Source organism: Gluconobacter sp. NFX36 (assembly GCF_049887835.1).
Lineage (GTDB): Bacteria > Pseudomonadota > Alphaproteobacteria > Acetobacterales > Acetobacteraceae > Gluconobacter > Gluconobacter japonicus_A.
Window position 1 is genome coordinate 55,050 of record NZ_JAGEKJ010000004.1, and the last position, 57,671, is coordinate 112,720.

Genomic DNA, 57,671 nt, shown 5'->3' on the forward strand with positions numbered 1-57,671 from the left:
CTTCAGGCAATAACCGACATGATCGAAGACGAAGGATGAGCCGTATGCTCGTGGACAAGGATGCCATTCGGGCATTGGCCGATATTCTGACGGAAACCGGCCTGACCGAAATCGAGATCTCTGAAGCGGATAGCCGCATCCGCGTGGCGCGCAATGTCAACGTGGTTCAGGCTGCTGCTCCGGCTGTGGCTGCCGCGGCTCCTGCTGTCGCTGCGGCAGCTCCCGCTGCTGCTGCTCCGGCTGATCTGGCCAAGCATCCGGGTGTTGTCCCCAGTCCGATGGTGGGCGTGGCTTACCTGACGCCGGACCCCTCTTCCCCGCCGTTTGCGCAGGAAGGCCAGCCGGTCACTGCCGGTCAGACCATCATGCTGATCGAAGCTATGAAGACCTTCAACCAGATCAAGGCTCCCCGTGCTGGCACACTGACGAAGTTCCTCGTCGAGTCCGGCAGCCCGGTTGAGTTCGGTGAGCCGCTGGCGATTATTGAGTAATGTTTTCCAAAATCCTCATTGCCAATCGTGGTGAGATCGCGCTGCGTATCCAGCGCGCCTGCCGAGAGATGGGCATCAAAACCGTAGCGGTTCATTCCACGGCCGACGCCGACGCCATGCATGTGCGTCTTGCGGATGAAGCTGTCTGCATTGGGCCGCCAAGCTCCCGTGATTCCTACCTTAATGTTGCTGCCATTCTTTCGGCGGCTACGATCACAGGTGCGGAGGCCATTCATCCGGGCTACGGCTTTCTGTCCGAGAATGCCGAGTTTGCCGAAACGGTTGAAGAGCATGGTCTGGCCTTTATTGGTCCGACGGCACAGCACATCCGCATGATGGGCGACAAGATCACGGCCAAGACGACCATGCGTGAGCTTGGCGTTCCACTGGTTCCGGGGTCTGATGGTGCTCTGCCGGATCTGCAGTCTGCTCGTGAAGTGGCTGAGCGCGTCGGTTATCCTGTGCTGATCAAGGCCGCTGCTGGCGGTGGTGGTCGTGGCATGAAGGTGGCCAAGACGGCGGACGAGATCGAGGAAGCCTGGACCGTTGCCCGGACTGAAGCTCGTGCGGCTTTTGGGAATGACGAAGTCTACCTTGAGAAGTATCTCAACCGGCCTCGTCATATCGAGCTTCAGATCCTTGGCGATGCCCATGGCAACGTGGTGCATTTCGGCGAACGTGACTGCTCCCTGCAGCGTCGTCACCAGAAGCTACTCGAAGAGGCTGGCTCTCCGGCTTTGACGGATGCTGAGCGTGAAGAAATCGGCCGTACTTCGACCGAAGCTTTGGCACGCATGGGCTACCGGAATGCTGGTACTCTTGAGTTCCTGTATCAGGACGGCCAGTTCTGCTTTATCGAGATGAATACCCGCCTTCAGGTGGAACATCCGGTGACGGAGATGGTGTGCAGCGTCGATCTGGTCCGTGAGCAGATCCGGATCGCGGCTGGCGAGAAGCTTGGCTACACGCAGAAGGACATCAAGATGTCCGGACATGCCATCGAGTGCCGTATCAACGCGGAGAACCCGGAAACCTTTGCGCCGAGTCCTGGTACGGTTAATGTTTTCCATGCTCCGGGTGGTCTAGGTGTGCGAATGGACAGCGCTCTTTACGCTGGCTATCGCATCCCGCCGTATTACGACAGCATGATTGCCAAGCTGATCGTTCATGCCCCGACTCGTCAGGAAGCCATCGCCCGCATGCAGCGCGCGCTGGACGAATGTGTGGTTGACGGTGTGCAGACGGTGATCCCGTTGCATCGGAAGATCCTTGCTGATCCGTCTTTCCAGAAGGGTGACTACACCATTCACTGGCTGGAAAATTTCGTCGCTGAGCAGACGAAGTCCTGATCTGGAGACCATGGCGATGAGTTACGCGGAAACTGTCTTTCTGGATGTTCAGGTCGGACACGTCCCGCAGGTTGTTTCTGCGCTCTCTTGTCTCGAAGAGACCGGAGCGTGGGTCACGGAGATCGGTCGGCTCAACCGGATCACACTGTTTCGGACGGCTGGAACCTATGATGAACTTCTGGAGGGACGTCCGGAGTTACTGGCGTCTCTTCCGCATGAGCATCTGGTTCGGGTTGAAGTGACGTCCTGGCATGTGATCACACCTGTCGCCGAGCCAGGGACTTATGGTGGTGTCTATGAATGGCGCTGCTATGAAGCTACGCCTGATGGTATGGCAGATCTGGAAGAGCGTTTTCTGGCTGCCGCTCCGGAACGGACAGAGCTTTCGTCGTTGACGTGCACGTTAGTCTCGCTTGAAGGGGCACCGCGTTTTGCCCATTTGTGGCCTTATGCAGATCTGAACCAGCGTGCTGAAGTTCGCGCGGCTGCAGTTGCAAAAGGGACGTGGCCGCCCAAGGTTGCGCCTTTTCTGACGCAGATGGACAATGAAATTCTTGTCCCGCTTCCAGGATCGGCTTGGCGTTAAGGTTCACGCTGATTCAGAGAAAAAACCGGGTCGCAGGAATGCGGGCCGGTTTTTTTATGCTTCACTAAGTTGTGGGCTGTGTCCATTGAGCATACTGGCCTAGCCCGACAAATTTGGACGTTGCAGATTGTGCGTCACTCACGGGACTATGGCTTTCCCGTTCGATCTTCAGACCCTCTGCTGTGAGACGGAACACGATATCTGCGTGGGCGATGGTTGCGGGGCGATGTGCAACCATAATTCGTGTCGTGTGGAGCTGTCGTAGCGCCTTGGCCACTTTTGCTTCGGTGGCTTCGTCCAGATGGCTGGTCGCTTCATCAAGGAACAGGATCTGTGGTGTGCGATAAAGCGCGCGGGCGAGAAGGACGCGCTGTTTCTGACCACCAGAGAGGCTGGATCCCATGTCCCCCACAAGGGACTCATATCGCATGGGCATGCGCTGGATATCCTCATGGATAGCGGCCCGTTTGGCACAGGTTTCGATCAGTGTCTGATCAGGGCTTTCCGAGAACCCGCAGATATTGTCTCCGATTGACCCGGAGAACAGGCCATCATCCTGAAGTACGCCAGCAATCTGGGAACGGTAGCCATCCAGTGTGAGATTGCGGATCTCCGAGCCGTCCATGAAGATTTCTCCCTCACTGGGCTCCTGTAAGCCCATGAGAGTTTTCAGCAGCGTCGTCTTGCCACAGCCGGAAGGACCAACAATGGCTACGCTCTGTCCGGCAGGAATATCGAAGGACAGGTTCCGGAAAATCCAGGGGCCGTCAGGGCTGTAGCGTACGGAGAGATTGCGGACTGCCAGAGTGCCACGGCCTGACTCATGAGACGATGGCGAAGGGAGAGGGATGCCTTGAGGTTCGGGATCGCTCATGACGATATCCGAGAGACGATCCGTCTGGATGCTCAGCATCCGGAGCTTGAAGCCGGTATTAATAAGGCTGCTGATCCGGCCTGCAAACTGGTCCTTGTAGGACAGGAATGCCACAAGCATACCGACGGACATATGCCCGCGCATGACCATATTGGCCCCGAGAACCAGCATGATCAGACGATCAGCACCGAAGATCATATCGGCGAGGCGGCCAAAAATCAGATCGAAGCGTTGTAGCCGCAGATGAATGTTCATCGAATCAATGACGCTGTTCAGCCACGCGGTCTGGCGGCGCTCCCGGAGGTTCAGGAGCTTGACGGTGGCCATGTTGCGCAGCGTCTCGATGAAATGCGTCTGGCTTTTTGCATCCTGTACGACGGCTTCTTCCGATGCGCGGCGATAGGTGCCGTAGGTCGTCAGGCGTAGAAGGATGTCCAGCCCCATGGCGATACAGGCAATGACGCCGAGCCAGCCTCCATAAAGGAACAGCATCACGCCCATCCCGACAGCCATGATACCGTCCAGAATGGTCTGCACGAGATCGGTGGTCAGCGTGTGCTGAATGGCGGATAGCGCCCCGAAACGGGAAATGACGTCTCCGATGTGACGGCGTGCAAAATAGTCCAGTGGCAGGCGTGTCAGATGCTCGAAAAGCGAATTGTTCCATTTCAGGGAGACGCGACTGCCAAACATGACGACCGCCCAGCTTCGAACGCTGGCGACCAGCATTTGAAGCAGGAGGAGTATGATCATGGCGCAGGCGACGGTCGTGAGAAGATCGTGGTCGCCTGTGACAAGCACTTCATCAATGATGATCTGACTGACCATCGGTGAAAACAGGGCGATAACTTCCAAGCCTAAGGAGAGCGCAAAAAGGTAGGCAAGCGCAGGTTTGAGACCTGAAACATGGCGGAACATGTCCCTTAATCGCAGGGTTTTGCGTTCATCTTTTCGTTCAAAACGTTCAGTCGGTGTGACTTCAAGCGCGACGCCAGTGAATTCCCGCGACAATTCCTCGGAACCGATTTCGCGCCGACCTATGGCAGGGTCATGAATAATGACTGTCTGTTTTCGCTGCTCGGTTAAAACCACAAAGTGGTTCATGCCCCAGTGCAGGATGCATGGCAGTGTCAGCTTATCGAGGTCTTCAATTTCCAGTCTGACAGCGCGGGCGTTGAGGCCTACACGACCTGCAACCCCTACGATTTCCCGCAGCGTGGTTCCTTGAGACGATGTTCCCTGCTGCCGACGGAAAGTAGCAATATCGATGGGGTGACCATGATACCCCATGATCATGGCGAGGCAGGCAAGGCCGCACTCCGCAGCTTCGGACTGAAGAACGACTGGGACATGGCGGCCAAAGCCGAACTGGAGATCACGCAGCATCCGGGTTCTCCTTATCGCGGGCCAATGGTGGTGGTTAGGGTGTTACGGACGCTGATGACAGGATCAAGCATCCACTGCCAGAGATGCCTGCGGTCTGTCGCAATATCGGCGGAGACCGTTATGCCCGCTTCAAGCGGGTGTCGTATTCCGTAGGTTTCGACATAAGTCTGATCTGGTTGGACGCGGATACGGTAAATGTCCTGCGGAGAGCTGTTTTTCTGGTCGTTGTCCTGAGCAGAGCGGGGTGTCTGTTGTGCCCCGTTGGTAACGGGGGCATGCGTGATTTCCGCAATATGACCGTGATGAAGACCGAATTTCTGATAAGGAAACGCATCATAGCGTAGGAGAACGGGTTCGTTCTCTTTGAGAAATCCGATCGAGGCACTGTTGACGTAGAGTTCAATCTGCAGAGCCTGATCTGTTGGTAGAAGGGTCACGAGAGGCGTGCCTGCTGCAACCTGTTCTCCAAGATAACCCCGGACACCCGTCAGGATACCGTCTTCCGGAGCAAGAACGATATTACTGCGACGGCCTTCGTTTTCGGCAGTTTGCTGGTCGATGGCGGCAATCTGCTTATCCAAGTCATTCAGGTCGTGGGAAAGTTCGCTATCAAACCGGGCAAGCTTGGAGGCGAGGTCTGAAATCTTGCTTTCTGCGTCCGTGCGAGACTGAAGGGCCTGCGCGTGGGAACTGAGAAGCTGCGCATAGGTGTAAAGCTGGCTTTGGAACTGGGTTTCTGTAATCAGATGGCTATTCTGTGCGCCCTGCATCTTTGCGAGCGCTTTTTGCACCAGTGGCAGGACATTCTCATCATTGGAAAGTTGTGTTGAAATCTGCTCACGCTGGCGGGTCAGGAACTGGATCTGGTTCAAAAGAGCCTGATGCTCAATGGGGGCGGATTTTTCGCGCAGGACACGCTGGTTTTCCAATAGCGTTTTCTGGCGCAGAAGATCTGCCAGAACTTGTTTCTGGGTTGGTCCAGTGAGGGATGTCGCTTCCAGGTCCTCTGTGAAAAGGACATCGCCTTTCTGAACGTGTTGTCCCTCAGTGGCGTGGATTGCTGAAATCGTTCCAGGCTGAATGGCGCCAAGTGTTAATAGCCCACTTTTTGGCATAACCTGCCCTGTTGCATGGACGCGGCGGGTATAGCTGCCAAACGTCAGCAGGACTGCTGTTGCAAGCGCGAGAACTACACAGCTCCAACCGACAACCCGCACCGGCAGGGGCTGGCTGATCTGGACATGACCAAGCCATGCGTCACGACGGGCATCCAGGGCTTCACGGCGGAAAAGAGAACTCATGGGTAACGATATGAACCAGGATAAATGAAAAGAAAGTAAAAGTGCCCAGATAACACTAAAGGCTCTCCGGTATTTAACGGAGAGCCTTTAGTGCCAAAAGACGTCGCTCCAGTATGGCGAAGTCCGAAGGATCCAGAAAAATTAGTCTACAGAAGGTGGAAATGTAATTTTTGTACCGCCGTTGGAGAGGGAGGTCGAAATCGCATTAACAACGCTTTTGTAAATGGCGAGACCGTTTGTTGCACTTTGAGCCCCGATTTGGGCACCAAGCTGAACATAAGAGCTAATATTCTTGAGGTCCGTTGCGATAACGGAGTGGCTTGCAGACTGAGCCAAGTCAGCGAAAACGTTGTAAACACCTGCAAGATAACCGCTATATGCGCCTAATTGTGTTGAGAAAAAAGAGGCGTAGCTTGAGGCATTGCATCCAAAGCTAAGTACAATTGAGCCTCCACAATTATAGCTAGATCCGATAAACCCTCCAGATACTTCATTAAGTTCTGTATCTGACAACTCGCGAAGGTTAGGCATTGGATTAATACTTGGAAATAGCAAGTATTTTCACTGTATTTTTCATATTTTCCCCAAATTATCGAGAATAATTAGAAAAGTTACTCAAGTGTGGAGAAGATCTATGAATAAGCAGTAATTGGGTATCGAATTATAGGTCTGAAATGAATTTACAAAGATAATAAACCGTTAAAATACAAAAAAATGGAAATAAAATCCGACTCCAGAGAATCTAATTTGAAAAAAATCCTTAAAAACCCCGGTTTCTGGAAAAAATTAAAAATTATCTTCATCTTTATTTGAAGGTTTGGAATAGGAATTTGCAAAAAAATAGTTAAATGCAAAGATTATTCGATAAAAAAACGTTAAAAACGCGCTTTTATTATATTCACTCTTTATTCAAAAAAAATTAACGCTATCAATCGGGAGTGTGACGAAAGGTTTCTTTCTGTTGTCGTGATGTGTTTCTGAAATATGTGAAGGGAAATAAATATGTCGTCCCCTAAAAAAACCGGTGACAGCTCCACGACTGCCACGACGCGGGTAGTATCTTCATCTCCCGTTACGAGTGGTGGGAGCGGGACAAAGGCTGACCCTTATATCCTCTCCGGCAATACGGGAACGATTACCCTTCAGGCTGGGAAATACTATGTTGTTCCAGACAAGGTGACGATCGGAAAAGCTGTTACCAATAGTGCTGCAAACGATGCCAGTGGTGGCATCAATGTAAATGGAGCCTATCTGGAAATCGCGTCTAACGCTCACGTCAACGGTACAATCAATATGAGTGTTTCGGGCTCAGCCCTGAAACTGGACGCTACGCCGAAGTGGGTTTACAGCGAATATAACCCAGGAAAAGGTGGTCTTGGTCAGACAACATGGACATGGCAGTCTATCCAGTCTGCAGTTATCGACGGTCTTATTACGAGCGATGATAAGGCCAATACTGCGGTGAGTATCGTTGCTGAGGGTGTCGCAAGCGACGGTTCTGTACGTGTTCTTGGTACCTTTGGAACAAGCACCAGTAATGGATCTGAAATGATCTATAACAAGGCGTTCAAACCTGCTGGCAGCAATAGTAGCGGCCATCTGGGGTTTGAGGTTCTTGTCCCGTCAAATAGCTCTGTTCTGCAGCAAAAGGCGGCGACGCTGCCGTCACGCGAGACGAGTGATGGTGCATACATTGTCGGGGATACGGGCTCGGATGTGTATGTCTGCTTTCTGGCAGGTGCAATGATCCGAATGGCTGATGGTTCTGAAAAGGCCGTTGAAGACATTCTGGTTGGCGATCGGATTGCAGCGCTGGTTGACGGGCAATCCGTGGCGCGTGAAATCATCTGGACCGGACGGAAATTTGCTTACACCCGCGCCGGACGCTCTGCTGATGAAGCGGGTTATCCGGTGCGGATTGCGGCTGGTGCTCTTTCCGAGAGCGTTCCCTCCCGTGATCTGCTTGTCACGTCTGAACATAGCCTGTTTGTGAATGGTGGCTTTGTTCCGGTTCGTATGCTCGTTAATGGTGGTTCGATTGCTTATGATCGGGACCAGAGCAGTTTCTTTTACTATCACATTGAAACAGCTGATCATTCCGTGATTTTTGCGAATGGCTGTGCGACTGAATCTTTCTTGGATACTGGGCACAGGAATATCTTTGAAGGAAGTGACAATGTCATTTCCTTGCGGGCCAAGACATGGGCGGATGCTGCCGCGCCTCTTATGACTGCGCGAGAAGCTGTTGAACCAGTTTATACCGCTCTTGCTGCGCGTTCCATTGATCTGGGCTTTGAGGAGCAGAGCGTTTCTCAGGTGACGAATGAGGCTGATCTGCATCTGATTACGACCGAAGGCGTAACGGTCCGCGCGCTGCGTCAGTCCGGGGAGTGTGTATCATTCATGCTACCTGCCGGAACGCGTGCTGTTCATCTTGTGTCTCGTGCAAGCCGTCCTTCCGATGTGATTGGCCCCTTCGTAGATGACCGTCGTCAACTGGGTGTTCTGGTGGGGGCTGTGCATCTGGCAACGGCTTCTGGTGGTCAACGTGAGGTTATTTCACATTTGGACAGTCAGTTGTCTGGATGGAACGCGCCTGAAGGGATGCATCGCTGGACAACGGGCTGTGCTTTCCTTGTACTTCCCGAGCGTGCAACAGGCATCAGCAGTATTCTGACAATGGAAATTGTGGGGGCCGGTCCTTACCTCGTTACTGAGGATGCGGAAGACGCTCAGGCTCTGTTTGCCTGAGCCGGTCCTGCTGGACTGACGGAGGAAAAGCGGCACACTGAAAGGTGTGCCGCTTTTTTATGGGCTGCTCCTGGTCGGAAAACTTACTTGGTAGCAGTGGGCGTTTTGTCAGGAACTATTGTCGTTACGAAGTCTTCGGAAACGAATATGATGGAATTCAACGCTTCATCGAGAGCTTCCAGAGCCTCCTGCGGGTGTCTCCCTTCTGTGAATACAGTCGCGCGGTTGATGGCGCCCTGAAACGGCTCAATAGGGGCAAGTGCGAGAATGAAGTCTGCATTCTGGCCGACAACTTTCATCGTCTGTGCAGCCCCGTCTGTGTCGCCGTTTTTCAGTTTGGTATTTGCTGATGCGACAGCAGCCTTCTGCTCTGGAGCGAGGGTTTCGCTGGCAATGAATTCTCCGCCGACGGGCAGCCAGTCAAGCTGACCTGTAATGACGTGATGCTGCGGGGATGTCGGGTGACCGGGGGCTGTATGAAGATCACTTTCTGCGGCCTGAAATTTCTGACTGGCCTTCGTGGCAGCGATAAGTCGTTTTTGTGCATCATAAAGAGTGGGGATGGCGGCATCGGTCTGTCCGGCTGCCAGAATCTGGCGGGCTTTCAGAAGATCCGTCATGGTGTGCTGACCATCGCTGGACAGATGATGGAATGCCCGATGCGCTTTAAAAGACTCCCAATCCTGATGGAGAGACGAAGCGTGAGCAGGGATAGTTGAGAATGTCAAAGCCGCTGATGCGATAAGAGGAATTAGATTTTTCATGAGTCATTCCATAATCAATAGCGATATTCCACTTATATGAAGGGGTATTGGGATCTCTTTCAATTGAAACATGGTTTATTTTTTATGGGTAATGTGGATTATTTTTGTACTGATTATTTCCATATGTTTTTATCTTTCTTTGAGTTGATGGAAAATTTCTTCGAAAATGGTCGGTTTTGAAAATGAGCTTACGTTTTTTTTGGGTATTTTGTTTCTTTTTTCTGTGTCATTTATGTTCTAAATGGAAAGAAAAAACTCCAATAAGAGAAATAAAATAAAAATTTTCCCCTAAAATCTAGCGAGAGGTGGTTGCCGTTGACGGTCGGGTTCCGTATGAACAGAGCCCCTTCACGAGGCTGTGTCTTTCAGCGGAAAGAGCTTTTTTCCGTCTGGCAGCGCGTGTGTCAGTCGAGCAGCGAGTGTTCCAATGTCTTTGAATTCCGTCGTCGAGAGTGTGACCGCCCGGATTATCGAGCGTTCGAAAGTCTCCCGTCGCCGTTATCTTGCTCTGATGGAGCGGAACCGGGCGAAGGGCGTTTCACGTCCCCGACTGGCCTGCGGAAACCTCGCTCATGCCATCGCTGCTTCCGCGTCTGACAAGCCGGAGCTCATGCGCCCCACGAGCACCAATCTTGGGATCGTGACGACTTACAATGATATGTTGTCCGCACATCAGCCGTATGGTCGCTATCCGGACCAGATCAAGCTGTTCGCCCGTGAAGTTGGTGCGACGGCTCAGGTCGCCGGTGGTGCGCCTGCCATGTGTGATGGTGTGACGCAGGGACAGGAGGGCATGGAATTGTCCCTGTTCTCCCGCGACGTGATTGCCATGTCCACGGCTGTCGGGTTGAGCCATGGCATGTTTGAAGGCGTGGCTCTGCTGGGCATTTGCGACAAGATCGTGCCTGGTTTGCTGATGGGCGCCCTGCGCTTTGGTCATCTGCCGACCATTCTCATTCCTGCTGGTCCAATGCCCTCTGGTCTGCCGAATAAGGAAAAGCAGCGGATCCGCCAGCTCTATGTTCAGGGCAAGGTCGGGCAGGATCGTCTGATGGAAGCGGAAAACGCGTCCTATCACAGTGCTGGAACCTGCACGTTCTATGGTACGGCCAACACAAATCAGATGATGGTTGAAATCATGGGTTTGATGATGCCGGATTCCGCTTTCATCAATCCCAATACGCCGCTGCGTCAGGCAATGACGCGCTCCAGCATTCATCGTCTGGCAGAGATCAGCCTGAATGGTGAAGATGTTCGTCCGCTGGCGCAGTGCGTGGATGAAAAGGCCATTGTGAACGCAGCTGTGGGCTTGCTTGCGACGGGTGGTTCGACAAATCACACGATCCATCTGCCTGCCATTGCACGTGCAGCGGGTATCATCATTGACTGGGAAGATCTCAGCCGTTTGTCCGCTGCTGTGCCGTTGATGACGCGTGTTTATCCGAGCGGGTCGGAAGACGTGAATGCATTCAATCATGTTGGTGGCATGCCGACCGTGATTGCCGAATTGTCCCGCGCTGGTCTGCTGCACACGGATATCATGACGGTTTCCCGCGGCGGTTTCGCCGACTATGCCTGCCGTGCCAGCCTGCAGGATGATGAAGTGGTGTACACGCACGCCAAGCCGTCACTGGATCGGGATATTCTCCGGGAGGTGAGTGCCCCCTTCAAGGCTGATGGTGGCATCAAGCTCATGAAGGGCAATGTGGGACGCGGCATTTACAAGAGCAGCGCCATTTCCGAAGAGCATCTGACGGTTGAGGCTCCTGCGCGCGTTTTCCACGATCAGCATGACGTGGCGACAGCATTCCAGAATGGTGAGCTGGAGCAGGATGTTGTTGTTGTGGTGCGCTTCCAGGGGCCGGAAGCCAATGGGATGCCGGAACTGCATAAGCTGACGCCGACGCTGGGTGTGCTTCAGGACCGTGGCTACAAGGTTGCGCTGCTAACGGATGGTCGCATGTCTGGTGCTAGCGGTAAGGTGCCGGCAGCTATTCACGTTGGCCCGGAAGCTCAGGTCGGCGGTCCGATTGCGAAAGTGCGGGACGGCGACATGATCCGCGTCTGTGCCGTGACGGGCCAGATCGAGGTTCTGGTGGATGCGGTTGAGTGGGATGCGCGTGATGTCGTTCCGCCGCCGCCGCCAGCTCTTGGAACAGGTCGTGAGTTGTTCGCACTGATGCGTTCGGTGCATGATCCGGCCGAGGCAGGAGCGTCTGCCATGCTGGCGCAGATGGACCGCGTGATCGAAACCGTTGGCGACGATCTTCACTAAGGACGATTTTCATGACTGATACCGCAAAACTCGATGCCGTCATGACCCGTTGCCCGGTTATTCCGGTGCTTGTGGTCAATGATGTGGCACAGGCCCGTCCGCTCGCAGAGGCGCTCGTTGCCGGTGGTCTGACCACGCTTGAAGTCACGCTGCGGACACCCTGTGCGCTCGAAGTGATTGAAGAAATGTCCAAGGTGGATGGGGCTTTCGTCGGTGCAGGGACGGTTCTGAACCCGACGGATCTGGAGCGTTCGGTCAAAGCAGGCTCGCGTTTCATCGTCAGCCCGGGTCTGACGGCATCTTTGGCAGATGCTGCCCGTGATCATGATATGCCGTTCCTTCCAGGTGTGGCGAATGCTGGTGACATCATGCGTGGTCTGGATCTGGGTCTGACACGCTTCAAGTTCTTCCCGGCTGTAACGAATGGCGGCATTCCGGCTCTGAAGAGCCTGGCGAGCGTGTTCGGAAATGTCCGTTTCTGCCCGACAGGCGGTATTACGGAAGCGAGCGCACCGGAATGGCTTGCCCTTCCATCGGTGTCCTGTGTTGGCGGCTCCTGGATTACGGCTGGCGAGTTTGATGCCAAGACCGTCACGCAGCGTGCGACAGCTGCTGCACTGCTGCGTCAGAGCTAAAAGGCAGACTGGTCGTGAAGACAAAGGCGATTCGGAGAAACACCGGATCGCCTTTTTTTATTGCTGCGACACTGCTGGGTCCGCGCCATGAACGGATTAGGAACATCACAATGAGCCCTTTTGCGGTATTTAAGGAATTTATCGTGAAAAAATAAGGGATTATCTCTTTTCTGAAGCGATGAAGCGGATCATAAGAGCGCGTGACTGGACGCTCTCATCTCCTCATCGGCGGTTTCGCCGTACTCTGTGCCATGCGCTGGCACATTCTTGCATCAGAGCCACTTTCCGTGTGTACGGGGCTCCTCGGCAGTCTGCTGCCTGATATTGATACGGAACGCTCAATGCTTGGCGCGAGGGTGAAACTCCTGTCCCGCTTTCTGGCTCGAACGGTAGGTCATCGTGGACTGACGCATTCTGGCGTGGTCCTGCTTCTGGCTGCGTGTCTGGTTTCCGCGACGATGGGCAAGGATGCCCTGTATGGACCGATGGGTGCTCTCCTTCTGGGTGCTGCCACACATATTGCGGCTGATCTGCCCACCGGTGGGTGTCAGCTTCTCGCGCCGTTGAGCCGTTCCCGACTGTCTTTCTGGCCCTACGTCCGTACGGGCGGCGTGGGTGAGATCATGCTTCTTCTGCCCACCCTGTTTCTATTGGGGTGGGCAGGGTTCGCGGGCCGTGATCCTTTTCTGGGTCATGCTCCTCCTGCCGTGCATCACCAGCGGTTGCACGGACATGTTTTGAAGGATATTGCAGTTCCATCATGACTGAGACCCGACTCCCCGTCCGTCGCGCCCTTCTCTCCGTCTCTGACAAGACGGGACTGATTGACCTGGGGCGTGCACTTGCAGCCCACGGTGCAGAACTGCTTTCGACGGGGGGCTCGGCACGGGCGCTGCGTGAGGCGGGTCTGACAGTCAAGGATGTTTCCGAACATACCGGCTTCCCTGAAATTCTTGATGGTCGCGTCAAGACGCTGGTGCCGCAGGTACATGGTGGCATTCTGGGGCGTCGCGATCTTCCGGCTCATCTGAGCCAGATGGAAGAACACGGCATTGCGCCAATCGATCTCGTCTGCGTCAATCTTTATCCGTTCGCGGCGACAGTGGCTTCCGGCGCTGGTGACGAGGACTGCATCGAAAATATCGATATTGGCGGTCCTGCCATGATCCGTGCGGCTGCCAAGAATTTCGGGCATGTCGCGATCCTGACATCACCGGATCAGTACGGTGACTTCGTAAAGTCGCTTGAAGTTGGTGGAACCTATCTGAGCGAACGTCGGGATTATGCGGGCGCTGCCTATGCGCATACGGCGTCTTATGACGGCATGATTTCGCGCTGGTTTGCAGAGCGGGCAGGGGAGCTTCTGCCGCCGGTTCTGACACTGAGTGGTTCGCGGGATGAATTGCTGCGTTATGGCGAAAACCCGCATCAGAAAGCTGCTTTCTATCGGGATGGCAGCACGCGGGCAGGGATTGCGACGGCACGTCAGATTCAGGGCAAGGCACTCAGCTACAACAACCTGAATGATACGGATGCTGCGTTTGAAGCGGTGGCAGAATTCGATGCGCCTACCGTTGTCATTGTGAAGCACGCCAATCCATGTGGTGTAGCTTCTGCGGCAACGCTGGAAGACGCCTGGATCGCTGCTCTGCGGTGTGATCCGGTTTCAGCATTCGGTGGTATCGTTGCGGTGAACCGCACTCTTGATGCGGCTACCGCCCAGCGGATCAGCTCTATCTTCACGGAAGTGATTGTGGCGCCTGATGCAGACGAGCGGGCCATCGAAATTCTGTCGCGTAAGAAAAATCTGCGCCTGCTGCTGACAGGTGGTATGCCCGATCCGACAGCGGAAGGACTGGCGTTCCGTTCAGTGGCGGGTGGTTTCCTGGCACAGAGCCGCGATGCGGGCCGTGTGACGGAACAGGATCTGAAGGTCGTCACCAAACGTGCGCCGAGCGCTCAGGAAATGAAGGATCTGTTGTTCGCTTTCCGTGTGGCCAAGCATGTTAAGTCCAATGCCGTCATTTATGTACGCGATAACGCGACTGTTGGCATTGGTGCCGGTCAAATGTCACGGGTTGACAGTGCGCGGATTGCAGCTCGCAAGAGCCAGGATGCAGCAGACGTTGCGGGTGAAACTGCACCTTTGACCAAGGGGTCTGTGGCGGCTTCGGATGCATTCTTTCCCTTCGCGGATGGTCTGGAAAGCGTTGTTGCTGCCGGTGCTGTCGCTGTGATCCAGCCCGGTGGTTCCATTCGCGATCAAGAGGTAATCGATGCTGCAGATGCGGCGGGTATTGCCATGGTCTTCACAGGCATGAGGCACTTCCGGCATTGAAAATTCTTCCTATCGCCAGTCTTCTGCTGGCTCTTTCCGCTCCCATGGTCGCTGAGGCTGCGCCCTGTCTTTATGACATGTCGCCTCTTCCGGTTACGAAGGGTATTGTCTCCCGGATTACGCCGAATGGCGTACTGTTGAGGGACGGAACAACCGTAATTCTGCCAGAAGAGCTTCTGGCAAATGTTCGTCTGGCACAGCCTTTGGCTGTTCGCGGTTTAGTGGCTCAGACTACTCACACGGTTCAGGCTTTTGCTCTGGAGGGCAATCCGCCTGTTTGCCCTAATCCTGCTACAGTGGCGCGCGGTCCTTTTCCGGGATCGCCGGGGTATGACCACATTCAGAACTGAGTTCGTGAGACCCCTTTTATCAAGAAGGTCCTCGTAAACCTTTTCTTTACATCTGATATGCAATTCTCCTCCTCGAGTGTCCGTTATTCACAGTCGGGGAGGGCTTGGCATTGTCACAAATTCTACCCTCCACACATATGGGAGAGGGGCAGAACTGGACATCTGTTTCTGTAGGAGCACAACTTGCGTCTACAGAGCGATTTCAGGATTTTCTCAAGAGCTACATTCACACTGCGGAAGAACCGTCCGTAAACAGACCTGCACGAAAGAATGTGGTGCAGGACGTAGAGAAAAAAGACCCAGACCCATCCGTAGAAACGCGTCGTATCACTCGAATTGATAAAAACCAGAGCGCTGTAAGTTCAGGCGGCGAAAATCGGGTTGGGTTGGGTTCCCAGGTTAATCGGAAGGCTTCCGCAACTCCAGAGTTAGGAGCGGATATCCGGTCCATTCAGAATGGGGCCGATAAGAGGGTCGCAGTTCCGATAGCAACAGGCTCTTCGGTATCGAGTGAAGAGCATATGCAGGTCAAACCATCATCTCGACAGGAGGGACTGCAGAGCGATCCTTCAACCCCTTCTGTGGATGTTGATAATATTTCTGCGTCTTCTGCTGGCAAAGGTGCCTCTGATCAGACATTTAATTTTACGACGCAAATATCTGCCGAGAGCGAGCAGGTTCCTCCTTCTCAAAGTGTCCTGAAACAAAACTTGGCCCTTGGAGGCGGGGCTCTGGCGGTGACATTGCCTTCAGAGGAAACCATAAGTTCCCCTGTCGCTTCGAATGATCTGTCAGTAGAAAAAACTCTGAGTGCTGAAGATAATTTTTTTGTGTCTGAACAAAGTTCAGAACAGGAAAATATGTCGTTTTCTGAAACTGTTTCATCGCTTTCAGATGCTTCTGTTCCGCATGCGCGTATGGAAATTTCTGATGTGACGAATGGCCGTAAAGAAGAGACGCATTTTCACGAACCGGTGTCTGGGCGTTCTGAGGTTCGCATTGCTCCCGTACAGGATATGCCGATCATTTCCCATGCTTCAGCCGATCGCCGTCTCAATACAGAAATCGAGATGTCTTTGGGAGAAAGCGGGAAAGTTCATGTTTCCATTGAGGAGGCTGAAGACGGCGAACGGCATGTTCATATCCGCGCTGAAAATCCTGATGTTCTTCAATCTCTGGCGGATGACAAAGAGAGTCTTTTTGCCACTCTGAACCAGAGTATCATTCCAATTTCGACGGATCAGCCCGTTATTCCAACGGATCTGACGTTAAGCCTGATGGGTAATTTTTTTCAGAATTCTGAGAATGGATCTGCTCAGGAAAGACATTCGATAACAGAGGATGCCGAGCATCCTGCATCGTCTTCAATTTCCAGAAACACGACACAAGCATCCATTCAATCGTCTCAAAGAATGCTTCGTAGTGTTGTTGATCTGACAGCGTGAAGAAAGGTTTTTTTTATGGTGTCTTTTGTCAGTACCACGTCTAGCAGCACAACCTCGCTTCTTAGTCAGGCAGTTTCTGCGGCCAAGTCAAATGCTGCATCGCAAACATCCAGTGCGGCTTCGTCGACGTCTACGGCGAGTAGCGTTGCAAGTGCTGCACTCTCCTCTTTGGCTGGGAATTTCAATCAGTTCCTAACACTTCTGACAACTCAGCTACAGCATCAGGATCCAAGTAACCCGACGAGTACAGACAGCTTCACCAGTGAATTGGCTCAGTTCGCAGGTGTTCAGCAACAGGTACAGACAAACACCAATCTGACCAGTCTGATTTCGGCCACGCAGGATACCCAGATGACATCCGGTATCGGGCTGATCGGCAAAACAACCACAGCAACATCGTCCTCTCTGCCATTGCAGAATGGGAATGGTTCAATGAGCTTTACTGCGGCAGTAGCTGGCCCTGTTGCGATTGCCGTCACGGATTCAAATGGTCAGGTGGTCAAGACTGATACTGTGACAGCGCAGGTCGGTATAAATTCCTGGTCTTGGGATGGTGTGAGTGACAGTGGCACCAAGCTGTCAGACGGGCAGTATTTTGTTGCTGTAGAGGGGACGGATACGTCGGGAAGTGCCACAGCTCTTTCGACAACAGTTTCCGGTACGGTCACGGGGCTAACGCGCACATCCAGCGGACTGAATGTGCAGATGGGAGATACTTCGATTGCGTTGAGCAATCTTGAGGGCTTTTCGGGAACGTGACCACTCGGTGAGGAAAATGCTTTCGTTTTAAGTAGGCGTTAACCTTTCCCCGTCACAATGCTCTTCAATGATTGCAGCGTTAAAGGTGACACGCATGTTGGTGGGCAGAGTGCTGTTGCCAGGTAGAGTTTCAGGCGGTTTTGCCTTTACAGGGCGGAACTGCCAGTGAAGGCTTTTCTGGAAAACCTTAAGCAGCTTGGTCTGCCGCGGCTGGCCGCACTCGGAGGCGTGGGGGCGGCTATGCTGATCCTTCTGGGTGTGCTGGTCATGCATGGAACAAACTCAGCTAATTCGCTTCTCTACCGGGATCTGGACCCACGGGAAGCTGGCGAAATTGTAGATCAGCTTTCCAAAGAACATATTGCTTACCATCTTCAGGATCAGGGAGCCACGATCATGGTTCCAGACGAAGATGTCGCTAAAGCACGTCTCCTGCTCGCTAAAAACGGGCTGCCTTCTGGCGGTTCTGTAGGATATGAAATTTTCGATAAGGGCAACAGCTTCACCGCGACCCAGTTTGAACAGACGATTAACGAAACCCGTGCGCTGGAAGGTGAACTCGAGCGTTCTATCCGCTTGATTCATGGCGTCAGAAATGCACGTGTTCATCTGGTTCTGCGTCATCGGGAACTTTTCTCCACTGATGAACAGGGCGCGCAGGCGAGTGTTCTGCTCTCCATGGATGGTGCACGGCGCCTAGATGAAGAAAGCGTAGCAGCGGTGGTAAACTTGGTCTCTGCTGCCGTTCCTGGTCTTGATACCAAAAATATTTCTCTCGTGGATAATCGTGGGCACGTTCTTCTTCGCCAAGGTGGGGGCGGGCTGGATAGTAACCAGACGGCTGAAGCACAGCGTCAGGCGTTGGAGCAGCGTATCTCGCGCGAAGTGGAGGATATGCTGGGAGCTTCGGTGGGTATTGGCCGTGTACGTGTTGATGCCACCGTCGCGATGAACAACGATCACGTCAAAGAAACCCAGGAAAGTTACGACCCTGACCAGCAGGTTCTTCGGTCGCAGCAAACAAAGAACGAGAAGAACATTAATACGCAGGCGTCAAATAATACGACGGTCGCTAATAACCTGCCCAACGCCAATGCTGGCCAGCCGCAGAATGGCAGCCAAAGCAGCCGGCAAGAACAAACTGACAATTATGAGATCGGTAAGAAGGTTCGCACACTCGTGCAGGACCAGCCGCGTATAGCACGGATTAGTGTTGCTGTGATGGTGGATGGGGTTAATCAGACAGACCCGAAAGGTCAGCATCTTTGGCAACCGCGTAGTCAAGCAGAACTAGAGCGCCTTACAGCTCTTACAAAGAGCGCCATAGGTTTTGATCAGACCCGTGGGGACGTTGTTACGGTCATGTCCATGCAGTTTTCTGATCTGGATGCGGCGATGCCTGCTGCTTCAATGGGTTTAATGAATGGGCTCGTCAATCGCTCGAATGAAATGGAAGCCATTCGCTTTGGTATTTTTTCTTTGTGTCTTCTGATGGTTCTCTTTTTTGTCGTGCGACCATTGCTGAGCCCGGTGACGGCAGCCAGTGCTAACAATGTTGCTGCATTGTCTTCGGATGTGGGGACAGGAGGGCTTGTTCTTGCGGGGCCTGCCAATCGCGCCAATGGAGATCAGAGCGCGAGCTTGATCAACACTCCATACGATATTGTAGATGCAGAGCTTCAGGATGGAGAAGAAACAATTACTGTTAATGGGGTGGCGGGCAGAATTCGTGCGTCTTCGGTGCAGAAAGTTGTGGATCTGGTCGAAACGCATCCGACGGAAAGCATTGCTTTGATGCAGAGTTGGCTCATGCCTCAGCAGGAAGGGCGCTGAAATGATTGGAATGGAAAAAGCCGTTACGGGCGCTCAGAAGGCAGCCATTCTTATGATGGCGCTAGGCGAAGAAAACTGCGCGCGGCTCTTCGAGCAGATGCATGAAGAAGAAATTCGGGAAATTTCTTCCGCCATGTCGCAGCTTGGAATGGTTTCGGCTGAAACTGTTGAAAGCGTCTGTCACGAATTCAGTCGAAGCCTAGGGTCTTCCGAAGTGCTGATTGGCGATATTGAGACAACTGAACGACTTCTGAAGAATGCTCTCCCGGCGAGCCGGGCCGCAGCTATCATGGAAGAAATCCGTGGACCCGCCGGGCGGACTATGTGGGATAAGTTGGGGAATATTTCTGAGTCCGTTTTGGCAAATTATTTACGCAACGAGTATCCACAAACAGTTGCTGTTGTATTGAGTCGTATCAAGGCGGCTCACGCAGCGAAAGTCCTGTCACTTCTTCCAGAAGATTTCTCTCTGGATGTTATGACGCGCATGCTGAAGATGGAAAATGTTCAGAAAGGAGTTCTGCATAGCGTTGAGCAGACATTGAGGTCCGAATTTGTTTCGAACTTGCCTCGAGGTTCTCATCGCGACAGTCATGAAGTCCTTGCAGATATTTTCAATAATTTTGATCGTCGTCTGGAAGCACGTTTCATGACTGCCCTTGACGAACGCAGTCATGACGATGCCGAGCGTATCAAAAGCCTCATGTTTACGTTTGAAGAGTTGGCTCAGGTGCCGCCTGAAGGACTTATGGTGCTGTTGAACCAGATTTCCAGGGAAATCCTTCCTGTGGCTCTGAAGGGCGCAAGCGAAAAGCTTAGGAGTGCATTTCTCGCGGCAATGTCCGAGCGGGCCGGACGTATTCTTATGGACGAAGTAGAAGCCTTGGGGCCGGTGCGTATCAAGGATGTGGATGCAGCGCAAAGTGAGATTGTTGGTATAGCTAAGGGGCTACTGGATCGTGGGGAAATTGAGCTTGTAGATCAGGAACAAGCAGGTAACGAGATGCTTCTATGACTACGATGGACTACGAAAGATCAGATCGGGTTGTCGGCGTTCTTTACGCGGAAGATTTTGATCTGCCAGCTTTCAACGACGTCCCGGTGATCGAAGTTGAAGAGCATGATGATAGGCCGGAAATTCTGTCTCCATCTTATACCGAAGATGATTTGGAAGAAGCGCGACGTTTGGGGGAAGAAACAGGCAGGCGCGAAGAACAGCGGCGTTTGACGCTTGAAAAAAAAGAGTGGCACCAGAGTCTTGAGAAGAAGACACTGGATTTTATCGACCAATTGAATACTCAGTCTGAAAATGTGGTTAGAAAAATATCGGAAGAAGCTGTTACGGTATTGATTGCTCAAATGTCTGCGTTGTTTCCATCATTGCTGAAAAGTATAGGAGTAAAAGAGCGTGATGCTGTTATGAATAAAATTCTTCCTTCACTTAAGAGGTTAGCAAAAATTCGCGTAGAGGCGAGAGAAGAGGAAATAAATTATCTGTCCAGTCTTTGTTTGAAAGCAGGAGATATGGAGTTGGATTGTCATGTTAATGATGCTTTGGCTCCTGGGGATTTTTGCTTTTCGTGGCCTGAAGGAAAAGTATTTCGAGATGCAGGAGTTATTGCTCAGAGCATTATATCTGAATTTGGAAAATTAAATTGAATAAATTGGGGTATTGATGATGTCTGATACGAAAAAAGAATTTGATCTAGATAATGTTGAGCATGTTGTCTCCCAAACAGCAGAGGCGCCTAGGTTTGCTCATGATTTAGAGGCAATTTATGACATACCTGTGACGGTCAGTGCTGTTCTTGGAAGAACAACGATGCAGGTAAGCCAGTTGTTGCGCTTGGGCCGCGGCGCTGTCGTAGAACTAGATCGTAAAATCGGAGATTCAATTGATATTCTGGTGAATAATAGATTAATCGCAAGGGGCGAGGTTGTCATGGTCGATGAATCTCGTTTGGGCGTAACGATGACAGAAATCATTAAATCCGAAAAAGTGAAAAATTAGGCAGTATTTTTACGAATAATTAAATTTGTGAGGGAATACTTCTTACATTCGGAGTGAAAATAGATTCCTCCAGTCTTTTTTGTGACGGAGAGAGGCAGATGAGTGGTGGCGCGCGCGGCAATTTTCCTGCTGTTTTGAAAATGCCGGCGATTTCTGATGCTTTCCAAAAGATTCCCCTCCCCAATTGGCTGCGAGGGCAATCGCGTTGGCTTCCCGGGTCAGATGTTGGGCTGGCTCTCGCCGTCGCGGCGCTCTTATCTGTACTGGTCTTGCCGCTTCCAACATTTATTCTGGATGTGGGTTTAGCTCTTTCTGTTACTGCATCTGTATTGGTTCTTATGGTCGCGCTTTTTCTTACGCGACCTTTGGATTTTACGTCATTTCCAACATTATTATTGCTGACGACTCTGCTTCGTCTTTCTCTTGAGGTTGCCACAACGCGCCTTATTTTGAGTCATGGATATGAGGGAGCTTACGCAGCAGGTCACGTTGTGGCTGCTTTCGGTGGCTTTCTTATGGGGGGCGATGTTGTCATCGGTGCTATTTTGTTTGCCATCCTGTTGGTGGTAAACTTTATGGTAATTACCAAAGGTTCAGGACGTATTGCCGAGGTCGCGGCGCGGTTTTCCTTGGATGCAATGCCTGGGAAGCAGATGGCCATTGATGCTGAACTGTCGTCTGGCGCAATTAACGACAGAGTGGCCCGACAAAGGCGGAAAGAACTTCAAGAAGAAAGTGGATTTTATGGTGCGATGGATGGTGCCGCCAAATTTGTGCGAGGCGATGCCATTGCCAGTTTGATTATTACGGCGATCAATATTGTTGGTGGCTTGGCCATTGGTATTGGCCGACACGGAATGTCTGTTTCTGATGCTGCATCGGCGTTTACAACGCTGACAATTGGAGACGGACTGGTCTCACAAATTCCAGCTCTTCTTGTTTCGACGGCCTCCGGTATTGTTGTGACAAAAGGAGGCACTGAAGGGGCCGCAGATGTCACGCTTGTTCGGCAGCTTGGCGGCAATCCGAAACCATTAGCATTGGCTGCAGGTTCAGCTGCAGTTCTGGCTCTTATGCCGGGCCTGCCAGCTTTACCTTTTCTCGCGCTTGCTGGCTTGGCGGGAGCAGGAGCGTGGTTTCGATATCGATCTCCGATTCAGCAGCAGGACTCCGATGGAGATGCTGTCAGTTTGCCTGAAAACACTCAGTCTGCTGAAGCGCCAATCTCGGACAGTCTGCGTGTTGACTTACTGCGGCTTGAACTTGGATTTAACCTTTTATCGATTGCAAGTGGTGATGGTGCGCGTCTGACAGAACAGATCAAGGTTTTAAGGCGAACAATTGCTGGAGAAATGGGGTTTATTCTGCCCCCTGTTAGAATTCAGGATAATCTTCAACTGTCTGCAGATGCTTATTCTGTGCGGATAAGGGAAATAGAAATTGGTCATGGTGAAGTACAGATAAACCGGCTCATGGCCATGAACCCCAAAGGGGGCTTACCTGACTTGCTTGGTGATCAGACGCGGGAGCCAGCATTCAATTTGCCGGCGCTCTGGATTGATCAAAGTTTGCGCGAAAAAGCAATTATGCAGGGATACACAGTGGTGGATCCTGCGAGTGTGATCATCACGCATCTGACTGAACTCGTGCGCGAAAATATGTCTGATCTTCTCTCTTACACGGAGACGCAAAAGCTTCTTGATGAACTGCCCCGCGACCAGCAGAAGCTGATTGTTGATCTTGTGCCTTCGCAGGTTTCCGTCAGTGTCATACAGCGTGTTCTTCAAGGACTCCTTGCTGAAAGAATCTCGATAAGAGATCTGTCAGGTATTCTTGAAGCGCTTCAGGAAGGGTGTGGGCAGGGTCAAAAATCAGTTTCTGCTCTTACAGCGCATGTGCGTGTCCGGCTTGCGCGCCAGATCAGTGCAGCGGTGACCGGGCCTAAAGGATATATTCCGATCTTGACGTTAAGTCCGGACTGGGAAGTCGTTTTTTCTGAAAATATGGTTGGACCGGCGGATGATCGCCAAGTTGCACTTCCTCCGTCACGTCTTAACGAATTCGTAGGGAAGTTGCGCCAAGCTCTCGATATGGCGCTTGGTCAAGGTGAAAACCCGGTTATTCTTGTGGCAGGGAGTTTTCGCCGTCCGGTCCGGATGATTGTCGAGCGGATCAGGCCGGCAACTATGGTTCTTTCTCAGGCTGAAATTTCAACCCGGGCAAAGATATATACCGTAGGGGTGATTCAGTGAGGCAAAATACAAAGGAGAGTGGATCATGCGCATCAAGCTGATCCGAGGTGCCTCAATGTCTGTTGCCATGACGACGCTACGTGAAACGTTGGGTGAAGAGGCTTTTATTCTTTCATCGCGTATTATGCCAGATGGAGATATAGAACTGACTGCTGCGCTCGATCCGGAGGAGGGCGAAGCAAAAGAGATAATTAAGCCGCGCTTTTCAGTCCCAGCAACTCCCAGGAAATCATTGCACGATTGGCATGGGCTGGATCTTGGTTGTCTGGTTGGGAAAAAACCGGATTTAGATTATGAAAAATTTCTTTCGGAAAATATTTCGTTTGAAACTTTAAATCTCTCAGTAAATGCGCCGCCTCTCATGGTTTGTGGTACTCCTGGTAGCGGGAAAACCCTGACAATTGCTCGTCTCGCCACGCGTTTGGCTCTAACGGGTGCGTCTCCTCTGGTTATGACTACGGATACGGAGCGATCTGGAGCGCTTGAGCAACTGGCAGCCTGTACCAGAATACTTGGCCTCGACCTTATTGCGGTGGAAAGTTCTGAAATGTTGGAAAATCTTTGCCGTACAAAAAGAGGCAGGACGCCCATACTCATTGATACCGCAGCGACTGTTCCTTTTGATGAAAAAGGAATGAAAGTATTGGCTACATTACAGCGTGCTGCCCAAGCAGACCTCACTCTTGTGCATCCTGCCGGAGAGGACGCCATCGAGACAGAAGAAACAGTCTCATGGTTTCGGAAAAATGGCGTGTGTAAAATGATTGTATCCCGGACGGACTGCGCGCGCCGCTTGGGTGGAATTGTCAGAAGCGCGATGGCTGGTATGTCCTTGGTGGAAGCGAGTACGGGAAGCCAATTGATTGGAGGGCTTCGTACTCTGGACGCCGCTAGTCTAAACGAATTGATGACGTTCAAATGGGAAGCTGCATCAAAGGTCGCTGCTGACGGTACGAGTAAGACACTTTCGCCAAACTCTATACCTGTTGTTTCAAAGCGCCCGACCCATTCAGGTTCAGGCGTAATAAAAATGAACGCGTCCAGTGTGACGGGAGCGGCAGCCCTTATGAAACATATTGCTGCGCAGGGGAGTGTATGATGACTCCCTTTATGGATCATTGCATAAAGGCGCAGGTGCCTGACGCCGTAATGGAAGTCTCTTCTGCTTTATGTCGTACGAGAATTATCGCTGTGGCATCCGGGAAAGGAGGCGTCGGGAAAACGTGGCTTTCTATTTCATTGGCACAGGTTTTGGCCTGTTCCGGATACAAAGTTCTTATTCTTGATGGCGACTTTGGTTTGGCCAACGTGGATATTCAGCTTGGGCTTGTTCCAACGCATGATGTGGTGGATATTTTATCCGGAGATGTAACGATCAAAGACGGCGTTCAGCATTTTTGTGGTGGGACCGGAGAGGCTGCTTATTCGTTTGATGTGCTTGCAGGGCGATCTGGTGTTTCGGCTGTTTCCGGTATGAACCGTGATGCTCTTGATAAGCTGCTGTTATCTCTCAGGTTGGTCAGGCAATATGATTTTATTTTAGTGGATCTTTGTGCCGGAATTGATCCGATTACCCGGCATCTGGCGGCTATTGCTGATCAGCTTCTTGCCGTCACTACAGATGAGCCTACGGCTTTGGCAGACGTTTATGCCATCATGAAGCTTTATCTGCGAGATCGGCGGCGTGTGGGTGGTGATGATATGCACTGTCAACTCGTCATCAATCAGGCATCGAGCCATCGGAGTGGTGTTCAGACATATGAAAAACTTCTGCAAGCTTGTCGTTTCTTCCTGAAATGGGAGCCACAACTCGCAGGAACAGTGCGTAAGGATAGCAGGGTGCCTGCGGCAATTCGGATGCAATCAAGTCTTCTGGAAAATTTTCCGACGTCTCCGGCTGCTGTAGATGTTGGGCGTCTGGTGCGTCAGGTGGTTCAGGGCAGCCTACCGGCTGTTGCGTAAATCGCGGCTTACGTCTCTTTAAGGGATCGCTTATGGTTCGGGAACTACTGTTCCCAGGAAATGTATCAAACCATGCGCGTTGCCCTGATTCAGATGGCCCCTGCGGCTGATCGAAGTGCCAACATTCTTCAAGCCCAACGGCTGGTCTCAGAAGCTGTACACGCTGAGAAGCCTGATCTCGTCGTTCTTCCTGAAATATGGAGTTGTCTGGGAGGATCAACTGAGACCAAACGGGCGAGTGCGGAAGGTTTGCCCAGGCCGGGCGATAAGGGAGGTGTGCTCTATGAAGCGTTGAGGGCAATGGCTCGCGAGCACAAAATCTGGGTTCATGGTGGGTCGATTGGAGAATTGGCTACACCGGACTCTGGCGACAAGCTGGCCAATACCTCACTTGTCTTTAACCCTGATGGTGAAGAATGTGGGCGTTACAGGAAGATCCATCTTTTTGACGTCGTTACGCCTAATGGGGAGGGTTATCGCGAGAGTGACAATTACGTTCCCGGCGAAACGGTTGAAGTTGTCGATATTGATGGGGTCCCGACGGGTTTGGCGATTTGCTACGATCTGAGGTTCGCTGAACTCTTTCTTGCGCTGCGAGCTGCTGATGTGGAGATGATTATTCTGCCTGCAGCCTTCACACAGCAGACGGGTGAAGCACACTGGGATATTCTTGTTCGTGCTCGTGCCATTGAAACACAGGCATGGGTTATAGCTTGCGGGACGACAGGATGGCATGTCGACGGGCAGGGTAATCGACGTCAGACTTATGGTCATTCCATGATCGTCAGTCCGTGGGGAGACGTTGTTCTTCAATTGGGAAGTGAGGAAGGTTGGGGAGTGGCTGAACTGGATCTGGATGAGGTCCAGCAGGTTCGGCAGAGAATGCAGGTTCAGGCGAACAGGCGGTTGATCTGAGCATCATGAAAATCGCTTTTACCGCTGCTGCTACTGATGCTGCGCAAGATGCGCTCGCAACCTTCTCGGCCCGTTATGGCAATGTTCCTCTGGAAAAGGCAGATGTTGCAGTCAGCCTTGGGGGGGACGGGTTTATGCTGGAAACCCTCCATCGGGTATTGGGTCTCGACCTGGCCGTTTATGGTATGAATTATGGGACCATCGGCTTTCTCATGAACACTCCGGATGAGGATAATCTACCGGAGCGTTTGCTCAACGCTCAGCCTTCTCTGCTGCATCCACTTCACATGACTGCCACAACCGTCAGTGGCGAAGTGGTCGAAGGTAAAGCTTTTAACGATGTGTTTCTCTTTCGTCAGACGCGGCAGACGTCCAGAATACGGATTGAGATTGATGGCCGGATAAGGCTTGAGGAACTGATCTGTGATGGAGTGATTGTTGCTACACCAGCAGGTTCAACGGCTTATAACTTGTCCGCGCATGGCCCGATTGTCCCTTTGAGTGCAAACATTCTCCCGTTAACCCCAATCTCAGCGTTTCGTCCAAGGCGATGGAGAGGGGCACTTTTGCCGTCAACGGCGGTCGTTCGACTGACATTGTTGGATACGGACAAGCGTCCGACAGCAGCAGTCGCGGATTTCAAGGAAATTCGGGATGTTGTGGAGGTTGTGGTCAAAGAGGACCGCAAGCAGCATGCTACGGTTCTCTTTGACCCGGATCATGGTCTGTCTGAACGGATTATCGCCGAACAGTTTTTACCCTGAGGTCAGAGGATTGGAGTCAGGAGAGGTTTGCCTTCAAAATGGGCTTTGAGGTTATCCACCATCAGATTGCCCATCAGTGTTCTTGTTTCTACGGTTGCTGAAGCCTGATGGGCTTGGAGTACGGCATTATCCAAAGTGAAAAACTCTGGATTGATATTGGGCTCGTTTTGGAAAACATCGAGGCCTGCCCCGAAAATGCGTTTTTGCTTCAGGGCCGCGAGCAGGGCAGTTTCATCAACGACTGAACCGCGTGCGATGTTGACGAGAACACCGTTTGGTCCGAGTGCGTCCAGAACTTCAGCGTCGACCATGTTCGCTGAGCGTGGGCCGCCCGAAACAGCCAGAACAAGAACGTCGGACCATTCTGCCAGAGCCTTCAGGTCAGGCTCGAAGCGAAGTGTGCTTTCTCTCCGGGGGCGGGAATTGAAGTATGCTACTTCCATGCCGAACGCTGCGGCACGGTTTGCAATGGCCTGACCGATCTGGCCAAAACCTGCGATACCCATACGCTTTTTGGTAACACTTCTGGAAAGGGGCAGTGGTTGTTTTGACCATTGTCCCGCGCGAACGAAGCGATCATTCAGAACCGTTTCTCGCATGACGGAAAGCATGAGGGCTATGGCCATGTCCGCCACGTCGTCTGTCAGCGTTCCAAGCGTTGTCGCAACACCGATTTTGCGCTGGCGGGCTTCTTCCAAGTCAATCTGGTCTGTGCCTACGCCGTTGACTGAAATAACCTCAAGAGCAGGTAATGCATCCATGATAGGGCGTGGAAGACCTGAACCGCCTCCCGTCGCGACGCCGCGGATCTTGTCTGCATAAGAAGCAAGAGGCTCGGTCCCTTCATACGGATGGACTGTAAACAGGCTTTGCAGTCGTTCTGTAATGGCTGGAGGGAACTGATCGATTGCCAGAATGTCGGGACGGGAAGACAAAGCGGTTCTCCAATCTGGGATGTTAAGACTCAACCGGGCCAAGTTCTTTTTCGGCAAGATGATGGCAGGCGGCTTCGACTTCCTGCCAGGTGACATCAAAGCCTTCATCCGAACCGTAATACGGATCGGCGACAGCATCTCCGTGACGGCCGGGAAGGTGATCCAGCATCAGGGAAACGCTGGCCTTGCTGCCATCGGGTTGGAGATCGCGCAGGTAAGACAGATGAGAATGATCCAGGGCAAGAATATGATCAAAGCGCTCGAAGTCTTCGCGCGTCACCAGCCTGGCCCGAAGATTTGACGCATCCAGTCCATGCTGACGTGCAACGCGGCAGGCTCGGGGGTCGGGAGGGTAACCGAGATGCCAGTGACCTGTTGCGGCGGAATCAATATCGAGTGTCAGGCCTCGGATCATAGCTTCACGGCGCATGGCAAGTTCTGCAAGTGGGGAGCGACAGATATTGCCTGTGCAGACAAACAGGAAACTCTTCAAGCGCCGGTGAGCCATATAAAAAATGCCATTGTTGCGATGGAACTGAGTGTTCCGAAAAACAGGACCGATGCGATTTCTCTTTCGAGCACATGGTAGCGCATCGCCAGGATAACGTTGATGGAAGCGCTCGGGATTGCCATCGTCAATACACTTTCTTGAAGCGCCTGTAGAGGAAGATGCCACAGGCGCGCGATGATGTAGATTGTGCCCGGGATCACAATGTTTCGAACGACGACAATCGTGCCGACCAGTGGGCTGAAGCGGACCTGCCGGGTAAACAGCACGACGCCTGAAGCAAAAAGTGCTGCACCGCCTGTGGTCCGCCCTAATAACTGGAGAGAACCTTTCAGGAAGTGCGGAATGAAAGCGCCTGCACACACAAGGAGCAGGGCCATCAGCGGAACCCAGACGACGGGTTCCCGGCAGGAGTGTAGGAGGTGCCCGACTAGCTCTTTTAATTCGTCGCGTCGTTCCGTAGAGGGGGGGCGGGGTTGGCGGCCTTGATGATCGTGACCCATCATGATGAGTGTGATGGGGAGCTGGATCAGGTTCATTGCAAGCGCGGCGATGGAGATGGGGACGCCGCTGGCTGCGCCAAAAATCTGACCAAGGACCGGAATGCCAATGAAGGGTACGGAAGGCCCAGTCACGGTCATGGCGATCATGGCCGCTTCGCTCAGACGGCGTTTGAATGCAAAACGAAAAATTGAAAAGACAACAAAATATCCACCAACCATCGCTAGAAGGATAAGGGCGGCGACCGGGCCGGCAGACAGGACCTGTACTTTCGGTGTGCTGAGAATGGACACCAGAAGCTCAAGCGGGAGGGCATAGAGCATAACCAGTCGTGTTAGGACACCTGCTTGCTGGGCATCGAAGTCTTTACGATAAGCTGCGAAGTAACCGAAGCCGAGCGTGACCAGGATCGGAAGGATTGCTTCTACGATCGTGAGCAGCAGGTTGGGAGAACTGGTCATGTGATGCTCATAAAAATACGGAAGTTCCAGCTGTGTCAGGGATCTTTCGTAATGACATCGTTACCATCCGTCCATCCCTGACGGATCAGGTAGTGATTGACCTGATGTCTCGGGAGTGTCTTTCTGGAGCGGATCTGTCCCATTTTTCTCATGGTCAAAACATGCAGTCCATTTTCGATACGTTGATCGGCTTTATCCTGATGCTAGTGGGGCTGATTGTGGCCGCAATCAGCTTCATCGAGGTGCTGGCACGGCATGCCTTGGACAGCATTGGAGTTCATGGGGCGATCCAGACTGTCGTGCTTCTAATTCTGTTCGTTGCACTCGTTGTAGGAGCGTTTCGTATCTTTGGCCGGTTGCTGGCTGTTCTCCTCGTGGCGGCGTTTATCGTCTATGGTGTGTATGCCCTCCTGGGGCTCCCGCACACCATCTCCGTGCCGGGCGTGTCACAGGATAAAACAATCAGTTTTTGAGGGAGTGTGGTGTCCGCGAGAGGATTCGAACCTCCGGCCCCAGGATTCATACCACTTCGACTTTCGCCGCCACACTCTTGGTCGAGTGCGTTCGTGGTCTGGACTGTCTCTTCGCCAGGGGGTGTTAAAGCCCAGGCGTCGCCCGTACAGTCTCTACACCTTCTTTCTGCCGCAACAGAAAGCTTGGCTCGGGATTGGCACGACTCAAGAAAATCAGAGCGTTCCCCGAATTTGAGCGAATCCACTATGGAGTTTCCAACCATAGCGCCCAATTCAAACTTAGGAATCCTGTGCTCTATCCTGCTGAGCTACGCGGACACACGCTGCAAGTGTTATCGTATGGTCGTATTTTCTGCAAGCTGATGATAGGAAGAGGCGGGACGTGAAAAAATACGTTAAAAATTAAAAAACTAAATTTTTTCAAACATTATCCTTCTGGAAAACTTATGAAAATTAAATTAGTTTTTTGATAAAATTTAACAAATATTATTTCGTTACTCCTTGCGGTGACGGCTGATTTTGTCAACAGGCTACTGCGCTAAAAGGAAGATGATTCTTGCACTTTCGTTTTTGCTGTGCTTCCAGTCGCCGTCAGCTTGCAAGGTTTCTTGATATGGAATTTTTAGAAACATCTATATCGAGACGCTGATTTCAGGCGACTTTCCGTGCGCAGGCTGCCTTATGGATGGCATAGTAGGAAAGTTGAAATGTCTGGGGGTCTACCTGGTCATCTTAATTGTGATGGTACAGGTTTTGCAGACCTCCAAAAAATGGCCGTAATCCATTGTGAGTTTGAAGCTCGTATGGCGGAGAGGTAGCCGCGGAGTACGGTCAGCGTTTGGGTAGGAAGGATGGCAACGCCGCAACCCTGTTCCTACAGCATGTGCTTTGAAGCGCAGCTCCAGGTTTGCTTTGATTGAGGGTGCTTGTCATGAGTTCGTATCGGATGTCTGTTCGGGGTCGGTGTCATTTTCGTCCGGAACCATGTTCTGATTACGGGCATTGATGGGTATGACCAAAATGCTTTCCGGTTCCGTACGTCAGGTTCGCGAGACCGATCCCACATTGCTTCGTCTGAAATTGATTGGTCAGATGGAGGCGCGCACCCTGACCGGAGAAAGTGTTCTTCCTGTGGGTGGGAAAACGCGTGCTCTTCTGGCTATTCTTGCCTTGTCGGACAGAAAGCCTGTTTTGCGCTCACGGCTCGCGGAGTTGCTGTGGAGCCGGCGACCTGAAGATATGGCGCGTGCTTCCCTGCGACAGGAAATTCACCGTCTTCTTGATGCGTTGAGCCCCGTTGGCGTTGAGTTTCTGGATGTACAGCGCCATTCGCTGACATTGAAGCCAGCTCTGACTTCCGTAGACGCTGAGCGTATCCTGACAGCCAGCGTTCGTACTATTGAGACCATTCCGGCGCCTGAGCAAATTTTGCTTGGGGAGCTGAGTGGCGTAGATCCGGCTCTTGATGAGTGGCTGGAGCAGCAACGCGAAAGGCTGTCTCATCATCTCCTGACGCTTTATGAAGGTTGTCTGCGTGAACTGACGGACCCTGAGCAGGTTGATGATGTTACAGATCGTCTTCTCAAGGTTGATCCCCTCAACGAAGCTGCCTGGCGTGCCAAAGTGCAGAATGCTCTGCGGCGGGGGGAGCATGCTCGGGCTACGGCTCTCGCGGAACAGGCTACACGGGTCCTGGGGCAGGAAGATACGCTTCATCCCTTGACCCAAGGGGTGCTGGGAAGTGTTCTCAAAGGCGCGGGGCTGGACTGTCCTGTCACGGTTCCGGATACTGCGGGGGCCGAAGATGTTGCGGTTCAGTTTTCAGTAGAAGAAGATCACTTCTCAAGAGGCACACCTTACCAGCGACCTGATCCCATGCTGGCGTTGCCTTTGCATCTTGCCAGAGTGGCCGCAGGGCAGGCTCGCAAGGTTTCCTTATTGATCCTGACGCCTTTTACAATGGATTCAGGCAATGAAACCGCGTTGAAATGTGCGACCAGCCTCAGTGATCAGTTTGAACTGCTGTTCGTGCATGTCGAGACGTTTGATATCGTTGCGAAACCAGAGGGGTTCGTCGCTGATCCTGTGAATCCCATGGCGTCGTATCGTAGTCTTGGTGCGGACTACGTTATCACGGGCGCTGTTCGAGCCGGTGCTTCAGATCACGCGCTTCGTCTGATCCTGAAGGTTATGGATGTGCGGGCAGGTGGCGTAATCGTCTGGGGTGCGCATTATGACTTTCCTGATCGGGACCCGGGGTCGGTAGCATCTGGATTGATAGGCCCGGCAGCGGCAATGCAGTGGGGGCTGTTGCTGGCGGAAGCCCGTCGGGTCGCCAATCGGACGGATGGCGAACTTTCAGCTCTTGGAAAAATGGCTCGGGTTTTCAAGCTTCTGCTTAAAGGGAACAGCGAGGTTTTCCCGAATGTCAGCCAGCTTCTGGATATGGCTGCCATTGAGGACCCGCGTGAGGGCAATGTCCCTCTAATGCGCGTGCTGTATTGTCTGATCCGTTATGAAAATGATTGGAGTGATGAGGGGACGAAATTGCTGGCGCAGGGCGTTCAGTCTGCCCGACAGCTCGTCACTCTCAAGCCTGATGCATCGGGTGGAGCCGTTCTTCTTGCGACGTTGCTGATGCATGATCGGGCTTCTTTTCCGATGGCGCGGTCTATTGTTCGGATGCAGGCGCAGGCTCTGGAGGATCTGAAATGCGGAAGTGGTCTTCCTGACTATCTGCTGTGTCAGTTGTTACTGTGTCTGTTTGATGAAGATTTGAAAGGCGCGGCGCAACTTGCCGGGCGGCTTCGAAACAATCCGTATCATTCACCGCTTTATATCCTGATCAGGCCATTTTTCATGATGGTCATGATGTTGGGGGGAGAACGTCGGGACGTCATCGAAATGGGGCGTTTGATGGCGGGTCTATACCCCAATTATCCGAGTGCGCTGGTCTATTATCTTGTTGCTCTTGTTGAAGAAGATGAAAACCTGGAAGAAATTCAGCACGTTCGGGATCATCTGACGCGACTGGTTCCGGATCTGACGATAGCAAAGATTCTGAGCCGTTTCCCCTATCTGGGAGAGGCAAAAAAGACTGAACTGCATCAGGCTTTTCTGACCGCAGGCCTGACATAAGGCTTCTATAAATCGGGAGGGCGCTTGGCCTCGCCCGATGGGCGCGATATGAACACGGAATTGATGTTGTCAGGATACAGGTTTCGCCAGTCTGTATCCATGCCCGTGACGGCCTTGGCCCGGCCCGCAGGACCCTCCATGATGTCTCGTACACAGATGACTGCTTCCCGCTCTTTCCACCGCTCCGCAGTTCGCGTGGCTCTCGGTATGCTTGCACTTGGAACGGTCGCTGCCTGCGGCGGCGCCCGCGATCCGAGCAGCCTGACAGCGCCTCGTAATCATCTTCTTGGTGTTGATCGTGGGGCGGAAGGCGGTGCCGATCAGCTCAAGGGCGGTGTGAACGCCTATCTCTGGCGTGGGGCGATTGACACTCTCTCCTTTATGCCGCTGGCATCTGCCGATGCTGTTGGTGGTGTCATTCTGACTGACTGGTATCAGCCCCCTGCCAGTAAGGATGAACGCTTCAAGATTGCAGCCTATGTGCTTGATCGCCGGATGCGTTCTGACGCCCTGCGTGTTTCCGTTTTCCGCCAGGTCCGTCAGGATGGAGAATGGCAGGACACGTCGGTCTCAGCGACAACGACTTCTGATATCACAACCCGTATCCTGACCCGTGCACGCCAGTTGCGTGCTGAAAATGGCGAGCGGGGCAACTGAGTTAGACATGAGCGATTCCACGACCCCGGCTTTCGATTTTCACTCAAGAGAGCCGTTCTGGCAGACCGAATGGAAACAGCGGAACGTCTTTGCTGTTCCTGACGTACCTCCTGCTGATCGTCCGAAGTACTACGTCCTTGAGATGTTTCCGTACCCTTCCGGGCAGCTTCATGTCGGGCATGTGCGGAACTATACGCTTGGAGACGTCGTAGCGCGTTACAAGCGTGCGCGTGGCTTCTCTGTGCTGCATCCGATGGGATGGGATGCGTTCGGGCTTCCAGCGGAAAATGCTGCCCGGGAGCGGAATGTACACCCTGGTAAGTGGACGATGGAAAACATCGCTACCATGCGCGGAACATTGCAGCGCCTGGGCTTCTCGCTGGACTGGGATCGTGAGATCGCGACTTGCCTGCCGGAATATTACGGCAAGCAGCAGAAGCTGTTTCTGGACATGCTGGCGGGTGGTCTGGTCGAGCGTCGTGATTCGTCGGTTAACTGGGACCCGGTGGATCAGACTGTTCTGGCTAACGAGCAGGTCGTTGAGGGGCGCGGCTGGCGTTCAGGGGCACTGATTGAGAAGAAGGTTCTCTCGCAGTGGTTCCTGAAGATTACGAAGTTCGCGGAACCTTTGCTCGACAGTCTGGGGCAGCTTGATCGTTGGCCCGAGCGTGTCCGCACTATGCAGGAGCGCTGGATCGGTCGTTCTGAAGGGGCGCGGGTGCGGTTCGCGCTGCATAATCCGCCTGCCGGGTTCGACATAAATCTGGACGGCATCGAAGTCTTCACGACGCGTCCTGATACACTGTTTGGTTTGAGCTTCGTTGGCATCGCTGCGGACCATCCGCTGGCGGCCAAGGTTGCGAAAACCAATCCGGCCGCTGCCGGGTTCATCGAAGAATGCCGCCGTCTCGGAACATCCGAGGAAGTGATTGAAGCGGCTGAAAAGCTTGGTTTCGACACAGGTCTTCGTGTCAGCAATCCGCTGAACCCGGATCAGTCCGCTCCGATCTGGATCGCGAATTTCGTACTCATGGATTACGGAACAGGCGCGGTATTCGGTTGCCCCTGTGGCGATCAACGCGACCTTGATTTTGCTCGTAAGTACGATCTGGCTGTTCCGCAGGTGCTGCTGCCTGCTGGCGAAGATGCCGAGACGTTCACGGTTGGCAAGAAGGCCGTCATCGGAGACGCGAAACTCTACAACTCCGGCTTCCTGGACGGGCTTGATGTCGCTGTTGCCAAGAAAACGGTTATTGAACGTCTAGAAGGCATGGGCGTCGGGCAAGGTGTCGTAAACTGGCGTCTGCGTGACTGGGGCATTTCACGTCAGCGGTACTGGGGTTGCCCGATCCCTGTCATTCACTGTGACAACTGTGGTGCGGTGCCTGTTCCAGATGATCAACTGCCGGTCGTCCTACCGGAGGACGTGACGTTTGACCGTCCAGGAAACCCGCTGGACCATCACCCGACATGGAAGCATGTGGCTTGCCCGAACTGTGGTGCCCCGGCGACCCGCGAGACCGATACGTTCGATACGTTTGTCGATAGTTCCTGGTATTTCGCGCGATTCACGAGCCCTCATGCCGCGACCCCGACGCTTCCGGAAGCCGCCAATGGCTGGCTCCCGGTTGACCAGTATATTGGTGGGATTGAACACGCGATCCTGCATCTGCTGTATGCGCGCTTCTTTACCCGGGCGATGCATGAGACGGGTCATCTTGGAATTGATGAGCCGTTCGATGGCCTGTTTACGCAGGGCATGGTGACGCACGAAAGCTACAAGGATTCGAGCGGCTGGCTCTATCCGGAAGAGGTTGAGCGTCGTGGAGAGCAGGTTGTTCGCCGCGATAACGGAACGCCGGTTCAGGTGGGCCGGTCAGAGAAAATGTCCAAGTCCAAGCGCAATACGGTTTCCCCTGTGGAAATCATTGAGCGGTTTGGCGCGGATACGGCCCGTTGGTTCGTGCTGTCGGACAGCCCGCCAGAACGCGATATGGAATGGACGGCGTCCGGTGTTGCGGCTGCGGCCCGTTTTGGTCAGCGTTTGCATCGTCTGGTCTCAGCAGTTGCGAGTGCAGATGCCATCGACAGCGCCCATGGTGTCGTAGGAGATGATCTGCGTCGCGTGACACATCGGACGATTGCGGCTGTCACAGAGGCGCTGGAGGCTTTCACGCCTAACGTTGCGGTTGCAAGGTTGCACGAACTGACGTCTGCTCTGGCGGAGGCGCAGGGCAAACAGGGAGAAGGGCTGGCAGCGGCCCGTCGTGAAGCTGCGTCGGCTCTGTGTCTGCTGACCGCTCCCATGATGCCGCATCTGGCGGAAGACATGATGGCCGTACTTGAGCCGAATGGTGATCTCGTTGTGGACAGGGCGTGGCCGGAAGCTCAGGATGAATGGCTGGCGGTACAGAGCGTCACAATCGGTGTTCAGGTTCTTGGAAAGCTGCGTGGCACCATTGAGGTGCCGCCGGATGCGCCGAGGGATCAGGTGCTGGCTGCCGCGAAAGCCGAGCCGAACGTGGCCCGCGCGCTCGAAGGCAAGCGTCTCGTGAAGGAAATCCACGTTCCAAACCGGATCGTCAATTTTGTAGTGGCAGGCTGATCGTGAAGCGTCGCAGTGTTCTGACCATGGCAGGCTTTCTGATGTTGGGGGGGTGTGGTTTCACCCCTCTCTATGGAAAGCTTTCCCCGACAACGGATGTTTCTACTGAACTTTCACAGGTTTATGTGGCGAACATTCAGGGGCGCTATGGTCAGCAACTGCGGTTGGCTCTTCAGAAAAATCTTTCAGGTGCAGGACCTGAAAACCCGCAGCGTTACACATTGCGGGTCAATTCCGGAGCCAATACGGAAGCCATTGATATTCACCAGGACAACACGTCTGGTCGAAATCGTGTGACGGGTAGTGCGCATTGGCAGCTCTTCACGGTAGAACAGTCTCCCCAGCTTCTGACGCAGGGGGATGTCAATACGCTGGACGGATACAATACGACGTTTGAGCAGTACTTTGCCCAGACGCTGAACGATGAAACGGCCAAAGGACGCGTTGCTCAGACTCTGGCGCAGAATTTGACCCAGCAATTGGCAATCTGGTTCAGATCCCACAATACCCCTTCCAAAAATACTCAGGAAGATCTGCCGCGTTATATCAATACCGACAGAATGCCTTCTGATAATGGCACTTCAACAGAGAAGGTCGGTGCAGATGGCTTCCCGGCATCGGCAACGGGACGAATTTCTCAGGGAACCATCACCAACTAATGAAGGTTGAGACCCGTAATATCGGGCGTGCCTTGGCTGATGCGGGGACATGGCGCGCCATTCTCCTCCATGGAGAAGATTCTGGCCTGATCCGTGAACGTGCTGCACACTCTGTTCGTCTGGTAGCAGAAACGCTCGATGATCCTTTTCGTGTGGCGCAGCTGGACCGGGATACTCAGGACCGTCTGGAAGATGAAGCAACGGCGCTGTCCCTGATTGGTGGGCGACGTGTGGTCTGGGTTAGGGATGCGCAGGATTCCGTAACGCCTCTTTTGGCGCGGGTTCTGGAGACGCAAACGGATACCCTCATTGTCATTGAGGCGCCGGGGCTGTCCTCCCGGTCCAAATTGCGAGCCTTGGCGGAAAGCCGCAAAGATGTTGCTTCCATCGCCTGTTACCCGGAAGAGGGACGTGCGCTTTCCCAGACTGTTACGGAAGCTTTATCACAGGCGGCAGTTTCGATTGACCGTGATGCCTTGACCTGGTTGATGGGGCGACTGGGGGCTGACAGGAGCGGAGTCCGGAGCGAAATCGAGAAGCTTGTTCTCTACGCAGGCGCTAACGGACGACTGGATCTGGATGCGGTTCAGGATTGCGTAGGAGATGCCGGAGGAAGCTCTCTGGAAGATGCCGTATTCGCGGCGTTGTCTGGCAATCGGGAAGAGGCGGATCAGGCTCTTGAGCGTGCTCTGGCTGATGGGGCAAACCCTGTCGCTGTGGCTCGTGCTGTTCTGGGGGTTCTGGTGCGGTTGCAAAAGGTGGCGCTTGCCGTGAAGAGCGGGCAGGGGCGCGCAGAGGCTATGAAGTCGCTTAAGCCGCCTGTGTTTTTCAAACGGACGGCCGCTTTTAATCACGCGCTTGATCGCTGGACAAGTGACGCTCTAGCGCGGGCTATGCGGGAAACGCAGGCTTTTGAGTTGGCATGTAAGCAGAGTGGGACGCCTGATATTGCGCTCTGCCGGAGGCATATTGCGTCTCTCTGTGGGATCTGGAAGCGCTGATCCGTTTTCCCTAGGGCATTCTTAAAATGATGAGGTGTTGTGGCTGTAACCGGACGATGTGTCTGTGTGCAGCGACAGGGAAAAAGAACCGCAACCTCTGAAAACACAGGCGTCCGATGATGACGTCGAGATGGTTGAGAAGACTGGCGGAGAACAAAGGCTCCACCAGTCTGAAGGCGTTAAAAGCGGGCGGAGACGTCGAGGTAGTAATAGCCTCCCGTAATTCCGAGCTGATTGGTGCTCATGTAATATTTTGGAGCACCGAGGTAACGGTTTTCTTTTGGTACGGCGGATGGGTACGCGGCGAAGATGTTGTTGCCACCAATCGTCGCGCTCCAGTGCTGGTTAATATTGTAGGTGACGGACGCGTTGGTCGTCCATTTCGGGGCATTCTGGAACTCGAGATAGTTCGTGGTCGAGAACGCATTGGGGCCTGTGTAGTAAGTCAGGTTCGATGTGGTCTGGCCATAGCGGATTTCATGAACCGCCACTGCCCATGTGTTGTTGGGAGAATGCCAGCGGCCACCGAAAATGATCTTGGAGCGCGGATAAGCTGTCGTCAGATAGGCGAGTGTTGGGATTGTCAGCAGGTTCGCGCCCGTGGTGGTGGTGCCCTGATGACGTAGACGCGTCCGGTTCAGGTTGATCGCAACATCCCAGTCCACATGTCCGAAGCGGCCGAACTCGCTTGGGTAGGTCGCATTGATATCCAGGCCCTGTGTGCGCGTCGTGGCGACGTTGGCGAACCAGTATGTTGAAAGCTGACCGGCTCCCCAGCTTTCGGAGCCAGCAGGAAGCGGGAAGTTGTTCATGGCAAGAGCGCTGTAGGCATCCGATCCGTAAATCGTTCCACCTGGCTGGATGCGGTCGCGGAGGTCGATCTGATAGGCGTCGACCGTCACGTGCAGCTTGCGAATCGGTTCGACGACGATGCCACCCTCTACGCTTGTGGCCTGTTCAGGCTTCATCTGGGATGCGCCGTTGGCAAGCGCACCAGCAGAATTGGCTGCAATCAGGCCTCGTGCGGCAGTTGGGGAGACAGCCAGCGCGGAATAATGCTGCTGGGCCAGTGTCGGGGCATGGAAGCCGCTGCTGAAGGTTCCACGGACGGCAAAGCGAGGGCTGAAGTCATAACGCGTGGAGATCTTGCCTGTCTTGGCATTTCCGACATCGGTGTAGTGCTCGATGCGACCCGCCAGATCGACCTGCCAGTTCTTCATCAGGTGCGTTGCAATGTCGATGTAGCCAGATGCAACATCACGCGACCAGTTGCCGGCGTTATAAGACGTTGTGCCAGGAATACCGTCAGCGCCTGTGCCGGCCGTGCTGTCTGCCGAGCCTGTGCCCATGGAATAAGATTCATAACGATACGCAGCGCCACCAGCCACGTTGATGCTGTGGGGCCAGAACGAGAAGTTGAACTTGCGGGAAAGGTCAAGACTGCTCGTCCACTGCGAGTTGTTATAACCCTGCGCGTTGTAAAAATTCGTCGGTGTTCGGCCTGATGCTTTATATACGGCACTATTGATTGTGCTGAGGGCATCAAACCGATCGAAATCGCGGCCATAGACTGTGGAAAGGTCCCAATGCCAGCCCGCCAGCATGCCTTTGAAACCAGCTGTTAGCTCGTAATCGTTTTCTTCCAGCCCGAGGATTGGTGAGTAGCCATATGGATACTTCGCGGCATATCCTGGGTAGGCGGTCAGCGTCGAAGGCAGGCGATAATTCTGGTAGGACTCTGCGTGGCGGTGCGCGTAGGTTGCGCTTCCATAGGCCTGAACATTTTCCGTGATGTCGTAACCGGCAGTGACGGCAACGCTTTCACGCGTCTGTTCGGGCTGGCTCAGAACCTGGTTGGTGTACTGGTTCGTACGGTTGTCTTTGCCGGACCGAAAAGCATGGTCCTGATGCACGAAATCGCCGCCAATATGAACATAACCGCGGTTATGAATATTGAAGCCGCCATCCAGATAGACGCCCTGCTGGAAGCCATCTCCTTCGCTGGTAATGCCAGTGTTGGAGCGCATGTTTAGGCCGTGATCCTGCTTTTTGGTGATGATGTTCACCACGCCAGCAATCGCGTCAGACCCGTACTGGGCTGAAGCCCCGTCGCGCAGAACTTCTATATGATCGATCATCGACATGGGAAGCATGTCGATATCAACGGGTGTCGCGCCCTGTGACGGGCCCGGATCGGCATAAATGTTTGCTGTCGTGTGACGGCGTTTGCCATCAACGAGCACAAGGGTCTCGTTCGGGTTCAGGCCTCTGAGAGCGATTGTGTCCGTGAGCGCGCCTGCGTCAAAGCCAGCCGTTGGGACAGTTAGGGATGGGAGCAGAAGCGAAAGGGCGTCACGCAGGGTTGGCTGACCTGTGGCTGCGAGTTGCCGGTTTGAAACAACGTCGATCGGGGAAATCGAATCGCGTGCTTTCTTACCGAATTCGCGTGTGCCGGTGACGATGACAGACTCATTGCCACCGGAAACATCCCTGGTTCGGACTGACGAGACGGATGTACGGTTTTTTGTCTTCTTGTGAGGGGTTTCGGCTTTTGCTGTAGGCGCTGCACAGAGTCCTGTAACCGGCATGGCAAGGGAGGAGCCAAGAAGAGTGGTACCTAGAAGCACAATATGCCGGGAGGAAAAACGTACAGACACGATTTCACGATCTCACAAGAGTGAATTAACAATTAGACAGATTGCTATCGTGTATCGGTTTGGTCAACGGAATTTCTTCCGTTTCAATAACATTTGCGTATTTCTTGCTTCAGTGTGGCGCCGTTCCATCACTTGAAGCGTTATGACACAGAAATGTTGTAATGAAAAATGGGAGTTTGATCTGTGAAACGTCGCCATTTTCTGCGAACGGCCTCGATAGCCCCTGCATCTCTGGCCGCTGCGCCATGGGGAATGTCTTCTGCTTTTGCTGATTCAAATGAAGACAGGGGAACTGTGCCGCATGGTATTTTTGAAGTTGTTGCAAGGTTTGACGGTCCTGGTCCGTCCGGTGTCGTGGTGTTGCCAGAAGGACGCATTTTCGTTGGCTTTCCAAGGCATGCCGTGAACCATACAGGCGCGACGCTTGGAGAGTTGGTGAATGGAAAGGTAGTACCTTATCCCTCGAAAGAAGAAAGCCTTCCCAGTCATCGTTCTGATGCAGAGTGTCTTGTATCCATTCACGGAATGACTTTGGATCGTAATGGACGGATCTGGGCCATTGATGATGGAAAACGAGCTGGTCACCCGATTGGGGCAGGGGCAGCAAAAATTGTCTGCATTGATCCGAAAACCAACACCATTGTGCACAGGATCCTCCTCAAAGAGCCTGTTCTGCTTCCTGACAGCCACATGAATGATCTGCGTGTCTCTCTGTCACATGGGGCGGAGGGAATGGTTTTTGTGACGGACTCTTCATTTGGCACGCAGCCTGCTCTGGTCGTTGTGGATGTCGCAACGGGGCAGGGACGACGGGTTCTGGCCCAGAGCAGGGCTATTCTGCCAGAGCAGGGCTTTCTGGCCATTGTTGAGGGAGAGCCTCGCCAGTATCTGCCTAAAAAGCCACAACTGGTTTCTGGTGGGGTAGATGGGATCGCCCTTACAAAGGACGAGCAGCGGCTTTATTTTGCGCCTCTGACAAGTCGACGTCTTTACAGTCTCCCCGTAGATCTTCTGGCAGATCCCGCGTCAGATGACGCTAAACTCGAAGCGGCTATTCGTGATGAGGGGGAAAAAGGCGTAGCGGATGGCCTAGATTTTGACAGTCATGATCGTCTGTATACCACCAATTATGAACATGACTGTATTCTGCGGCGAGATCCGGATGGATCGTTCAAACTGATGCTTCGTGATCCTCGAATATTGTCGCCGGACGGAATCTTTGCGTCCGAGACGCATGTCTATTGTACGTTTGGGCAATGGAACCGGCTTGCGTCTTTCAATGATGGGAAAGACCGGCGGGAGCCCCCTTATCTTCTGGCCCGGTTCCCCATCGAAGAGGCGGAATCCTACAATGCCTTGCCTGATGCGGCTTTGACCAAGGCTGGAACGCCGGGGGACTGAATGAAAAAGCCCCGACCAAGGAATGTTGGTCGGGGCTTTTTGAGGCTTCTCAGGCTGTCTGTTCGGGAGGAGCCTGTGTGTCAGTCGTATGCTGATCCACCGCTGCCGGAAGAAGCTGGGCCAGAGCCGGAAGGATTGTCGCTGCCGGAAGGCCCGTCTTGGAGACGAGCATCTGGACCTGCTGATCCGTCAGCAGGTTGCGAAGTTCATCCGTGGAAATGGGCAGATTTTCACCGTTCCCAATCCAGGAATGGATCTTCTCTTCAAGTCCAGCACTTTTAGCCTGATTGATAAGCATGTTCAGGCCTTCGCCTTTGAGCATGTCACCAAAGCTGCCACCGAGTTTGTCACCCAACTGGCCACCAAGGGCGCCCATGGCTTGATTGACGATGTTTCCGAAGAAGCCGCTCATAAATGTGTTCCGTACTCTGGTGCGACCAAGTGGCCGCTATGGAAAGATCGCCTGCTGTGTCAGGCCTGCTAGATAATCAGGATGCGCGCTTGTTGCTGAGTTCCTGCGGGACTTCGACGTCGATTTCCAGCATGGAGCATCCGCTGCCACGGTCCAGTTTGATCTGGACCTTGTCCTGATCGACGGCAACATGGCGTGCGATGACTTCCATGATCTCTTTATGAAGCTGCTTCAGGAGGTCCGATTCACCTTCTTCTCCCGCACTGCGTTCATGAGCCAGAAGGATCTGGAGCCGGTCACGCGCAACAGCGCTGCTGGACTGCTGCCGTCGCGTGAAAAGGTTTGCGAGAAAGCTCATGCCGCACCTTTCTTGCCAAACAGCCAGTCGAGAAAGCCGCGCTTCTCAGTCGGCACGGAAACATCAATTTTTTCACCAGCCAGACGGCGAGCGGCTTCGAAATAGGCGCGGGCCGGAAGGCTTTCAGGAGAAGACAGCGTGACAGGAGCGCCGACGTTCGAGGCCTTCAGCACATCTTCGCTTTCCGGAACGATACCCACGAGCGGGATGGACAGGATTTCCAGAACGTCTTCAACGCTCAGCATTTCCTTGCGGGCTGCGCGGGCCGGATCGTAGCGGGTCAGCAGCAGGTGCTTTTCGATCTTCTCGCCGCGCTCTGCTTTCTCCGTTTTGCTGTCCAGCAGGCCGATGATGCGGTCTGAGTCACGGACGGAGCTGACTTCCGGATTGGTTACGATTACTGCGGCATCGGCGTGATACATGGCAAGCTGTGCGCCACGTTCGATACCGGCCGGGCTGTCACAGATGACCCAGTCAAACTTTTCGCGAAGTTCTTCCATGACGCGGGCCACGCCTTCGGATGTCAGGGCATCCTTGTCGCGCGTTTGGGAGGCGGGAAGAATGGAGAGTGTTTCGCAGCGCTTGTCGCGGATCAGGGCCTGTGACAGGCGGGCGTCACCCTGTACGACGTTGATGAGATCGAACACCACGCGGCGTTCTGCGCCCATGACCAGATCAAGGTTTCTGAGACCGACATCGAAATCCACAACGACAACATTTTGCCCGCTTTGTGCGAGTGCTGCGCCGAGGGCAGCAGTTGATGTCGTCTTGCCGACGCCACCCTTGCCTGAGGTGACAACCAGAACCTTGGCCATGAAAACTCCAAAAACTGCGTCTGCGGCCATTTGCCGCGTCCTGCACGAAAATCGCGCCTATTCCCTGTATCCTATGGGATAGTGAAGCCTTCCGGCAACACGGGAATAGGGGCAGTTTCGTGGCATGAGATCACTTTGATAACGGATCAGCCAATTTCTCAGCGCGGAAGTGGGAGGACCCGGACTCTGTCCTCATCGAGAAGTGCCTGCGCGGCCTGTCCGAAAACGGTGGGGTCGATATCTTCCGTAACAGCGTAGAAACCATCCAAGGCCAGTAATTCAGCTTCCATTCGGGAGGCAAAAATTCTGGCATCTGACTTGCCGCCGACCCCCGCGATCGCCCGACCCCGGAGGATGCCGTAAACGTGGATTGATCCGGCCGCCACGATTTCTGCTCCAGACGAGACGGCTCCCAGGATAACGACGTCTCCTTGCATATGCTGGATGCATTGGCCGGAACGGATCGCGCCTTCCAGAACCAGGGTTTGCCCACCTGATACGGATGACGCTGCGGCTGTGTCTGCTTCTGTTGCCTGCTCCGGGAGGTCAACTTCGCCAGACGGACGACCACCTTCGAAGGACGCTGGCCAGTCCCAGCCGGCAACGGCGGGCCAGGAGCGATCACCGCCCTCAATGCTGATGATACGAACGCCGCGGCTGCGGATGTCGTCAAGGAGGGTGGTCAGACCGGTCGTGTCGGCTGCAAGAAGTCCGAGGTCAAGAATTACCGGCTTCCCGCTGAAAAGGCCGCCGGATCGTACGATCTGCTGGTCGAGGCCAGCCAGCCAGAGGTTCAGTGGCGCTTCTGGCGACAGGACGAGCGCCAGAAAGGAACGGCCACGGGCGCGGATACGCATCGGGGTGGCGGTGGGGGAAGCGGATGCAGTGTCTGACATCGGAAAATTCGTTGGCCCTGTAAGGAAAGCGGTGACGGAGGCTCTTGTGAGCGGGTAGTGGGTGACTTAGAACATGACGTTATGCGTATCCTGCATCACCTTCCACTCTCCCCGCAATGCCGTCTGGTCCGGCTTGTGCTTGGCGAGAAGAGACTGCCCTGTGAACTCGTGATTGAACGGGTCTGGGAGCAGAGTGAGGAATTCCTTGCCCTGAACCCGGCTGGCGAAGTTCCTGTCCTTGTTGAAGAGAATGGTCTGGCCGTTCCCGGAGGACGGGTCATCTGTGAATATCTGGATGAAGCCTATCCGGATACACCCCTGATGGGACGCACGCTGGCAGAACGTGTTGAGGTTCGCCGGTTGATGGACTGGTTTGACACGCGCTTCGCACAGGAAGTCACACGTAATCTGCTTGGTGAGAAAGTGGACAAGCGGTTGTATGGACGTGGTCATCCGGATGGCAATGTGCTGCGGGCTGGTTACGGCAACATGCGCTTTCATCTGGATTATATTGGCTGGCTTGCGGAAACGCGCTCCTGGCTTGCGGGGTCATCCATTTCCATGGCTGATTTTGCTGCCGCCGCGCATCTGTCAGCACTGGATTTCATCGGAGACGTGAACTGGGCCAAGGCGCCTGCTGCCAAGGACTGGTATGCACGGGTTAAATCCCGCCCATGTTTCCGCGGACTTCTGACAGACCGGATGAGTGGCATCACCCCGCCCGGCCATTACGCTAATCTGGATTTCTGAACAGGAATTTGCTCGTGACGTATGATGTGGTGGTCCTTGGGGCTGGCGCGGCTGGCCTCATGGCTGCTGCGAGCGCCGGGCAGAAAGGTGCAAGTGTTCTTGTTCTGGATCATGGGCCCGAGCCGGGCCGCAAGATCCTGATTTCGGGTGGTGGCCGGTGCAATTTCACGCATCTGGAGACCGGGCCGAACTGCTTTATTTCCCAGAATAAACACTTTGCCCGGTCCGCGCTGGCCCGTTACACGCCGCGGGACTTCGTAAAGCTGATCGATCGTTATCGCATCGCCTGGCACGAGAAATCCAAGGGCCAACTGTTTTGCGATGGGTCTGCCCGTCAGATCGTGGACATGCTGATTTCCGAATGTCAGGCAGCGGGCTGCGAAGCGCGCATGCAGACGCGAATTCTGGACGTTCGTTCTGATGGAAATGGCTTTGTGGTGCAGACAGATGCAGGGGATGTTCAGGCGCGATCTGTCATTCTGGCGACGGGTGGCCTGTCTATTCCCAAGCTGGGAGCCTCTGATCTTTCTCTGCGGATTGCAAAGTCGTTCGGTCTGAAGGTCGTGCCGACGGCACCGGCACTTGTTCCTCTGGTGCTGGCGGATGCTGATCCGTCTCTGGCTGGGGTATCTCTGAATGTGGTCGCCACGACGGGCAAGAAGGGACCGCGTTTTGAAGATGGTATGGTCTTCACGCATCGTGGCGTCTCGGGCCCCGCGATCCTTCAGATCTCGTCTTATCTGGAAGCCGGACAATCAGCTCAGATCGATTTGCTGCCGGGAAAAGATGCTTTGAAGATGCTGCTTGAAATCAAGCAGGCGCGTCCAAAGGCTTTGCCTCCCAGCCTGCTGGATGCGCTTCCGTCTCGCCTTGCCAAAGAGCTTGTTGTTGATCTCGGGGATACGATGCTGGCTAATCAGCCGGACAAGAAACTTCGTGCATTGGCGGATCGTCTGTCCCGTTGGGAGATCTCTCCTTCTGGAACCGAAGGGTATGCCAAGGCGGAAGTCATGCGAGGGGGGATCGATACCAGCGGTCTTTCGTCACAGACGATGGAAGCGCGGGATGTGCCGGGGCTTTATATGATTGGCGAAGCTGTGGATGTGACGGGTTGGCTCGGGGGGCACAATTTCCAATGGGCCTGGTCTAGTGGAGTTGCAGCAGGGCAGGCAGCGGCTGAGCGCAAATAAGCTGGAACAATTACGCCACAGGATTGCCATACCGGCGTAGGATGCCCGCAACTGACGCAGTGGAAATCCGTTTTCTGCTCATTCATGTTGTCTTGAGAGGGTCATACCGATGTCTCGTTCCATTCGCCGCTCTGCACTCCGTGTCGCAGCAGGACTTTCTTTTCTTGGGCTTGGCGCTTGTGTAGGAACGGCCGCTTCAGGGCCTGTGAACCCGTCTGCTCCGGTTGCCGGTTACGGATATACCTGTAAGGCTGGGATCTACACCTGTAAGATGCCAACTCAGGTCCCTCTGGGCACATCCTGTTCCTGCCCGGGCCTGGGTGCCGCCAGTTACGGCAATGTGCACCAGCCATAATCCCTGACATTGGCCCTTTGGGTTGAAGGGGATAGAACCGCGCCATGCAGGATGGGATTTCCGGTATGGCGCAGTTTGTTCCATGGATTATTGCCGCAGTTTCGCTCGCTGTTGCGGCTCTTGCGATCATGCGGGGCGGGAGTGGCGACATTGCGCGCCTTCTGGACCGCGAAGCGGACGAACGGGCACGGGATACCGAGTATCAGCGCGCTCATCTGGCAGACGTCGAGCGGGCTCTTTCCGGTCGGATGGATCAGCTTCGACTGGAAACAAATGATCGTCTGGGGGATCTGACCCGGAGGGTTGGGCAGGATCAGGCTGAAGGGCGTGTCCTGCTGTCCGAAGCGCTACGAGAAATGGCGCAGAGCCAGAATGTACAGATTGAGCGCATTCGTGTTGCCGTTAACGAACAGCTTCATGGTGCTGTCGAAAAACAGATGCAGACCAGCTTTCAGCGTGTGGTTGAGCAATTCAGCGCCATGCAGAAAGCCTTGGGTGAGGTGACCAACGTCACGGCGCAAATTGGTGATCTCAAGCGTCTGTTCTCCAACGTGAAGACGCGTGGTGGCTGGGGCGAGGCTCAGTGTCGTGCCATTTTGGATGATGTTCTGCCGGAAGGGAGCTACGACACGAATTTTCGTCTGGGAGAGGGTGGAGAGTCTGTAGAATTCGCTATCAGGATGCCGGTGAAGGGCCATGTTGCGCCTCGTCTTGCTATCGACAGCAAGTTCCCGACTGAAGCTTATGAGCGTCTGCTGAATGCAACTGAGCTTTCGGATGTGAGTGCTGAGAAGGTGGCTCGGAAGGAACTTGAGGCCACGATAAAGTCTGAGGCTCGCAAGATTGCTTCCAAATATATCTGTCCGCCGATCACGGTTGAATTCGCGGTGCTCTATTTGCCGACTGATGGTCTTTACACGGAAATCGCCCGGATGCCTGGCGTCATTGATGAAATCGGGCGTTTATATCGCGTGATCGTCATGGGGCCGTCGTTGCTTCCTGCCATGCTTCGGACGGTTCATCTCGGTTATGTGACACTCGCGCTTGAGGAGAGGACGGAGGCGATTGCCAGTCTGCTTGGAGCGACGCGCCAGGAGATGTTGCGGATGGATCAGGTGCTGGACAGATTGCAGCGGAATGCAGGGACAATGGGCAACACGATTGAGGAAGCGCGTCGTCGGACACGCGTTCTCGGACGTCGCCTGAGGGCACTGGATGGAGTGGAAAATCTCGAAGATGCGCAGGATGATCTTGAATTTCCGGAAGTTTAAGACTGATTTTAATGGGATGACATCTGATATTCCCCCATGTGACAGTCATGAGCATGATGCCCGTATCTGAACACGAGGCGGCTTCCCGCCCGATCGAGTCTGCCATTCGTCTGCTTTTGATTGAAGACGATGACAGTATCGCCATGGAAGTGGCTGAGGAACTGACGTCCCGCGGTTATGCCGTGACGCGCGTCGACAACGGTCTGCGTGGTCTTGAAGAGGCTCAGTCTGGCCGATACGACCTGATGATTGTGGACCGGATGCTGCCGGAACTTGACGGGCTGAGCGTCATCGAGTTGTTGCGTCGTCAGAAAATCATGCTGCCGGTTCTAGTTCTGTCGGCGTTGTCAGCGGTGGATGACCGGGTCAATGGCCTGAAGGCTGGGGGAGATGACTATCTTACCAAGCCTTTCGCCATGGAAGAACTGGCAGCTCGTCTTGAGGCTCTGCTCCGACGGCCGACCGATAGCCGAGAGACGGTTCTGCGGGTTGGCCCGCTAGAGATGGACCTCATTGAACGGAAGGTGTTCCGGAACGGACGTGAGATCGAGTTGCTTCCGCGCGAGTTTCGTCTTCTGGAATATATGATGCGCCGACCGGGAACGGTTCTAACGCGCACCATGCTGCTGGAAGACGTCTGGAATTACCGCTTTGTTCCACAGACCAATCTGGTGGACGTGCATATTGGTAAGCTTCGTCGAAAGATTGATGTCGCAGGAGAGCCTGCGTTGATCCAGAGCATCCGTGGCGCAGGGTTCAGTCTGCGTGTATCGGACTGACATTTTCCGGACCGCCACGTTCCGCCTGACGCTGGCGTTCGTGGTGGCAATGATTGGCGGTATCCTGCTTCAGTTCGGGCTCGTTTATGCCCAGATGAATGGGTACGAGAGTGCGCGTTCCAGTGATCTGCTTCGGCGTGAGGCGGCGCTTCTGGTTCAGGAAACGCCTGAGCGACTTGAAGATGAAGTTCGCGAGCGGAGCAAGACAGATCTGCGCGTCATCCTCAATGGCGCCAGTCTGTTCGATCTGAACCATAACCGGATTGTTGGAGATATCCGTCACTGGCCCGAAGGGTTGGAAGTTTCTAATAGAACCCGGCGGCTCACGGTCGCTCCTCCGGGGGATACGCCTTACGAGATGCGCTATCTGGCCATCGAAGTTCCTGGTCCAGATGGAAGCAGCGGGGATCGCATTCTGGTTCTGGCCCGTTCGATGCATATGGCAGATGAGCTGCGGTATATCATCAAGCGTGCAGCCCTGATTTCGGTCATTCCGATGGTGCTGTTTGCGTTGCTGGCCGGTCTGTTTCTCAGCCATCGTGCCTTGGGGCGCGTCAAGGAGATGCGGCAGGCAATCGAGCGTATTATGGCGGGTGATTTGCATGAGCGTCTGCCTGCCGGGCGGGAGTGGGATGATATCGAGCGTCTGGCGGGTGCGGTGAACCGGATGCTGGATCGCCTTGAGCATCTTCTGGATGAAATCCGGGATGTGGGGAATGATATCGCCCACGATCTGCGAACCCCTTTGGCTCGTGTGCGGGCGCGTCTTGAGCGGGCGCTGTCGTCTCAGGATGATCCGGAACATCTCAAATCCATCATTCTCCGGGCTACGCAGGATCTGGATCAGTGTTTCTCTGTCATCACTGCGCTGTTGCGCATTGGTGAGATCGAGAATGGTCGTCGTCGAGCGGGCTTTACGATGATGGATCTGTCTGAGTTGGCTGCAGGTATTGTTGATCTTTATGAGCCTATTGCCGAGACGCAGGGACTGGCTCTCACGGTTCGCGGCATCGACAGACCGATTCCTCTGTATGGTGATACGGATCTGTTGAACGAAGTTCTTGCCAATCTGGTGGATAATGCCATCAAGTTTACGCCGCCCGGCGGCGAGGTTGGCCTGATCGCTGGCAGCGATGATGCAGGATGTGCCTGGCTGAAAGTGTATGACACAGGCATCGGTATTGCGGAGGATGAGCGAGGCGCCGTTCTGGGGCGTTTTTACCGGTCTGACAAAAGTCGTCATATTCCCGGAAGTGGTCTTGGTCTGAGTCTGGTTTCTGCCATTGTGGATTTGCACGGAGCATCTTTGAAAATCAGCGCTTATCGCCCGAACAGAGAGATGGCAGGATCAGTATTCACAATCCATTTCTCCGCCAGGAATGGCGTGGATCAGTCCATCAATATTACATGACATTTCTGTTTCAGGGCTGAATCCGGGCGTTCTTAAACTCAATTTTGCTTGTCGCACCACATATGTCCGGTATGACTTGTCTCAATTTGAAGGGGACGCCCGTTGAGACTGACCAAGACTGACGTAGCCGTGCAACTCCTGTCATTCAGGAACAGGAGCGCCGTAGACGTATGAATGCCATCGTCGTAACTGCCCTTAAAAGGCCTTACACGTTCGTAGTTCTGTCGATCATGATCCTGATTTTCGGGATCAAGGCGATCGTTTCGACGCCGACGGACGTTTTCCCTTCCATTAAAATTCCAATTGTTGCGATTGTCTGGTCTTATACCGGGCTTATGCCGGAAGATATGTCCGGTCGTGTCGTTTATTATTATGAGCGGTCCCTCACGGCGACGGTCAGTAATATCGAGCACATTGAAAGTTCGTCTTATTACGGGCGAGGTATTGTAAAGGTCTTCTTTCAGCCTGGGACGGATACCGCTGTTGCCCAGACGCAGATTACCTCTGTGTCTCAGACTGTTATCAAACAGATGCCAACGGGTGCGACGCCTCCGCTGATTATTGCGCTGGATGCATCGTCTGTCCCGGTTCTGACTCTGCAGGTGAATAATCCCACCATGTCCGGGTCGGAAATTTACAACATGGCGTCCAACCTGATCCGGCCTGCGCTGGTGCCGGTTGCGGGAGCGGCAATCCCAAATCCGTATGGCGGTCTTGCTCCGGATATTATGGTGGACATTGATCCCATCAAGCTTCTGGCGCATCGGCTGTCTCCTGAAGACGTGGCGAACGCTTTGAACCGGCAAAACATCGTTCTGCCTGCTGGTGATCAGAAGGTTGGTGCGATTGACTGGATGGTAAAGACCAACTCCACGCCGCTGGATCTGTCCGTCTTCAATAAAATGCCGATCAAACAGGTTGGTAATTCGGTCATCTATCTACGGGATGTTGCCTGGGTACACAGGGGCGGGCCGCCGCAGATTAATGCGGTGCTGGTGAAAGGCCAGCAGGCCGTGCTCATTGTGATCCTCAAGAGCGGGGATGCGTCCACCCTTTCTGTTGTGGCGGGTGTGAAAGCCCTTCTTCCTCAGATCAAGGCAACGCTTCCGGCTGGAACGACCCTGAACGTACTGACGGACGCGTCAGGTTTCGTGAAGGAATCTGTGTTTGACGTGGTTCGTGAAATGATCACGGCTGCGATCCTGACGAGTTTGACGGTTCTTCTTTTTCTGGGGTCCTGGCGGTCTACGGTGATCGTCGCGACGTCCATTCCACTGGCGATGTTGTCATCCATGATCGGTCTAAGCATCGCCGGGCAGTCGATCAATGTCATGACGTTGGGTGGCCTGGCTCTTGCCGTTGGTATTCTTGTGGATGACGCGACGGTCATGATCGAGAATATTGATGCTCACCTTGAAATGGGCAAGGAACTCGAAGAGGCAATCATTGATGCCTCTAATCAGATTGTTGTGCCAACCTTCGTTTCGACCACTTGTATCTGTATCGTCTGGCTACCGTTGTTCGAACTGACGGGTGTTTCGGGGTGGCTGTTCATGCCTATGGCTGAAGCCATCATCTTTGCGATGGTTGCGTCGTTTATTCTGTCACGGACGCTAGTGCCGACGATGGCGAACTGGCTGCTTCCGGCTCAGGTCCAGATGCATCGTGATCCGGAATGGCATCATCGCAAGCCCGGCATTTTCGGACGTTTCCAGCGGGGTTTCGAAAAGCGGTTCAGCAGCTTCAGAGAGCATTACAAAGGCGTTCTGTCTGGACTGATCGCCATTCGCGGGCGGTTCGTGACAATGTTCCTGTTGGCTGCTGTGGCATCCATGGCGTTGCTGCTTTTCGTCGGGCAGGACTTCTTCCCGGAGATCAAATCCGGAACGATCCAGATGCATATGCGGGCGCCCATCGGAACCCGTATTGAAGAGACGGGTAAGATTGCCGGTCTGGCTGAGAAGCGACTTCGCAAGATTCTGCCGGGTCAGGTCGAGAATGTGGTGAACAACTGTGGTCTGCCGTTCAGTCAGTTGAACCAGGCCATGGTGCCGTCTCCGACGACGGGGGCGCAGGACTGCGACATCACGATCCAGCTGAAGAATGATGAAAGCCCGATTCCGGAATATCGTCAGAAAATTCGCAAGGGTCTGACCGATGCTTTCCCTGGAACGATCTTCACATTCCAGCCGGGTGACATGACGGCGAAGATTTTGAATTTTGGTTTGCCGTCCCCGATCGACGTACAGATTTCCGGACGTGATCTTCAGGCGAACTTTGCTTTTGCAACGCGTCTGGCCAAGAAAATGCGTCATATTCCCGGCATTACGGATGTATCGATACAGCAGCCAATGACGCAGCCGACGCTAATGGTGAACAACCGTCGAAGCTTTGCGCTTGGTACAGGCATCACACAGCGGGATGTGGCGCTGAACTCGCTTGTGACGCTGTCGGGCAGTGCCCAGGTTGGTCAGACTTACTATCTGAATGCGCAGGGAACCTCACAGCTTATCGATGTGCAGACTCCGGCGAACTATCTTCAGACGATGAACGATCTCGAAATCGTTCCCATTGACAAGGGCGATGGCAATCCGACGAACCAGACGCCTCAGCTTTTGGGGGCTCTGACTGAGCTTCAGCAGACCGGGACGCCAGCAGAGGTCTCGCATTACAACATCATGCCTGTGTTCGATATCTATGCCGCGCCGGAAGGCACGGATCTCGGTACGCTGTCCCGCACTGTAAAAAGTGTGGTGGAAAGTGAGCGCAAGAATCTGCCGCATGGCTCGACGCTTGTCGTGCGCGGGCAGGCGGTAACGATGAACGATGCCTATGTGCAGTTGATTGGTGGTCTCGCGCTGTCCATTGCGCTGGTTTATCTGATCATTGTCGTAAACTTTCAGTCCTGGCTTGATCCGTTTGTCATCATCACGGCGCTTCCGGGTGCTTTGGGTGGTATTTCCTGGAGCCTGTTCCTGACACATACTGCCTTGTCGGTGCCGGCGTTGACGGGTGCCATCATGTGTATGGGCACAGCGACAGCGAATGCCATTCTGGTAGTCTCATTCGCCCGTGAACGTCTGGACCATCATGGAGATGTTCTGCTGGCCTCGCTTGAGGCCGGGTATGAACGTATCCGACCGGTTCTGATGACGGCGCTTGCCATGATGATCGGCATGATTCCGATGTCGATCAGTAATTCTTCCAACGCCCCTCTGGGCAAAGCTGTTATTGGCGGCCTGTTGGTAGCAACCATTGCTACTCTGCTGTTCGTGCCCTGTGTTTTTGCCCTGATCCATTACAAGCGGCCTGCTGGGCCAGAAGGAGACCGCGCGTGAACCATTCTTCTGAACAGGGCCAGATGATGCCTCAGGGGCAAGAACCGAAGAGTGGCAGCGCTCTGCGTAACAGGTTGATCCTGCTTGGTGTCGTTCTCGTGGCCATTATTCTGGCGGCGTGGGGGATCATTGAGCGCGGTGTGCACTATCACTCATTGTCTGGCGTTACCGAGGAAGCGGCCATTCCACCGGTAACGCTGATTTCTCCGCAGGATGGTCCAAAGACACGACAGGTCGATCTGCCAGCCAATCTTGCGGCCTGGTATGAAGCGCCGATCTACGCACAGGTCTCTGGCTATGTGAAAATGTGGTACAAGGACTATGGCGCGCATGTGAAGCGTGGCGATGTTCTTGCCGAGATCAGCACGCCAAGCATTGATGCCCAGTTTCAAGCGGCCAAAGCTCATTACAATGTTATTCTTGCCCGCTATAACCTTGCAGTCATTACGACGCAGCGTTGGACGGCCTTGAAGGGGACGCAGGCGGTTTCCCGACAGGAAGTGGATGTTCAGGCTGCCAACGCTGCGGCGCAGAAAGCCGAGCTTGAAGCTGCTGAACATGAGGTCGAGCGTTTTCAGGCGCTGGAAGACTTCAAGAAGATCGTTGCGCCGTTTGATGGCATCGTGACCTCTCGCCTGGTCAACGTCGGTGATTATGTTAATGCGGGCGGCGGCAACGTAAATTCACGTGGTTCAGCATCCGAACTGTTTTCGGTGGCGGACGTACATCGGATGCGTGTGTTCGTATCGGTGCCACAGGACTTTGCAAGCGTAATTTCCCCAAAAATCACGGCTGATCTGTCTGTCCCGCAGTATCCTGGCCGTCGTTTCAAGGCGACTTTCCTTGCCACGGCCAACGCGTTCAATGCGGCGACCCGTACAGTGACGACAGAGTTGACGATTGGGAACGAAGATAATCTGCTGTGGCCGAACTCCTATGCAACAGCCCATATTTCCGCGCCTGGTAATCCGGATATTCTGATTCTGCCGGAGGGTGCGATTATTTTCCGGGCACAGGGTATGCAGGTTGCCAAGGTTATTAACGGACATGTGCATCTGGTGAATGTGACGGTGGGAATCAACTTCGGCACGACGGTTCAGATCCTGAGTGGTGTGACGAAGGATGACCAGCTTATTGCCAACCCGACGGCTGATCTGCTGGAAGGGGATGAGGTTCGCGTTGTCCCGACGACGCCGGGCTACAATGTTCCGACCAAGGCCCAGCAGGAAGAGGATCAGAAATCAGTGCGTTCGCATGATGCCAATCCGGATGAGGCTGGATCCCGTTGATGAGACTGACCGATCTGAAGCGCGGATATTTTACGCGGCCACGCCGTCATGTCGTGACGGCTTTGGCGGGTGTCCTGTCCATTGGGCTGGCGTCCTGTAATCTGGCTCCCGACTACCATCCTCAGAAGTTCCTTTATCCGGAAGGATGGGAAGGAAAGGGGGTCATGGCCAATGCGCATCCTGCGGATGACATGATCCGCAGTGATTGGTGGACCATGTTCCATGATCCCATACTGAACGGCATGGAAACCAAGATGCTGCAGGTCAATCCAGATCTGCAGGTTGCGGCAGAAGCGTTCACACAGGCGCGTGACGTGGCGAGGGAGGCGGAAAGCAAGCTCTACCCTCAACTCACTGGCTCTGCGCATATGAGCTACAATAAAGGGTCTCTCGGACGGCTCTTCAATAACCCGAACAGAAGTACGTCGCTCGTTTATGAGTCCAATCAGGCCTATAGCGGTGCTGCGACGTGGGAGCCGGATTTCTGGGATTCCATCCGGAACTCCACACGGATGGAAAAAAATCTCGCTCAGGCGACGGCCGCTGATTACGCGCTGGCTAAGCTGAGTCTCGAGGCTGAACTTGCCAGTGACTATATCGCGTTGCGGGGGTTGGATGCCCAGAATGCGGTCTACGAAGACTCGATCCATTACTTCCGGGCTGCTGTAGAAATCACGGAGTTGCGTCAGGCTGGAGCCATTGGTGCTGGACTGGATGTGTCCCGTTCAGAAAACCAGCTTTATTCAGCCATGGCGGCCCAGAGCAATCTGTTGGCAGAGCGCAGGGTTATGGAGAACGCGATTGCCGTTCTGCTGAATACCGCTCCGGCAGGCTTCCACATTGCGCCGGTTCGCGATGTGAAGATGCATTTTGGTGTGGTGAAGGTGAACCCGGGTCTGCCGTCGTCTCTCTTGGAGCGTCGGCCTGATATTGCTGCTGCCGAGCGGAGAATGGCAGCAGCGTCTCGTGCTATCGGTGTGTCTCGTGCGGCGTTCTATCCTCGCATTACGCTGAGTGCGGATGGCGGTTTTGAGGATGGCGGCTTCGATCTCGCCAGTATTTCGCGGGCTTTCTGGAAAATTGCTGTGCAGGCTGTGGAGCCTGCCTTCACTGGTGGTTTGCGCCGCGCAGCATTGCAGCGGTCCTGGTCTCAGTATCGGCAGACTGTGGATGAGTATCGCGGAATTGTGCTGTCTGCATTCCAGGATGTGGAAAATGGCCTGACGCAGAGTGGTCAGTACAAGATTGCGCAGGATCAGCAGCAGCGTGCCGTGGAAGCTGCCCTTCGGACGCAGAGTATGACGATGGCCCTCTACACTGGCGGTCTGTCAAACTATCTCGATGCACTTGTAGCTCAGCAGGATGCCTTGCAGGCTCGTCTTGCTTTGGTCCAAACGCAAACGTCCCAGATCCAGGCAACAGTGCGTCTGGTGCGGGCTCTGGGCGGTGGGTGGGATTCCAGTGAACTGCCGGGTGTAAAGCAGATTGATCCGTTTGGTGCGTTCCAATACGAAGGACTGCATAAGCCTCAGCCTGTCGCGGGGATAGACAGCCATGAATCGGCTGTGGACAACGATCTGCGCGGTGATCATGCGGATAAAAGCTTGACGCATTAGGTGAAAGCGGTCTAGGGGACCGCCTCACTTCGAACGCGGGAGGAGGCGGGTAGCCGACTCCGTTAAACCGCGGTTCGGGAACGAAACAAATGGGGAGTCCCGGATATGGCCAAAAAAGTTGTTGGCTACATCAAGCTTCAGATCCCGGCTGGTAAAGCCAACCCATCTCCGCCGGTTGGTCCGGCACTGGGTCAGCGCGGCCTGAACATCATGCAGTTCTGCAAAGAGTTCAACGCGAAGACGCAACAGCTTGAGCCAGGTATGCCGATCCCGGTCGTCATCACTGCTTATGCAGACCGTACGTTCTCCTTCATCACGAAGACCCCGCCGAACACGTACTTCCTTCTGAAGGCTGCCAAGATTTCCAAGGGTAGCCAGACGGTTGGCAAGTCCGCTGCGGTTGGTTCCGTGACGACGGCTCAGCTTCGCGAGATCGCTGAGACGAAGTTCAAGGACATGAACGCCAACGACATCGATGGTGCTGTGCGCATGCTCGCAGGTTCCGCCAAGTCGATGGGCCTGAACGTGGTGGAGGGCTGATACCATGGCAAAGAACAAGCGTCTGAACGCCGCACAGGCAACTGTCGAGCGTAACAAGCCGTACACTCTTGCTGAAGCTGTGGCTCTGGTGAAGAGCAATGCCAAGGCAAAGTTCGACGAGACGATCGAAATCTCTCTGAACCTCGGCATTGACCCGCGTCATGCTGACCAGATGGTCCGCGGCCTGATCTCTCTGCCGAACGGCACGGGCAAGACTCTGCGCGTTGGCGTGTTTGCACGTGGCGCCAAGGCTGAAGAAGCTCTGGCTGCTGGTGCAGAAGTTGTCGGTGCAGAAGATCTGGCTGAGAAGATCCAGGCTGGCGAAATCAACTTCGACCGCTGCATTGCAACGCCTGACATGATGGCTCTGGTTGGTCGTCTTGGTAAGATCCTTGGTCCGCGTGGCCTGATGCCGAACCCGCGTCTCGGCACGGTGACCATGGACGTCAAGGGTGCCATCACGGCTGCCAAGTCCGGTCAGGTTGAATACCGTGCCGAAAAGGCTGGTATTGTTCATGCTGGCGTTGGCAAGGCATCTTTCGATGAAGCCAAGCTGATCGAGAACATCAATGCTCTCGTTGACGCCGTGCAGAAGGCACGTCCGTCTGGCGCCA

At 54.0% G+C, this 57,671-nt stretch carries 51 protein-coding genes (2 of these 51 cut by a window edge); 39 read left to right on the plus strand and 12 right to left on the minus strand.

Annotated features, from left to right (window positions below; translation table 11 throughout):
* The 4 genes in view from aroQ to J4P41_RS05170 are tightly spaced (at most 10 nt apart) and all read left to right on the plus strand, a layout consistent with a single transcriptional unit that may run on beyond the window.
* Positions 1 to 39 carry the 3' end of a type II 3-dehydroquinate dehydratase gene (gene aroQ / locus J4P41_RS05155; RefSeq protein ID WP_023943307.1) on the plus strand. The gene continues 411 nt to the left of window position 1, outside the view, so only the last 39 of its 450 coding nucleotides appear in the window; its start codon lies off the left edge, out of view; it ends in the stop codon at positions 37 to 39.
* A complete protein-coding gene (locus J4P41_RS05160; RefSeq protein WP_426066336.1) occupies positions 36 to 491 on the plus strand; it encodes an acetyl-CoA carboxylase biotin carboxyl carrier protein in 456 nt (151 codons plus the stop codon). Before aroQ ends, J4P41_RS05160 begins: the two co-directional genes overlap by 4 nt.
* Complete coding sequence (gene accC / locus J4P41_RS05165) at positions 491 to 1,840, plus strand: acetyl-CoA carboxylase biotin carboxylase subunit (protein ID WP_010502269.1); 1,350 nt, start codon at positions 491 to 493, stop codon at positions 1,838 to 1,840. The genes J4P41_RS05160 and accC overlap by 1 nt, the downstream gene beginning before the upstream one ends.
* Positions 1,841 to 1,850: 10 nt before the next feature.
* Positions 1,851 to 2,426 (plus strand): NIPSNAP family protein, encoded by a 576-nt coding sequence (locus J4P41_RS05170; protein WP_426066337.1) that lies wholly within the window; start codon positions 1,851 to 1,853, stop codon positions 2,424 to 2,426.
* A gap of 64 nt (positions 2,427 to 2,490) precedes the next feature.
* Here J4P41_RS05170 and J4P41_RS05175 read toward each other — a convergent pair whose 3' ends face one another.
* The 3 genes from J4P41_RS05175 to J4P41_RS05185 form a co-directional block, all read right to left on the minus strand.
* Positions 2,491 to 4,686 (minus strand): peptidase domain-containing ABC transporter, encoded by a 2,196-nt coding sequence (locus J4P41_RS05175; RefSeq protein WP_426066338.1) that lies wholly within the window; start codon positions 4,684 to 4,686, stop codon positions 2,491 to 2,493.
* Positions 4,687 to 4,697: 11 nt separating this feature from the next.
* Positions 4,698 to 5,987, minus strand: a complete 1,290-nt coding sequence (locus J4P41_RS05180) for an HlyD family secretion protein (RefSeq protein ID WP_426066339.1) — start codon at positions 5,985 to 5,987, stop codon at positions 4,698 to 4,700.
* Positions 5,988 to 6,128: 141 nt separating this feature from the next.
* The gene (locus J4P41_RS05185; protein WP_426066340.1) at positions 6,129 to 6,518 is read right to left on the minus strand and encodes a hypothetical protein; all 390 of its coding nucleotides are present in this window, start codon (positions 6,516 to 6,518) and stop codon (positions 6,129 to 6,131) included.
* Positions 6,519 to 6,989: 471 nt separating this feature from the next.
* Between J4P41_RS05185 and J4P41_RS05190 the strand changes: the two genes are divergently transcribed.
* Complete coding sequence (locus tag J4P41_RS05190; protein ID WP_426066341.1) at positions 6,990 to 8,738, plus strand: Hint domain-containing protein; 1,749 nt, start codon at positions 6,990 to 6,992, stop codon at positions 8,736 to 8,738.
* Positions 8,739 to 8,821: 83 nt separating this feature from the next.
* Here the strand turns inward: J4P41_RS05190 and J4P41_RS05195 are convergent, their stop codons facing one another.
* Positions 8,822 to 9,502 carry a YfdX family protein gene (locus J4P41_RS05195; protein ID WP_023943296.1) on the minus strand — a complete coding sequence of 227 codons (681 nt, stop codon included), beginning with the start codon at positions 9,500 to 9,502 and terminating at the stop codon, positions 8,822 to 8,824.
* A 427-nt stretch (positions 9,503 to 9,929) separates the two neighbouring features.
* Here J4P41_RS05195 and edd point away from each other — a divergent pair, with 427 nt between their 5' ends.
* From edd to J4P41_RS05275, 16 genes are all read left to right on the plus strand, one after another.
* Positions 9,930 to 11,777 (plus strand): phosphogluconate dehydratase, encoded by a 1,848-nt coding sequence (gene edd, locus J4P41_RS05200; protein WP_023943295.1) that lies wholly within the window; start codon positions 9,930 to 9,932, stop codon positions 11,775 to 11,777.
* 11 nt (positions 11,778 to 11,788) lie between these two features.
* Complete coding sequence (gene eda / locus J4P41_RS05205; protein ID WP_010502249.1) at positions 11,789 to 12,412, plus strand: bifunctional 4-hydroxy-2-oxoglutarate aldolase/2-dehydro-3-deoxy-phosphogluconate aldolase; 624 nt, start codon at positions 11,789 to 11,791, stop codon at positions 12,410 to 12,412.
* A gap of 200 nt (positions 12,413 to 12,612) precedes the next feature.
* The gene (locus J4P41_RS05210; protein WP_010502248.1) at positions 12,613 to 13,176 is read left to right on the plus strand and encodes a metal-dependent hydrolase; all 564 of its coding nucleotides are present in this window, start codon (positions 12,613 to 12,615) and stop codon (positions 13,174 to 13,176) included.
* Positions 13,173 to 14,750, plus strand: coding sequence for a bifunctional phosphoribosylaminoimidazolecarboxamide formyltransferase/IMP cyclohydrolase (purH, locus tag J4P41_RS05215; RefSeq protein WP_426066342.1), 1,578 nt, complete (start codon positions 13,173 to 13,175; stop codon positions 14,748 to 14,750). Before J4P41_RS05210 ends, purH begins: the two co-directional genes overlap by 4 nt.
* The gene (locus tag J4P41_RS05220; RefSeq protein WP_426066343.1) at positions 14,747 to 15,100 is read left to right on the plus strand and encodes a hypothetical protein; all 354 of its coding nucleotides are present in this window, start codon (positions 14,747 to 14,749) and stop codon (positions 15,098 to 15,100) included. The genes purH and J4P41_RS05220 overlap by 4 nt, the downstream gene beginning before the upstream one ends.
* An 860-nt stretch (positions 15,101 to 15,960) precedes the next feature.
* Positions 15,961 to 16,545, plus strand: coding sequence for a hypothetical protein (locus J4P41_RS05225; RefSeq protein ID WP_426066344.1), 585 nt, complete (start codon positions 15,961 to 15,963; stop codon positions 16,543 to 16,545).
* 15 nt (positions 16,546 to 16,560) lie between these two features.
* Positions 16,561 to 17,304 carry a flagellar hook assembly protein FlgD gene (locus J4P41_RS05230; protein WP_426066345.1) on the plus strand — a complete coding sequence of 248 codons (744 nt, stop codon included), beginning with the start codon at positions 16,561 to 16,563 and terminating at the stop codon, positions 17,302 to 17,304.
* Between the two features lie 165 nt (positions 17,305 to 17,469).
* Positions 17,470 to 19,137, plus strand: coding sequence for a flagellar basal-body MS-ring/collar protein FliF (gene fliF / locus J4P41_RS05235; protein WP_426066346.1), 1,668 nt, complete (start codon positions 17,470 to 17,472; stop codon positions 19,135 to 19,137).
* Position 19,138: 1 nt separating this feature from the next.
* Complete coding sequence (locus tag J4P41_RS05240; RefSeq protein WP_010502237.1) at positions 19,139 to 20,152, plus strand: flagellar motor switch protein FliG; 1,014 nt, start codon at positions 19,139 to 19,141, stop codon at positions 20,150 to 20,152.
* On the plus strand, positions 20,149 to 20,796 hold the full coding sequence (locus tag J4P41_RS05245) for a hypothetical protein (RefSeq protein ID WP_211568395.1): 648 nt from the start codon (positions 20,149 to 20,151) through the stop codon (positions 20,794 to 20,796). Before J4P41_RS05240 ends, J4P41_RS05245 begins: the two co-directional genes overlap by 4 nt.
* 16 nt (positions 20,797 to 20,812) lie before the next feature.
* On the plus strand, positions 20,813 to 21,148 hold the full coding sequence (gene fliN, locus J4P41_RS05250; protein WP_026017461.1) for a flagellar motor switch protein FliN: 336 nt from the start codon (positions 20,813 to 20,815) through the stop codon (positions 21,146 to 21,148).
* Between the two features lie 98 nt (positions 21,149 to 21,246).
* Positions 21,247 to 23,400 carry a flagellar biosynthesis protein FlhA gene (gene flhA, locus J4P41_RS05255; RefSeq protein WP_426066347.1) on the plus strand — a complete coding sequence of 718 codons (2,154 nt, stop codon included), beginning with the start codon at positions 21,247 to 21,249 and terminating at the stop codon, positions 23,398 to 23,400.
* Positions 23,401 to 23,425: 25 nt separating this feature from the next.
* Positions 23,426 to 24,499: a flagellar GTP-binding protein FlhF gene (locus J4P41_RS05260; protein ID WP_426066348.1), complete on the plus strand. Its 1,074-nt coding sequence runs from the start codon at positions 23,426 to 23,428 to the stop codon at positions 24,497 to 24,499.
* Entirely contained in the window at positions 24,496 to 25,362 is an 867-nt protein-coding gene (locus J4P41_RS05265) for an AAA family ATPase (RefSeq protein WP_426066349.1), read from the plus strand. Before J4P41_RS05260 ends, J4P41_RS05265 begins: the two co-directional genes overlap by 4 nt.
* 72 nt (positions 25,363 to 25,434) lie before the next feature.
* Positions 25,435 to 26,277: a carbon-nitrogen hydrolase family protein gene (locus J4P41_RS05270; RefSeq protein ID WP_211568398.1), complete on the plus strand. Its 843-nt coding sequence runs from the start codon at positions 25,435 to 25,437 to the stop codon at positions 26,275 to 26,277.
* Between the two features lie 5 nt (positions 26,278 to 26,282).
* Positions 26,283 to 27,041: an NAD kinase gene (locus J4P41_RS05275; protein WP_010502223.1), complete on the plus strand. Its 759-nt coding sequence runs from the start codon at positions 26,283 to 26,285 to the stop codon at positions 27,039 to 27,041.
* Positions 27,042 to 27,043: 2 nt separating this feature from the next.
* On the opposite strand, the gene J4P41_RS05280 is transcribed toward J4P41_RS05275, so the two are convergent.
* From J4P41_RS05280 to J4P41_RS05290, 3 genes are read right to left on the minus strand one after another with little or no spacing between them, the layout of a single operon-like run.
* Positions 27,044 to 27,976, minus strand: coding sequence for a 2-hydroxyacid dehydrogenase (locus J4P41_RS05280; protein ID WP_211568399.1), 933 nt, complete (start codon positions 27,974 to 27,976; stop codon positions 27,044 to 27,046).
* Positions 27,977 to 27,998: 22 nt separating this feature from the next.
* Positions 27,999 to 28,484 (minus strand): low molecular weight protein-tyrosine-phosphatase, encoded by a 486-nt coding sequence (locus tag J4P41_RS05285; protein ID WP_211568400.1) that lies wholly within the window; start codon positions 28,482 to 28,484, stop codon positions 27,999 to 28,001.
* On the minus strand, positions 28,466 to 29,446 hold the full coding sequence (locus J4P41_RS05290) for an AEC family transporter (RefSeq protein WP_426066350.1): 981 nt from the start codon (positions 29,444 to 29,446) through the stop codon (positions 28,466 to 28,468). Before J4P41_RS05290 ends, J4P41_RS05285 begins: the two co-directional genes overlap by 19 nt.
* A gap of 32 nt (positions 29,447 to 29,478) precedes the next feature.
* Here J4P41_RS05290 and J4P41_RS05295 point away from each other — a divergent pair, with 32 nt between their 5' ends.
* The 6 genes from J4P41_RS05295 (at position 29,479) to holA (ending at position 37,979) form a co-directional block, all read left to right on the plus strand.
* Positions 29,479 to 29,919: a hypothetical protein gene (locus J4P41_RS05295; RefSeq protein ID WP_426066351.1), complete on the plus strand. Its 441-nt coding sequence runs from the start codon at positions 29,479 to 29,481 to the stop codon at positions 29,917 to 29,919.
* A gap of 1,011 nt (positions 29,920 to 30,930) precedes the next feature.
* Positions 30,931 to 33,057, plus strand: a complete 2,127-nt coding sequence (locus tag J4P41_RS05300) for a hypothetical protein (RefSeq protein ID WP_426066352.1) — start codon at positions 30,931 to 30,933, stop codon at positions 33,055 to 33,057.
* Between the two features lie 207 nt (positions 33,058 to 33,264).
* Positions 33,265 to 33,714, plus strand: coding sequence for a DUF3576 domain-containing protein (locus tag J4P41_RS05305; RefSeq protein WP_426066449.1), 450 nt, complete (start codon positions 33,265 to 33,267; stop codon positions 33,712 to 33,714).
* A 7-nt stretch (positions 33,715 to 33,721) separates the two neighbouring features.
* Positions 33,722 to 36,319, plus strand: coding sequence for a leucine--tRNA ligase (gene leuS / locus J4P41_RS05310; RefSeq protein WP_426066353.1), 2,598 nt, complete (start codon positions 33,722 to 33,724; stop codon positions 36,317 to 36,319).
* Positions 36,320 to 36,321: 2 nt separating this feature from the next.
* Positions 36,322 to 36,978 carry a hypothetical protein gene (locus J4P41_RS05315; protein ID WP_426066354.1) on the plus strand — a complete coding sequence of 219 codons (657 nt, stop codon included), beginning with the start codon at positions 36,322 to 36,324 and terminating at the stop codon, positions 36,976 to 36,978.
* Positions 36,978 to 37,979, plus strand: coding sequence for a DNA polymerase III subunit delta (gene holA / locus J4P41_RS05320; RefSeq protein WP_426066355.1), 1,002 nt, complete (start codon positions 36,978 to 36,980; stop codon positions 37,977 to 37,979). Before J4P41_RS05315 ends, holA begins: the two co-directional genes overlap by 1 nt.
* 179 nt (positions 37,980 to 38,158) lie before the next feature.
* Here holA and J4P41_RS05325 read toward each other — a convergent pair whose 3' ends face one another.
* Complete coding sequence (locus J4P41_RS05325) at positions 38,159 to 40,636, minus strand: TonB-dependent receptor plug domain-containing protein (RefSeq protein ID WP_327791950.1); 2,478 nt, start codon at positions 40,634 to 40,636, stop codon at positions 38,159 to 38,161.
* Between the two features lie 183 nt (positions 40,637 to 40,819).
* Here J4P41_RS05325 and J4P41_RS05330 point away from each other — a divergent pair, with 183 nt between their 5' ends.
* Complete coding sequence (locus J4P41_RS05330; protein WP_426066356.1) at positions 40,820 to 42,037, plus strand: SMP-30/gluconolactonase/LRE family protein; 1,218 nt, start codon at positions 40,820 to 40,822, stop codon at positions 42,035 to 42,037.
* A 49-nt stretch (positions 42,038 to 42,086) separates the two neighbouring features.
* On the opposite strand, the gene J4P41_RS05335 is transcribed toward J4P41_RS05330, so the two are convergent.
* From J4P41_RS05335 to minC, 4 genes are all read right to left on the minus strand, one after another.
* Positions 42,087 to 42,449: a YidB family protein gene (locus tag J4P41_RS05335; protein ID WP_426066357.1), complete on the minus strand. Its 363-nt coding sequence runs from the start codon at positions 42,447 to 42,449 to the stop codon at positions 42,087 to 42,089.
* A gap of 76 nt (positions 42,450 to 42,525) precedes the next feature.
* Positions 42,526 to 42,807 carry a cell division topological specificity factor MinE gene (gene minE / locus J4P41_RS05340; protein ID WP_010502196.1) on the minus strand — a complete coding sequence of 94 codons (282 nt, stop codon included), beginning with the start codon at positions 42,805 to 42,807 and terminating at the stop codon, positions 42,526 to 42,528.
* Entirely contained in the window at positions 42,804 to 43,622 is an 819-nt protein-coding gene (minD, locus tag J4P41_RS05345; RefSeq protein ID WP_010502195.1) for a septum site-determining protein MinD, read from the minus strand. The genes minE and minD overlap by 4 nt, the downstream gene beginning before the upstream one ends.
* 158 nt (positions 43,623 to 43,780) lie before the next feature.
* Positions 43,781 to 44,518 (minus strand): septum site-determining protein MinC, encoded by a 738-nt coding sequence (gene minC / locus J4P41_RS05350; RefSeq protein ID WP_426066358.1) that lies wholly within the window; start codon positions 44,516 to 44,518, stop codon positions 43,781 to 43,783.
* An 81-nt stretch (positions 44,519 to 44,599) separates the two neighbouring features.
* Here minC and J4P41_RS05355 point away from each other — a divergent pair, with 81 nt between their 5' ends.
* The 11 genes from J4P41_RS05355 to rplA all read left to right on the plus strand — a co-directional run.
* Complete coding sequence (locus J4P41_RS05355; RefSeq protein WP_023943153.1) at positions 44,600 to 45,268, plus strand: glutathione S-transferase family protein; 669 nt, start codon at positions 44,600 to 44,602, stop codon at positions 45,266 to 45,268.
* Positions 45,269 to 45,282: 14 nt separating this feature from the next.
* Positions 45,283 to 46,458, plus strand: coding sequence for an NAD(P)/FAD-dependent oxidoreductase (locus J4P41_RS05360; RefSeq protein WP_426066359.1), 1,176 nt, complete (start codon positions 45,283 to 45,285; stop codon positions 46,456 to 46,458).
* Between the two features lie 109 nt (positions 46,459 to 46,567).
* Entirely contained in the window at positions 46,568 to 46,813 is a 246-nt protein-coding gene (locus J4P41_RS05365) for a hypothetical protein (protein ID WP_034880508.1), read from the plus strand.
* A gap of 44 nt (positions 46,814 to 46,857) precedes the next feature.
* The gene (locus J4P41_RS05370) at positions 46,858 to 48,084 is read left to right on the plus strand and encodes a DNA recombination protein RmuC (RefSeq protein WP_426066360.1); all 1,227 of its coding nucleotides are present in this window, start codon (positions 46,858 to 46,860) and stop codon (positions 48,082 to 48,084) included.
* Between the two features lie 47 nt (positions 48,085 to 48,131).
* A complete protein-coding gene (locus tag J4P41_RS05375) occupies positions 48,132 to 48,863 on the plus strand; it encodes a response regulator transcription factor (RefSeq protein WP_026017459.1) in 732 nt (243 codons plus the stop codon).
* On the plus strand, positions 48,850 to 50,274 hold the full coding sequence (locus J4P41_RS05380; protein WP_034880504.1) for a sensor histidine kinase: 1,425 nt from the start codon (positions 48,850 to 48,852) through the stop codon (positions 50,272 to 50,274). The genes J4P41_RS05375 and J4P41_RS05380 overlap by 14 nt, the downstream gene beginning before the upstream one ends.
* 170 nt (positions 50,275 to 50,444) lie before the next feature.
* Entirely contained in the window at positions 50,445 to 53,612 is a 3,168-nt protein-coding gene (locus tag J4P41_RS05385; RefSeq protein WP_023943144.1) for an efflux RND transporter permease subunit, read from the plus strand.
* A gap of 23 nt (positions 53,613 to 53,635) precedes the next feature.
* Positions 53,636 to 54,901 carry an efflux RND transporter periplasmic adaptor subunit gene (locus J4P41_RS05390; RefSeq protein ID WP_373317466.1) on the plus strand — a complete coding sequence of 422 codons (1,266 nt, stop codon included), beginning with the start codon at positions 53,636 to 53,638 and terminating at the stop codon, positions 54,899 to 54,901.
* The gene (locus J4P41_RS05395; RefSeq protein WP_023943140.1) at positions 54,901 to 56,517 is read left to right on the plus strand and encodes an efflux transporter outer membrane subunit; all 1,617 of its coding nucleotides are present in this window, start codon (positions 54,901 to 54,903) and stop codon (positions 56,515 to 56,517) included. The genes J4P41_RS05390 and J4P41_RS05395 overlap by 1 nt, the downstream gene beginning before the upstream one ends.
* 105 nt (positions 56,518 to 56,622) lie before the next feature.
* Entirely contained in the window at positions 56,623 to 57,057 is a 435-nt protein-coding gene (gene rplK / locus J4P41_RS05400; protein ID WP_008852418.1) for a 50S ribosomal protein L11, read from the plus strand.
* A gap of 4 nt (positions 57,058 to 57,061) precedes the next feature.
* Positions 57,062 to 57,671 carry the 5' portion of a 50S ribosomal protein L1 gene (gene rplA / locus J4P41_RS05405; protein WP_010502167.1) on the plus strand. It continues 83 nt past the right edge of the window, so the window shows 610 of its 693 coding nt (coding positions 1–610); its start codon is at positions 57,062 to 57,064; its stop codon lies off the right edge, out of view.

Bases quoted from the DNA above. Each gene is read 5' to 3' on its own strand.
- J4P41_RS05160 (WP_426066336.1), top strand. From the start codon at position 36: ATGAGCCGTATGCTCGTGGACAAGGATGCCATTCGGGCATTGGCCGAT.
- accC (WP_010502269.1), top strand. From the start codon at position 491: ATGTTTTCCAAAATCCTCATTGCCAATCGTGGTGAGATCGCGCTGCGT.
- J4P41_RS05170 (WP_426066337.1), top strand. From the start codon at position 1,851: ATGGCGATGAGTTACGCGGAAACTGTCTTTCTGGATGTTCAGGTCGGA.
- J4P41_RS05175 (WP_426066338.1), bottom strand. From the start codon at position 4,686: ATGCTGCGTGATCTCCAGTTCGGCTTTGGCCGCCATGTCCCAGTCGTT.
- J4P41_RS05180 (WP_426066339.1), bottom strand. From the start codon at position 5,987: ATGAGTTCTCTTTTCCGCCGTGAAGCCCTGGATGCCCGTCGTGACGCA.
- J4P41_RS05185 (WP_426066340.1), bottom strand. From the start codon at position 6,518: ATGCCTAACCTTCGCGAGTTGTCAGATACAGAACTTAATGAAGTATCT.
- J4P41_RS05190 (WP_426066341.1), top strand. From the start codon at position 6,990: ATGTCGTCCCCTAAAAAAACCGGTGACAGCTCCACGACTGCCACGACG.
- J4P41_RS05195 (WP_023943296.1), bottom strand. From the start codon at position 9,502: ATGAAAAATCTAATTCCTCTTATCGCATCAGCGGCTTTGACATTCTCA.
- edd (WP_023943295.1), top strand. From the start codon at position 9,930: ATGTCTTTGAATTCCGTCGTCGAGAGTGTGACCGCCCGGATTATCGAG.
- eda (WP_010502249.1), top strand. From the start codon at position 11,789: ATGACTGATACCGCAAAACTCGATGCCGTCATGACCCGTTGCCCGGTT.
- purH (WP_426066342.1), top strand. From the start codon at position 13,173: ATGACTGAGACCCGACTCCCCGTCCGTCGCGCCCTTCTCTCCGTCTCT.
- J4P41_RS05225 (WP_426066344.1), top strand. From the start codon at position 15,961: ATGTCGTTTTCTGAAACTGTTTCATCGCTTTCAGATGCTTCTGTTCCG.
- J4P41_RS05230 (WP_426066345.1), top strand. From the start codon at position 16,561: ATGGTGTCTTTTGTCAGTACCACGTCTAGCAGCACAACCTCGCTTCTT.
- J4P41_RS05240 (WP_010502237.1), top strand. From the start codon at position 19,139: ATGATTGGAATGGAAAAAGCCGTTACGGGCGCTCAGAAGGCAGCCATT.
- J4P41_RS05245 (WP_211568395.1), top strand. From the start codon at position 20,149: ATGACTACGATGGACTACGAAAGATCAGATCGGGTTGTCGGCGTTCTT.
- fliN (WP_026017461.1), top strand. From the start codon at position 20,813: ATGATGTCTGATACGAAAAAAGAATTTGATCTAGATAATGTTGAGCAT.
- flhA (WP_426066347.1), top strand. From the start codon at position 21,247: ATGAGTGGTGGCGCGCGCGGCAATTTTCCTGCTGTTTTGAAAATGCCG.
- J4P41_RS05260 (WP_426066348.1), top strand. From the start codon at position 23,426: ATGCGCATCAAGCTGATCCGAGGTGCCTCAATGTCTGTTGCCATGACG.
- J4P41_RS05265 (WP_426066349.1), top strand. From the start codon at position 24,496: ATGATGACTCCCTTTATGGATCATTGCATAAAGGCGCAGGTGCCTGAC.
- J4P41_RS05270 (WP_211568398.1), top strand. From the start codon at position 25,435: ATGCGCGTTGCCCTGATTCAGATGGCCCCTGCGGCTGATCGAAGTGCC.
- J4P41_RS05275 (WP_010502223.1), top strand. From the start codon at position 26,283: ATGAAAATCGCTTTTACCGCTGCTGCTACTGATGCTGCGCAAGATGCG.
- J4P41_RS05285 (WP_211568400.1), bottom strand. From the start codon at position 28,484: ATGGCTCACCGGCGCTTGAAGAGTTTCCTGTTTGTCTGCACAGGCAAT.
- J4P41_RS05290 (WP_426066350.1), bottom strand. From the start codon at position 29,446: ATGACCAGTTCTCCCAACCTGCTGCTCACGATCGTAGAAGCAATCCTT.
- J4P41_RS05300 (WP_426066352.1), top strand. From the start codon at position 30,931: ATGACCAAAATGCTTTCCGGTTCCGTACGTCAGGTTCGCGAGACCGAT.
- J4P41_RS05305 (WP_426066449.1), top strand. From the start codon at position 33,265: ATGCTTGCACTTGGAACGGTCGCTGCCTGCGGCGGCGCCCGCGATCCG.
- leuS (WP_426066353.1), top strand. From the start codon at position 33,722: ATGAGCGATTCCACGACCCCGGCTTTCGATTTTCACTCAAGAGAGCCG.
- holA (WP_426066355.1), top strand. From the start codon at position 36,978: ATGAAGGTTGAGACCCGTAATATCGGGCGTGCCTTGGCTGATGCGGGG.
- J4P41_RS05335 (WP_426066357.1), bottom strand. From the start codon at position 42,449: ATGAGCGGCTTCTTCGGAAACATCGTCAATCAAGCCATGGGCGCCCTT.
- minE (WP_010502196.1), bottom strand. From the start codon at position 42,807: ATGAGCTTTCTCGCAAACCTTTTCACGCGACGGCAGCAGTCCAGCAGC.
- minD (WP_010502195.1), bottom strand. From the start codon at position 43,622: ATGGCCAAGGTTCTGGTTGTCACCTCAGGCAAGGGTGGCGTCGGCAAG.
- minC (WP_426066358.1), bottom strand. From the start codon at position 44,518: ATGTCAGACACTGCATCCGCTTCCCCCACCGCCACCCCGATGCGTATC.
- J4P41_RS05355 (WP_023943153.1), top strand. From the start codon at position 44,600: ATGCGTATCCTGCATCACCTTCCACTCTCCCCGCAATGCCGTCTGGTC.
- J4P41_RS05365 (WP_034880508.1), top strand. From the start codon at position 46,568: ATGTCTCGTTCCATTCGCCGCTCTGCACTCCGTGTCGCAGCAGGACTT.
- J4P41_RS05370 (WP_426066360.1), top strand. From the start codon at position 46,858: ATGCAGGATGGGATTTCCGGTATGGCGCAGTTTGTTCCATGGATTATT.
- J4P41_RS05375 (WP_026017459.1), top strand. From the start codon at position 48,132: ATGAGCATGATGCCCGTATCTGAACACGAGGCGGCTTCCCGCCCGATC.
- J4P41_RS05385 (WP_023943144.1), top strand. From the start codon at position 50,445: ATGAATGCCATCGTCGTAACTGCCCTTAAAAGGCCTTACACGTTCGTA.
- J4P41_RS05390 (WP_373317466.1), top strand. From the start codon at position 53,636: ATGATGCCTCAGGGGCAAGAACCGAAGAGTGGCAGCGCTCTGCGTAAC.
- J4P41_RS05395 (WP_023943140.1), top strand. From the start codon at position 54,901: ATGAGACTGACCGATCTGAAGCGCGGATATTTTACGCGGCCACGCCGT.
- rplK (WP_008852418.1), top strand. From the start codon at position 56,623: ATGGCCAAAAAAGTTGTTGGCTACATCAAGCTTCAGATCCCGGCTGGT.